Raw genomic sequence first — 57,093 nt, 5'->3', positions numbered from 1 at the left:
CGAGCCCCTGGAGCACCACGGCGATCTCGTCCGCGGTACGGCGCGGGTCGGTGTTGATCCGCCAGTGCTCGATGACCTCCTCGCCCTCGAACAGGCCGAGGACGGTCTGGGTGTTACCGACGTCGATGGTGAGCAGCATCAGGTCCCCGCTGATCAGGTGAAGTCAAGGCCGATGTCGAACACGCGCGCCGAATGCGTCAGCGCACCCACCGCAAGGTAGTCGACACCGGTCACGGCGGCATCTCGGGCCTGGTCCAGGGTGAGTCCGCCGGACGCCTCCAGCTCGGCCCGGCCGTCCACCAGGCGGACCGCCTCGAGCATCGTGTCCTGGTCCATGTTGTCCAGCAGGAGGGACGTCGCGCCCGCCTCGACGGCCTCGCGGACCTGGTCCAGCGTGTCGCACTCCACCTGGACGTGGAGGGCCGGGTGCGCGGCGCGGATCGCCTCGTACGCCTTGGTCACCGAGCCCGCCGCGGCGATGTGGTTGTCCTTGACGAGCGCCGCGTCCGACAGGCCCATGCGGTGGTTCACGCCGCCGCCGCAGCGCACCGCGTACTTCTGGACGGCGCGCAGCCCCGGCAGCGTCTTGCGGGTGTCGCGGACGCGGGCCTTGGTGTCCCCGATCGCGTCCGCCCAGGCCCGGGTCGCGGTCGCGACGCCGGACAGGTGGGTGAGCAGGTTCAGCGCGATCCGCTCGGCCCGCAGGACGGCCCTGGTCGGCCCGGAGACCGAGATCAGCACCTGGCCCCTCGTCACCCGGTCGCCGTCGGCGGCCTTGTCCTCGGCGTCGATGCCGAGCAGGTCGAACACGACTCCGGCGACGGGGATCCCGGCGACGACGCCGTCCTCGCGGGCGGTGAAGTCACCGGTGGACCGCTCGTCCGGGGCGAAGATCGGCGTGCTGGTGACGTCCTCGGGGCCGTCCTCGTCCAGGGCGGTCCGGACCAGCCGCTCGACGGCGCCGGCGTCCAGCCCGGCCGCCCGCAGGCGGTCGGCGAGTTCCGCATCCATCCTCGGTTCCTCCTCAGCGCTCGAACTCGGTTTGCAGGGTCCCATCCGAGGTCAGCCGGGTGACCAGCCGCCCCCGCCAGTTCGCGTCGTCGCGGCCTGGACGGTCGTCGCGCCAGTGGCTGCCGCGGGTCTCCTCGCGCAGGCGCGCGGCGGCGACGATCGCGCTCGCGACCGTGTGCAGGTTGGCCGCCTCCCAGCCGTCGACGCCGCGCTCGCCGAGCGTCCCGGCGAGGGCCGCGAGCTCCCGGTCGGCGGTGGCGAGGCCGCCCGCGGTGCGGAGCACCCCGGCGTGCGCGGCCATGATCCGCTGGATCTCGCTCCGGACGTCCCGTCCGGTCTCGGGGCGCTCGGCGACGTCCTCGGATGCGACTGGCTCGCCGGGTTCGGGGGCGTCGTCGGCGATGGCCGCGGCGATGCGCTCGGCGTAGACCAGGCCCTCGAGGAGGGAGTTCGACGCGAGCCGGTTCGCGCCGTGGACGCCGGTCCGGGCGACCTCTCCGCACGCGTACAGGCCGGGGACGGCCGTCCGGCCCCACAGATCGGTGCGGACGCCGCCGCTCGCGTAGTGCGCGGACGGCGCGACCGGGATCGGCTCGGTCACCGGGTCGACGCCGTGGTGGCGGCAGGCCGCGAGGATGGTCGGGAAGCGGCGTTCCCACAGGCCGGCGCCGAAGTGGCGGCCGTCCAGGAGCATGTGGGACGCGCCGGTCTCCCGCATCCGCGTCATGATCCCCTTGGCGACGACGTCGCGCGGGGCGAGTTCGGCGAGTTCGTGGCGTCCGACCATGAACCGGACGCCGTCGTGGTCGATCAGGTGCGCGCCCTCGCCCCGGACGGCCTCGGAGACGAGCGGCTGCCGTCCGCGGGCGCCCTCACCGGTCCACAGCGACGTCGGGTGGAACTGGACGAACTCCAGGTCGGCGACGTCGGCCCCGGCGCGCAGGGCCAGCGCCACGCCGTCCCCGGTGGACACCTCGGGGTTGGTCGTCGAGGAGTAGACCTGGCCGAGCCCGCCCGTCGCGAGCACGACCGCCCGCGCCCGGACGGCCCCGACGCCGCTCGGCGAACCCTCCCCCATGACGTGCAGGGTGACCCCGGCGGCGCGTCCCTCGGCGTCCTTGATCAGGTCGAGGACCAGGGCGTTCTCGATCGCCTCGATCTGGTGCTCCTTCAGCGCGGCGCGCAGCGCCCGGCTGATCTCCGCCCCGGTCGCGTCGCCGCCCGCGTGGGCGATCCGCCGCCGGTGGTGTCCTCCCTCGCGGCCGAGTTCGAGCGCGCCGGACGCGTCGCGGTCGAACGCCGTGCCCAGGTCGGCGAGCCGCCGGACGGCCGCCGGGCCCTCGGTGACCAGCACCCGGACGGCGTCCTCGTCGCAGACCCCGGCCCCGGCGGTGAGCGTGTCGGCCAGGTGCTCGTCCGGGGTGTCGGCGGGGTCGAGCGCGGCGGCGATCCCGCCCTGCGCCCAGCGGGTGGAGCCCGCGTCGAGCAGCGCCTTGGTGACCAGCAGGACGCTCTGGCCGCGTTCGTGGCAGCGCAGCGCGGCGACGAGCCCGGCGATGCCGGAGCCGATGACGACGGTGTCGGCGGTCCGGGTCCATCCGGGCGCGGGGGCGGTGAGCGGTCGGGGGATCATGCGCCCTCCTCGGGGAGGCAGTTTTCGTCATTCTGACACTAACCTCGGAGGTCGGCGGTGTGAGACCCCCCACAAACGCCGGACGCCGCCACCCGATCGGGTGGCGGCGTCCGGAGAAACCCAGGTCGGCGCGGGTCAGGGTCGCTCAGCGCCGGTCAGAGGGAGTGCGCGGGACGAAGCTGGTCGGTGCCGGGGACCGGCTCGGCCGGGTCGCCGCCGAGCGCGACGATCCTGTTGCCGGCGTCCACGTGCACCACGGTCGGGGTGAACGCGCGCGCCTCGGCGTCGGTCAGCTGCGCGTAGCTGATGATGATCACCAGGTCGCCGGTCTGGACGAGCCGCGCCGCCGCGCCGTTGATGCCGATCACACCGGAGCCGCGCTCGCCCGCGATCAGGTACGTGGACAGCCGCGCGCCGTTGTCGATGTCCACCACGTCCACCTGCTCGCCGGGGAGCAGGTCGGCGGCGTCCATCAGGTCGGCGTCCACCGTGATCGAACCGACGTAGTGCAGGTCGGCCTGGGTCACCGTGGCGCGGTGGATCTTGCTCTTGAACATCGTCCGGATCATCGCAGCGACTCCTTGCCGAACTCCAGGGGGACGTTGTCGATCAGGTGGGTGGCCCCCACCAGGCCCGCCACGGCGAGCACCGCCGGGCCGTCATGGTCGCCCGCGACCTCGGTGAACGTCGCGGGATCGACGAGCACCAGGTAGTCGAGCTCCAGCGGGGGCGCGGCCGCCTCCGCCTCGGCGAGGACCTTCCGCGCCGCGTGGCGCACCGCGTCCGGGCCGTCCGCCACCGCGTCCGCGCCCGCCCGGAGGGCCCGGGACAGCGCGAGGGCCGTGGTCCGCTCGTCCTCGCCGAGGTAGCGGTTGCGGCTGGACAGCGCCAGCCCGTCGGGCTCGCGGACGGTCGGGGCCCCGATGATCTCGACCGGAAGGTCCAGGTCGGCGACCATCCGGCGGATCATCGCGAGCTGCTGGGCGTCCTTCTCCCCGAAGATCGCGACGTCCGGACGCGTCAGGTTCAACAACTTCGCGACGACCGTGAGCATTCCGGCGAAATGCCCGGGACGGGTCTCGCCCTCCACGATCCGGCCCATCGCGCCCGGGTCGATCGTCACCACCGGCTCGCCCGGGTACATGATCTCGGGGGTCGGCGCGAACACGATGTCCACGCCCTCCGCGGCGCACGCCTCGATGTCCGCCGCGAACGTGCGCGGATAGCGGTCCAGGTCCTCGCCGGGCCCGAACTGGAGCGGGTTGACGAAGATCGACACCGCCACGGTGCCGGCCTCCCGCCGGGCGCGGCGGAGCAGGGAGCGGTGCCCCTCGTGCAGCGCGCCCATCGTCGGCACCAGCGCCAGCGTCCCCCGGACGCCGGACCGCACGGCCGCCAGTTCCTCGCGGGTCTTCGCGATCACCGGTGTCAAGAATCCTCCACTGGGTCGGCCGCCGCCCCCACGGGCGGTCGGCGCGCCGTCCCGGACCGGCGCGGCGGCGGGGGGCCGCCGGGCCGGAGCGCGGGGTCGTCATGTGGGCCGGCCGGGGCGACCGGTCAGTCGGCGAGGGCCTCGAGCAGGCGCTCGGCGTCCTCGGGCTTCAGCCGGCCGGCGGCGAGCGCCCGGTCGGCGGTGAGTCGCGCCAGCGCGACATAGGCGTTGCGGCTCTCCGGGGAGATCCGGTCCAGCTCGGCGACGTGCTCGGCGACCGTGCCCGCGTCACCGCGCGCGACCGGGCCGGACAGCCCGTCGATGCCGAGCCGCAGGCCGTTGTCCAGGGCGGCGCCGAGCAGCGGGCCGAGCATCCGGCCCGGCTCGTCCACGCCCGCCCGGCGCAGCAGGTCCATCGCCTCCACGACCAGCGTGACCAGGTGGTTCGCGCCGCCCGCGAGCGCCGCGTGGTACAGCGGACGCCGCTCCTCGTCGATCCAGGCGGGCTCGCCGCCCATCTCCAGAACCAGCGCCTCGGCGACCGGGCGCAGCGGCTCCGGCGCGGTCACGCCGAACGAGATGCCGGTGAGCCGGTTCACGTCGTCGGGGCGTCCGGTGAAGGTCATCACGGGATGCAGGGCCAGCGGCAGCGCGCCCGCCTGGGTGAGCGGGTTCAGGACGGCCGCGCCGTACCGTCCGCTCGTGTGGACGACGAGACGTCCCTCCAGGGGCGCCCCGGTCGCGGCGAGCCCGGCGGCGAGCTCGCGCAGCGCGTCGTCGGGGACCGTCAGCAGGACGAGCTCGGACGCGGCGACCACGTCCCGGGGGTCGGTGACCTCGGCGCCGGGCAGCCGCTCCTCGGCCCGCTGCCGGGACGCCGCGGACACCGCCGACACCGCGACCACGCGGTGCCCGGCGTGGCCGAGCGCGACGCCGAGGGCCGTGCCGACCCGTCCGGCGCCGACGACGCCGACGGAGAGCCGGGCCGGGCGGTCCGCGGGATCGGGCAGCCCTGAGACGGGCATGGCAGATGCGTTCATCGGTTTCGTTCCAGTCCTCAAGGTAGGTACCGGACGTGCGCGATCCAGCGTACCCGCGGGTCGCGACGCGTCCGGAACCGCCGCGCCATCGCAGCGTGGTGACCATGCGGCTACCCATGGTGACGCCAAACCCCGCACAGCGGCCACATTTGCCCCGGCCGGAACGGCGACCCCTTGCCACCGCAAGCACACGCGGAGTAACTCTGAAGAGGTGACGGCCGTCATGAGCAGGTCAAGTAAGTCCCACCGGATGTCCAAGGACACCCGCCCCCCGAGGAGATGGAGCCCACCGTGATCAAGACCGTCCTCAAGACCGCCACCGTCACCGCGACCATCGCCGGGGCCACCTTCCTGGCCGGGCCCGCCCACGCCGACACCCACACGCACAACACCAACAGGGGCACCGCGAACGGCAACACCGTGAACTTCGTGATGGTCGGCGGGTACGGCGTGACCTGCGGGACGGTGTCGCTCGCGGGCCAGGCCGGCACCTCCTGCGACGGCGACTCCGTCCGCAACGACGGCAACCGCAGCCTCGCCGGCGGCGAGGATCACGGCCTGAGCGGCGAGCGCTGAGCACCCGCCCGCGCGACGAGCGCTGACACAGCCTGCGGCCGTCCGGGCTGACGAGGGCCGCGGCCGGGGGCCCTTCTCCGGCCGCGCAGCCGGACGCGCCGCGCCCGCCCCACCGCATCGACGGGATGCGGTGGGGCGGTGGCCTTTCCGCAGGTCACCGGGGATGCAGCCCCAATGAGGGAGCCCGCGTGGTCGTCGACCACGCGGGCTCCCTGTTCCTTCCGAGGGCTCAGCCGGACGAGAGGGACTCGACGACCGACGCCTTCGCGGCGCGGCGGGCCGGCATGACGGCCGCCAGGACGCCCGCGACCGCCGCCAGCACGACGAACCCGATGATCTGCGCGTACGGGACGGCGAACACCGCGCTGTCGCTCATGGAGTACGTCGCGGCCGCGCCGAAGCCGACCCCGAGGACGATCCCGGTGACGGCGCCGATCACGGCCATGACCAGGGCTTCCACCGACAGCATCCGGCGCAGCTGCCGCCGCGTGAGGCCGAGGGCGCGGAGCAGCGCGGACTCGCGGGTGCGCTCCACCACCGACAGCGACAGCGTGTTGGCGATGCCGAACAGCGCGATCACGATGGCGAGGCCGAGCAGCCCGCCGAACACCATCAGCAGCGTGTTCACGGCCTTGCCGAACTGGTCGCGCATCTCCGCCATGGACCCGACCCGGATCGTCGGGTACGCCTTGGTCGCCGCGTCGACGGCGCCGCGCGCCTCGTCCACCTGGACGCCCGGCTTGGTCTTCGCCCAGACCGTCGCGGCGTCCTGGACGGCGGAGACCCGCGCGAAGTCGGCCGGGCCGATCAGGACGCCGCGCAGCGGCACGTCCCCGCTGAAGACCCCGGCGACCGTGAGCGGCAGGACGCCGCGGTCGCCGCGGACCTGGACGGTCTGCCCGACCTGGTAGTGCTTGTCCCTGGCGGTGTCCTTGTCGACGATCAGCGTGCCGGGCTTGGGCGCGGCGACCGAGCCCTTCACCGTTCCGAGCTTGATCATCGAGCCGAACGCGGACTCGGTGACGGTCGTGACCGTGGTGTCCCGGTGGCCCGACTTCGGCCGCCCGGCCTCGCGGGCGGCGGTGACCTCGCCGAGCTGCGGCAGCGCCCGCAGGTCCGCGACCAGCGAGGACGGCACGCGCCGGCTCGCCTCGTCCGCGGCGGACTTGCTGTCGCCGAACTGCGACTGGACCTGGAAGTCCACGGGGAAGTGCTTGTCGAGCTGCGCGTTCACGGTGGCGCTGCCGCTGGCGGCGACGACGGAGAACAGGCTCATCAGCCCGATCCCGATGGTCAGCGCGATCGTGGTGGTCGCGGTGCGGCGCGGCGAGCGGCGCGCGTTCTCGACGGCGAGCCGCGCGGGCACGCCGCCGGTCTTCGCGGGGAGGGCCCCGATCACGCGTCCGAGGGGGCGCACCAGCGCGGGCATCGCGGCGACGACGGCGAGGAAGAACAGCATTCCGCCGAGCGCGACCATGTACATGGCCGACTCGCCCTTGGCGGAGCCGAACCCGCCGTACCCGGCGAGGCCGACGCCGACGACGCCGAACAGCGCGGTCAGGACCGTCCGGACCCAGCCGAGCCGGAACGTGCCGCTGCCGGGCTCCAGGTCGGCGCGGAGGGCGGCGACGGGCGCGACGCGGGTGGCGGCGCGGGCGGGCACCAGCGCCGAGACGACGGTCACGACGACGCCGACGAGCAGGGCGACCAGAACGGTCCGGACGGTCAGCGCCGGCCCGGCGAGCTTGATCCCGGTGTCGAACGAGCCGATGACGGCCAGCGCGCCCGCGCCCAGCCCGAGCCCGGCGGCGAGGCCGAGCAGCGACCCGACGAAGCCGACCACGACCGCCTCGGTCAGCACGCCGCCGAACACCTGGCGGCGGGTCGCGCCGACGCAGCGCAGCAGCGCCATCTCGCGCATCCGCTGCGCGATGAGGATCGCGAACGTGTTGTAGATGACCAGCGCCGACACCAGCATCGCGACCAGGCCGAAGAGCAGCAGCCCGGTCTGGATGACCGTGGTGTCCGCGCCGTTGGACTTGGCGAGCCGCTGCGCGAGCGCCTTCGAGGTCAGCGTGTCGTACGCGGGCCCGGCCGCGCTCGCGACCGCGTCCCGGCCGCCGCCGAGCACGTCGATCTCGCTGAACGACTTCACGCCCGTCATCGCGGTGGTGGTGGCGGCGTCGAAGCCGACCGCGCCCCGGAAGCTCGCCTCGGCGTCCATGCCCATGTCGACCAGGCCGACGACGGTGAACCGGTGCGGCTTGTTCTTGTGGTCGAGGACGGTGACCGCGTCGCCGACCTTGAACTGCTCGCGCTTGGCGAGGCGGGTGTCGAGGACGGCCTCGGACGGCCCGTTCGGGGTGCGCCCGCCGTTCAGTTCGTAGCGCAGGAGGCGTCCGGACGGCATCGACATGCCGAGGGTCGGCGAGTCGCCGACGGCCTTGCCGTCCCGTCCGACGAGGGCGGCGTCGCCCTTGACCAGGCCCTCGGCGTCCGTGACGCCGGGCACGCCCTTCACCTTGGCGAGCAGTGCCGGGGGCAGGTCGTCCGCGGCGCGCTTCGGCAGGACGGCCACGTCGATCTTGTCGGCGGACTTGGCGAACGTCTTGTCGACCCCGGACTTCATCGAGTCGGTCAGCACGAACGTGCCGGTGATGAACCCGACGCCGAGGGTGATCGCGAGCGCGGTGAGCAGCAGCCGCAGTTTCTGCCGGGCGAGCCCGGCGACGGTCGTCTTCAGCATCGCGCTCAGGCCCCCAGGCTCTTGAGCCGGTCGAGGACGGTGTCCGGGGTCGGCTGGTAGAGCTCGGTGACGATCTGGCCGTCCCGCAGGAAGACCACGCGGTCGGCGTAGGACGCGGCGACCGGGTCGTGCGTGACCATGACGATCGTCCGGCCCATCTCGCGGACGGACGCGCGCAGGAAGCCGAGCACCTCGGCGCCGGAGCGCGAGTCGAGGTTGCCGGTCGGCTCGTCGGCGAAGATCACCTCGGGGCGGGAGACGAGCGCGCGGGCGCACGCGACGCGCTGCTGCTGCCCGCCCGACAGCTCGTTCGGCCGGTGCCCGAGCCGCTCGCGCAGCCCGACCACGTCGATGACCTGGTCGAACCAGGCGCGGTCGAGCCTGCGTCCGGAGAGTTCCAGCGGGAGCAGGATGTTCTGCTCGGCGGTGAGCGTCGGAAGCAGGTTGAACGCCTGGAAGATGAACCCGATGCGGTCGCGGCGCAGCAGGGTGAGCTGTTTGTCGTTCATCGCGGTCAGCTCGGCGTCGCCGAGCATGACCTGCCCGCCGGAGACCGTGTCGAGCCCGGCCAGGCAGTGCATCAGCGTGGACTTGCCGGACCCGGACGGTCCCATGATCGCGGTGAACGCGCCGCGCGCGAACCCGACGCTGACGCCGCGCAGGGCGTGCACGGCCGCGTCGCCGGAGCCGTAGACCTTGCTCACCTCGGTGGCGACGACCGCCGGCGGCTCGGCGGTCCGCCCGGGCGTCGCGGGCGGGTTGGTGAACGTGCTGGTCACTTCGGCTCCTTCGGTGGTCTCCAACGTCATGGACCACGCTAGGAAGCCGGGAACCCCGTGCCATCGACCGCGCGTTCACAGTTCGGATCAGCACTTCGGCTGGCTTCGCCGCCCGCGTACGACCAAAGTCGTACATCCCCGTCAACCCCACCGCCGACGCGGTGCGCGAGGGATGTGCCTGAACCTGCGCGCGGACGGCCCCCGGATCACGCCCCCGACATCCGAAAGCACCGGACATGCGAACCCCGCACATGCGAACCCGGACATGCGAAAGCGCCGGAACCCGGAAGGGTTCCGGCGCTCGTACGCGCATCGGCGGCGGGCCGTCCGGCGACTCACGGGACGGTCACCGGACGGGCCCGTCAGCCGATGGCGTTGCCGACGGCCGCTCCGCCCTTGCAACCGCCGCTCGCGGTCCCGAGGACGCCCACGGCGTTGCCGCAGAGGTCGATCGGGATCGAGATCGGCGCGATGATCTGGTTGCCGGACAGGACGCCGCCGGAGCCGTTGGTGTGGATGTCGGCGTTCGCGGGAGCGGCCAGGACGGAGCCGGTGACGACGGCGCTGAGGGCGCCGGTGAGAGCGAGCTTCTTGAGCACTAGAACCTCCCGTACGTGGGGCCGTCTGGGCGGCCCGACCAACACGACCGCGCCACCGCGCCATCCGGTGACGCTCACGTCGGGTAGTTATTCAGCTACCAATGCGTAAGGGAACCGCCAACTCCCCCTTGAGAACGAAAAGTCACCATAGAGTGATCGCATCGTGACGGTCAGTTGTCGCTTTGGCCGCTCTTGACCATACCCGTCTCATATGCGAACACCACGGCCTGGACCCGGTCGCGCAGCCCGAGCTTCATGAGGATCCGGCCCATGTGGGTCTTCACCGTGGCCTCGGAAACGTAGAGCCGCTCGGCGATCTCGGCGTTCGACATGCCCCGCGCGACCAGGTGCAGCACCTCCGTCTCGCGCTCGGTGAGCGCGGCGAGGGCCTCGGCCGCCTTGTCCCGGCCGCCGTCCGGAAGATGCAGGGCGAACCGGTCCAGAAGCCGCTTGGTGGTGCTCGGCGCGACCACCGCGTCCCCGGACCGGACGGCCCGGATCGCCTCGACCAGCTGCGCCGGGCCCGCGTCCTTGAGCAGGAACCCGCTCGCGCCCGCCTTGATCGCCGCGAACGCGTACTCGTCCAGGTCGAACGTGGTCAGGATGATCACCTTCGGGCCGCCGGCCGCCACGATCCGCCGGGTCGCCTCGATGCCGTCCATGCGGGGCATCCGGACGTCCATGAGGACGACCTCGACCGGGCCGTCCGCCTGGGCGGCCCGCACCGCCTCCACGGCCGCCGCGCCGTCCCCGGCCTCCCCGACGACCTCGATGTCGGGCTGGGCGTCCAGCACCATCGTGAAGCCCGCCCGCACCAGCTCCTGGTCGTCGACCAGAAGCACCCGGATCGGCTCGTCCACCCGTCTCTCCTCACTCACGTCCAACCGTCACACCCCACCGCTCCTGTTCGCACCCTGCCCTCGCGCGCACGAGGCCGCCCTCGCGCGCGCCCGCGCGTCGGCGCACCCGCACGTCCTGCGTCAGGCCCGTGCTTCCTCGCGGACGGGGATGCGAGCCCTCACCTCGAACCCGCCGCCCGGACGCGGGCCCGCGTCCACCTCGCCCCCGTACACGGCGGCGCGCTCGCGCATGCCGACCAGGCCGTGCCCGTGACCGTCGTCCGGGGCGGCGGCGCCGCGCCCGTCGTCCACGATCTCGACCGTCACCTCGTCGTCACCGTAATGCAGGAGGACCTTCGCCGACGTGCGCGGACCCCCGTGTTTCAGGGCGTTCGTGAGCGCCTCCTGGACGATCCGGTAGATCGTCAGCGCGCGCCCCTCCGACACCTCCGGCGGCGACCCGGACCTCACCAGGGTGACCGGCAGCCCGGCCGCCCGGACCTGCTCGACCAGGTCGTCCAGCTGGCCGAGGCCCGGCTGCGGAGCGTACGCGCCGCCCGCGGCCTCCTCGCGCAGGACGCCGAGCAGCCGCCGCATCTCCGCGAGCGCCGTCCGGCCCGTCGAGGAGATCGCCTCCAGCGCCTGCCGGGTACGGCCGGGATCGGAGTCGAGCGCGTAGGCCGCGCCGTCCGCCTGGACGACGATCACGCTGACGTTGTGCGCGACGACGTCGTGCATCTCCCGGGCGATCCGGGCGCGCTCGGTGTTGCGGGCCATCTGGATCTCGGTGTCCCGCTCACGCTCCAGCCGCTCCGCGCGTTCCTCGAGTTCCCGCAGGTAGGCACGGCGCGTCCGCATGTGCAGACCGAGGATCCAGACGGCGGTGAGGCACACCGCGAACACGAACAGCGTCGCGCGCGCGGACCTCCAGTCGCCGTCCGCCTGCCTGAACGCCTCCAGGAGCGCGCCGAGCACGGCCGTGCCTAGCGCCGCGAGCCCCCAGCGGAACGAGCAGTACGCGGTGACGGTGTAGAGCCCCATCAGCACGGTGGCGTTCGCGACGAGCATCTGGGTGCCGTAGACCCACTGGGCGAAGCTCACCAGCGAGACCACCGCGAACGTCGCCCTCGGCCAGCGGCGGCGCCACACCATGGGCACCAGCAGCGCCGCCGAGAGCAGCAGGTACCCCAGAACCGTGACGCGGTAGCGGTCCGCCGGGTCGGCCACCGCGCTCGGCATGGTGACGAGTTGCAGCAGCACCAGCGGGGCGAGGAACGCGGCGTCCACGAGCGCCCGTCTGCCCCGCCACCATTCCCAGAGCCTGCCGACCATGCGCCCAGCGTACGTATGAGCTGGTCAGCCCTGGATCAACCCCAGGTCGGACACGCCCTCCGCCCTAGGTAGCGCGGCGCCCCGCACCGGCGCCCGGGGTGCCCGGGGCGCGGTAGCGTCGGCAGGGTGGCGGCGTTGACCTGGGCCCCTTGGCGGTCGGCCATGGAGCTGGCCCTTTACGGCGAGGACGGCTTCTACCGGCGGGGCGAGCGGCCCGGCGAGCACTTCCGGACCTCGGTGAGCGCGTCGTCCCGGTTCGCGGCCGCGCTCGCCCGGCTGCTCGGCGAGGTGGACGCGGCGCTCGGCCGCCCCGAACGGCTGGACGTCGTGGACATCGGCGCGGGCTGCGCCGGGATCCTGCGGCATCTCCTCGCCCACGCGGACCCCGCCCTCGCCGGGCGGATCCGCCCGATCGCGGTCGAGGTCGCGCCCCGCCCGGACGGCCTGCCCGCAGCGATCACCTGGCGCGGCGCCCCGCCCGAGTCGATCACCGGCCTGGTGATCGCGAACGAGTGGCTCGACAACGTCCCGCTGGACGTCGTGGAGCAGACCTCGACCGGCCCCCGCCTGGTCGAGGTCCGCCGGACGTCCGGGGACGAGCGGCTCGGCCCGCCGCCGTCCCCCGAGGACCTGGACTGGATCGCGTCCTGGTGGCCGCTCGGCGAGCCCGGCGACCGCGCCGAGATCGGGCGTCCGCGCTGTGCCGCCTGGGCCTCCGTCATCGAACGCCTCGACACGGGCCTCGCCGTGGCCGTCGACTACGCGCACGCACGAGCGGCCCGTCCGCCCTATGGGACGCTCACCGGATATCGCGACGGAGCCACGGTCGCGCCCGTTCCGGACGGTTCGTGCGACATCACCGCGCACGTGGCCCTGGACGCCTGCGCGGCATCCGGCGACCGCGCGGGCGCGAGCGCGACCCTGCTGACCACCCAGCGGGACGCGCTGCGCGCCCTCGGCCTCACGGGCGCGCGTCCGCCGCTGGACCTCGCCCACCGCGACCCGCGCGCCTACCTCGTCGGCCTCCGCACCGCCGGCGAGGAGGCCGAACTCCTGGACGCGTCCGGCCTCGGCGGTTTCGGCTGGCTCGCCCAGACCGCCGGGATGCCGCTACCGCCGTCCCTGGCCGGGCTCGCGCCCGTGGCCCGCGTCCCGGCTCAGAGCTCGACCTTGAGGGACTCCAGCCCGCGCAGGATGTAGCCGGGCTTCCACCGCGGCTCCTCGATCAGCTTCAGCGCCGGCGCCGCGCGCAGGATCGCGCCGAGCGACTCGGCCATCTCGATGCGGGCGAGCGGCGCGCCCAGGCAGAAGTGGATGCCCAGGCCGAAGCTGATGTGCGGGTTCGGGTCGCGGCCCAGGTCCAGCGTGTCCGGGTCCGCGAAGACCTCGGGGTCGCGGTTCGCCGACGCGAACTGGAGGGCGACCTCCTGTCCGCGCGGGATCGTCACGCCGCCGACCTCGACGTCCTCGAGCACCCAGCGCTCGAACATCGGCGCGGGGCCGTCGTAGCGCATCAGCTCCTCGACCGCCGTCGGGACGAGCCCGTGGTCGGCGTGCAGCCGCTCCAGCTCCCCGGGGTTGCGGAACAGCGCCCACCAGCCGTTGCCGGTCGCGTTCACGGTCGCCTCGTGCCCCGCGTTCAGCAGCAGGACGCAGGTGCCGATCAGCTCGTCCTCGGTGAGCCGGTCGCCCTCGTCGGCGACGCGCGCGAGCGCCGAGATCAGGTCGTCGCGCGGCTCGGCTGCGCGCGCCCGCGCGAGTCCGCGCAGGTAGTCGGAGAACTCGTTCGCGGCGCGGACGGCCTTGCGCTGCACCTCGTCCGGCGGGTTGAGCTCGTACATCCCGCAGATGTCCGCCGACCAGGGACGCAGCAGCCCCCGGTCCTCGGCCGGGACGCCCAGCATCTCGGCGATCACGGTCACCGGCAGCGGCTCGGCCAGGTCGGCGAGCAGGTCGCCGCCGCCGCGCGCGACGAGGTCGGCGGCGAGCCCCTCGGCCAGGCCGCGGATCGTCGGCCGCAGGCCCTCGACCATCCGGGCCGTGAACGCCTTGGACACCAGGCGCCGCAGCCGCGTGTGCGTCGGCGGCTCGACGTCCAGCATCCCGGCGCGGACCAGGTCCCAGAACGGCTTCAGGAAGTCCGACTCGGCCTGCTGGCCGAACTCCTCGTGCGTTCCGGTGTGCAGGTAGGACCGGCCGAGGCGGCGGTCCCGCAGCAGCGCGTCCACGTCGGCGTAGCGGCTGACCACCCACTGGCCGGTCGCCTCGTCGAAGAAGACGGGACGCTCCGCCCGCAGCCGCTCGAACACCGGATACGGGTCCGCGACGAACTCCGCCGACCACGGGTCATAGGACATCTCACTCACGCTGGAACAATACGTCCAGTCCGGCGATGATCGCGCTGATCAGCGGGCCTGGTTCTGACGGGCCGCCCAGTGGGCCGTGTCACCGGACGCCGCGCGGGCGCTGCGGGCCCGCAGCGCGGTCGACTCGACGATCGCGCGCGCCTCCCCCAGATCCCGGTCGGCCGCCGCCACCTGGACGAGCCCGGGTGGCGCGTCCACATGGACGGTCGCGAGCCCCAGAAGCCGCTGCACCGGGTTCACCGTCAGCCGGACGCTCTGCGCGCGCGCATGAGCGATGATGTCCGTCCGGCGGCAGAGCCAGCCGTGCCTCGCGACGAAGATGACATCGTCGGTTCCGGCGCCGTCCGCCCGGTCCACGGTCATCCCCCGCTGGGAGGCGGGCAGCAGCGGGACGGCGTCGAAGTTCGTCCCCGGGAAGACCAGCGCGACCAGCTGCGCGACGACCGCCCTCGGCGCCGCCGGGAGCAGCGTGGACGACAGCGCCTGCCGCTCCCCCGCGTACCCCGCGACCGTGACGTCCAGCCGCGCCCAGCCCGGCCCGCGCCAGATGGACGGCTCGACCACGCTCACCGCCTGCACCCGTCCCGGCGGGACGGTCTGCATCCGCGTCTCCAGCAGCCCGTACCGCAGGCGGACGCCGTCCGGGGACACCGCGACCGTGAAGTTCGCGTACATCACCATCGGCGCGATCACCGCGCGGATCAGCCCGAGCAGCGCGGGCAGCGCCACCGCCAGCATCGCCAGCTCCCGGAAGGCGATCAGGAACACCAGCGAGAAGATCATCAGCAGGAACGTGGCGATCACCGGCAGCCGCAGCACGAGCCCGCCCAGCAGCGTCCCGAACGGCACCCGGTAGACCGGCCGCTCGGGCGCCTCCGGCGTGTGCCCCGGGAGCCCGGCCGCGCGCGCGAGCAGCTCGGCGCGCAGATCGCCCGCCGCCCTGCGTCCGAGGTAGCGGAACGGGATCTCGCTCTGCTCCCCGCCGGCCAGCTCGACCCGGACCTCGGCCAGCGAGAACACCCGCGTGACCAGCGGCCGGACGACGTCGATCGCCTGGATCCGCGACAGCGGGATCCGCCGGACGCGCCGCCGCAGCAGCCCGTTCTCGACGACCAGGTCGTCCCCCTCGATCCGGAACCGCAGCCCCAGCCAGCCCCACAGGCCCGCCGCGACCGCGCCGGCCCCGACGACCAGCGAGACGATCAGGAACCGGAGCAGCACCACCGGGCTGAACGACACCGCCGCGCCGTCGCTCGTCCGCGTCATCAGCAACGGGAACCCGAGCAGGACGAAGTAAACGATCATGATGGTGAACGCGCGCAGCGGCGCGGTCGCCCAGTGCACCCGGTGCGTCCCCACGGAGAACCGGACGGGCGGCGGAGGCGCGGGCGGCACGTACCGGTAGCCCGGCGCCGGATACACAGGCCCGGGATACATCTGCGGCGGCCCATAGGCCCTCTGCGGCGGATACCCCGGCGGAACCCCATACCCCGGCTGCGGCATCCCGTGCGGAGGCATGAACGTAGGCCGAACCCTGCCGTCCGGCACGGCCCCCTGCGGAGGCCCGAAACCAAGCCCCTGGGGGCCGGGAGCCAGGGGAACAGGAGGATGCCCCCCGAAAACCTGAGTTCCGGGCGGATTCGCTCCAGAAGGTTGCATCCCAGTGGCCTGATAACCGGAACCCGGAAAACCTGGCCCCTGCGAGCCGGGCATTGGAGGCCGGGGGGCACCGGAGATCTGAGGATCGGGAGCGGAGAACGCGTCCTGGGGAGCCCCGTCGGCGGGCGGCTCCTGGGGTGCGGTCACAGGCCCATGCTCCGTTCCTCGCCCTTGCGGGCGAGCCGGTCGCGGAGCAGGGCGGCCTCGGCGGCCGGAAGACCCGGGATCACCGCGTCCGTCGCCGCGGCGGCCGTGTGCAGCCGGACGGTCGAGAGACCCATCCAGCGCTCCAGCAGCCCCGCCGTGACGTCCACGAACTGCATCCGGCCGTACGGGACGACGATCAGGCGGCGCACGAACACCCCGCTCGTCACGATCAGGTCGTCGCCGCGTTCGGCGTACCCGTACGACCGGTACGCGATCTCGACCGCGACCCAGGACACGACGAGGACGGCCAGCACGCCCACGACCCACAGCAGCGCCGCGAGGGTCCCGCCACCGCGCCAGAGCAGGAACGCGCCGACCGCGGCGACCGGGATCGCGCGGACGAGCGCGGCGATCCGCCGATGCCACGGATAACGCGACGAGATCCGGGACCACACGAGCCCCGCGCCCGGCTCGAAGGCCTCCGCGGCCGGATACCCGGCCGCGCCCGCCTGCTGTTCCGCCACCGGATACACCACGCCACCTCCGGCACCCATCGAAGGCGTCCCACCCTGGGGAGGCCGTCCGCCGTACGCGCCCTCCCCGGACGGACCGGGAGGAGCACCCTGCACCTGCCCCGCGAACGGCGCACCCTGCGAACCGGGCGGGACGCCATACCCATTGACGTCGTGCGCATTGACGCCGTGCGCATTCTGCGCGGGCATCACATTGTGCCCGTTCCGCGCATCCGCCGCGTCCAGGACGATCGGGTCGGGGCCGGGCGGCGGCACGTCCCGGGGACCGGACGGTTCGCCGGATGTCGGCTGTTCGTGGTGGCTTGGGTTCATTGCCCCCTAGTCAACCGGAAAGAACACCCCCGCCGCGAGCCCGGCGGACACCCCGGCCACGGCCACGTCCGGCGCGTCCGGCTCCGGGACGTTCGGGCCCGGCGCGTTCGGGTCCGGCGCGTGGACGGCGGTCGTGGCACGATGAGGAACGTGACCACGCAGAGGACCGTCGGGATCGGTGCGGGGGCCAAGGAGCTGGCCACCGAGGACATGATCCTCAACATCGGCCCGCAGCATCCGTCCACGCACGGGGTCCTCCGCCTGCGCCTCACGCTGGACGGCGAGCGGATCGTCGCCGCCGAACCCGTCGTCGGGTACATGCACCGCGGCGCGGAGAAGCTGTTCGAGGTCCGCGACTTCCGGCAGATCATCGTGCTGGCGAACCGGCACGACTGGCTGTCGGCGTTCTCGTCCGAGCTCGGCGTCGTCCTCGCCGTCGAGCGGATGCTCGGCATGGAGGTCCCACGGCGCGCGGTCTGGGCGCGGACGCTCCTCGCCGAGCTGAACCGCGTCCTCAACCACCTGATGTTCCTCGGCTCCTACCCGCTCGAGATCGGCGCGATCACGCCGATCTTCTACGCGTTCCGTGAGCGCGAGACGCTCCAGCACGTGATGGAGGAGATCTCCGGCGGACGCATGCACTACATGTTCAACCGCGTCGGCGGCCTGAAGGAGGAGCTCCCCGCGGGCTGGACGACCCGGACCCGCACCGCCGTCGCGGACGTCCGCGCGCGGATGTCCGACCTCTCCGACCTGATCCTCGGCAACGAGATCTTCCGCGCCCGCACCCGCGGCGTCGGGACGATCACCCGCGAGCAGATCCTCCAGTACGGCGTGTCCGGCCCGATCGCGCGCGCCGCCGGCGTCGACTTCGACCTGCGCCGGGACGAGCCGTACCTCGCGTACGGCGAACTGCCCGTCCGCGTCGTGACCCGCACCGAGGGCGACTGCCTCGCCCGGTTCGAGTGCCTGCTCGACCAGGTGCACGTCTCGCTCGACCTCGCCGACGCCTGCCTCGACCGGCTCGCCGACCTTCCGCCCGGCCCGATCAACCAGCGCCTCCCGAAGGTCCTGAAGGTCCCCGAGGGCCACACCTACGCCTGGACGGAGAACCCGCTCGGCCTGAACGGCTACTTCCTCGTCTCCCGCGGCGAGAAGACGCCGTGGCGGCTGAAACTGCGCTCCGCCTCGTTCAACAACATCCAGGTCCTCGCCGAGCTCCTGCCTGGCTGCCTGATCGCGGACATGATCGCGATCCTCGGCTCGATGTTCTTCGTCGTGGGCGACATCGACAAATAGCCGAAGCGAACCGCCTTCCGATCCGCGCCGACATGGAACGACTCGGCTTCCAGACCACGGTCAACCGACAGCGGGCGCGATGGGACGTTGATCTCGTCTTCGGGGCGGGAGGGGTCAGGCGCGGGAGACACCGTGGTCGCGGTGGTCCTCGTTCGGGTCCTTGGGGACGCGGCAGGCGTACTCGAGGAAGTAGGCCGCGCCGACCAGGACGAGCGCAGCGAAGAAGGTGCCGACGCTGACGAAGAAGTCCTGGCGGGGGGTGGCCTTGTCGAGATTGTCGCCGAGGCTGAGCGCGAACCCGCCGAAGATCCCGCCGAGGACGGCGGCGGCGTGCGCGCTGGCCTTGCCGAGCGCGGCCATCCGGGCGGCGGAGATCGGCTCGACGGGCTTCAGGTTGCTGCCCGCCTTGCGGCGGATGCGGCGGAACAGGTTGACGCCGGTGAACGCCTCGCCGAGGGCGAGGAGCAGCAGCGTCGGGACGGCCGTCCAGGGCAGCACCGGCAGCGACACGTAGGCGGCGCGCAGCACCACCCAGGTGATCGCCGCGGGGACGACCACCAGGATGGCGAGCACAGCGGGACGGGACGGTCTCATGCAGGCGGCTGCAGGCTCAGGTCGTCACGGCGGCGCGCGGCGTCCTGGCCACCCGTGCGCATCGCGTCCGCGGCGAGGTCGCCGACCCGGCCGTGGCCGGGCAGCAGCACGTCGGGCTCGATGTCGGCCCACGGCACCAGCACGAACGCCCGCTGGTGCGCGCGCGGATGCGGGAGCGTGAGGTTCGGCTGGTCCATCTCGACGTCCCCGAAGATCACGATGTCGATGTCCAGGGTGCGCGGCCCCCAGCGGACCTCGCGGACGCGGCGCATCGAGTTCTCGATGTTGAGGACGCGCTCCAGCAGGTTCTCCGGTGGCAGCCGGGTGTCGGCGACCAGCACGATGTTCAGGTAGTCGCCCTGCTCGGGGAGATCCTCCCCGGGCGGCGCGAACGGCGCGGTCTCGTAGACCGGCGACAGGGCGACGAAGTCGAGACCGGGCGCGTCGAACAGCGCGTCGACGGCCTCCTGGATGTTGTCCAGGCGATCTCCGAGGTTGCTGCCCAGCGAGAGGACGACGCGGTGCGACACGAGCATGTGGCCGCCGGTGGCGGTCCGGTCGGGCATCGGGTCCGGACGGTGGTCGGACGCTGTCATGGGCGACTCCTCCTGATCCTCACGGCGACGTCCGTGAAGGGGTGCGGCACCGGAGCGGCGGGCTTGTGCACGGTGACGTCGGCCTCGGCGACGTGCGGGTCCTCCAGACAGATCTTCGCGAGCCGGTCGGCGAGCGTTTCGATCAGGTTGACGGGCTCGCCCTCCACCACGGCCACCAGCCTGCTCGCGAGTGATCCGTAGTCGACGGTAGCCGAGAGGTCGTCGCCCTCCGCGGCCGGGCGGGTGTCCAGCCCCAGTGACACGTCCACCACGAACTCCTGCCCCAGTTCACGCTCGGCGGGCAGGCATCCGTGCCGTCCGCGGGCGCGCAGCCCGCGCAGTTCGATCCGGTCCAGGCTCATTCTTCCTCTGCGGTGCTCAGAATGGGTGAACCGTGGTGGAGCAGCAGGCGCCAGTGTTCCCCGTCACGGACGAACACCTTGCTGGCGACGATGCTTCCCCCGGCGAGGAACCCCGTCTCGGTGTCCTCGTCGGCGGTCAGCACGTTCTCCTTGCAGGTCACCACGGCTTGGTCGCCGTGAACGTCGATCTCCACGTCGGTCAGGACGAACTGGATGTAGGACGTGTTCGCCATGATCAGCGCCCAGGAGCGCAGCACCTCGTCCCGGCCGCGCAGCATCGGCCAGCCCGGATGCACGCACACCAGCGACCCGGCGTGCTCGCCGTCCGCCCACACCCGCGACATCTGGTCCAGGTCGCCGACCTCGAACGCGGTGTAGAACTCGGCGTTCGCCTCTTCGACCGCCTTGACGGCCCGTGCGTCCTCGCTCACCCGCGCCCCACGCCATCCGCTCGTCCGGGCACGTCGTCGCCGCCCACGGAGAAGCTGCGCCCACCGCCCTCATGACCGTCGTCCGCCCCACCGTCGGGCACCCTGTGCCCACCCCCGGCGGGCCCGCCTTCCCCGGCCTCTTCCGCTTCACCAGAGCCCCCCGGCCCTCCAGCCCCCGAAGAGCCCGCATGCCCCCCATCCGGAGAACCCACGTGAGCACCACCCGAGGCGGCCGCGGAGGGATCGCCCGAGGCGGCCGTGGGTGTGGTGCTCGGACGGGTCGTGGCCGCGAAGCCGTTGGCGGCCGGGGCCGCGTGAGTGGTGGCCGGGGCCGCGTGGGCGGTGATCACGTCGGCCATGCGGACCGCGTCGGCGTTGGCGCGGACGCGGTGGACGCGGATGCACCAGGCGCCCGCGGCGGCGGCGAGCGCGGTGATCGCGACCGTGGCGTCGTCGCGCTCGCGGACCGGACGGGGCGTACCGTCCGGCGCGGCGAGGGCGCGGCCCACGAAACGTTTGCGGGACGCCCCGAACAGCACCGGGTAGCCGGTGCCGACCAGCGCGTCCATGTGCGCGAGGAGAGCCCAGTCGTGCTCGGCGTTCTTGGCGAACCCCAACCCCGGGTCAAGGACGATCAAGGACGGGTCGACGCCCTCGGCGAGCACCGCGTCCACCCGGCGCAGCAGCTCCTCGCGGACCTCGGCCACCACGTCGCCGTAGACGGCCTGATCGTTCATCCCGGCGCTGTGCCCGCGCCAGTGCATGACCACGTACGGCACCCCGGCCTGCGCGACCAGCCGGGGCATCGCCGGGTCGGCGAGCCCGCCGCTGACGTCGTTGACCAGCAGCGCCCCGGCCCCGACCGCGGCCTCCGCGACCTCGGCGCGCATGGTGTCGACGCTGACCGGGACCCCCGCCTCCGACAGCGCCCTGATCACCGGGACGACCCGCCGCAGCTCCTCCTCGCCGGAGACGCGCTGCGCGCCCGGCCGTGTGGACTCGCCGCCCACGTCGACCACGTCGGCGCCCTCGGCGACCAGGTCCAGCCCATGCCGGATCGCCTTGTCGGCGTCGAACCAGTCGCCCCCGTCCGAGAACGAGTCGGGGGTCACGTTCACCACGCCCATGACGAGGCATCGCCCTGGCTCGGGCAGCCCCGGAACGACGGCACTGGTCATGTCCCCAACCCTATGCCCTCTTCCGGACACTCCCCGACTCCCGCCCCAACCTGTGGATAACCCGAAAAGCGCCCGGTCTCCCAAGGGAAACCGGGCGCTCGGAGCAGGACGTTCCCCCCGCTTCCCGCCACCGAAAACAGCTCGGCCGACATGATCGTCGATCATGCCGGCCGGGCGGGCGCCCAGGCCCCCGAGAGGGCCGGGCGACGGTCTATCAGGCGGGACGGCCGAGGATGAGGCTCATCGCCTCGGCTCGGGTCTGCGCGTACTCGCGGAAGTCGCCGCGGACGGCCGAGGTGACCGTCTTCGCGCCGGGCTTGCGGACCCCGCGCATGGTCATGCAGAGATGCTCGGCCTCGATCACCACGATCACGCCGCGCGGCTCCAGGATCTTCATGATCGCGTCCGCGACCTGGCTGGTCAGCCGCTCCTGCACCTGCGGGCGCCGGGCGTACACGTCCACCAGCCGCGCGAGCTTCGACAGCCCGGTGATCTGGCCGGACTTGTTCGGGGTGTACCCCACGTGCGCGACGCCGTGGAACGGCACCAGGTGGTGCTCGCACGTGGAGTAGACCTCGATGTCCTTGACCAGGACCATCTCGTCGTGGTCGGCCTCGAAGATCTTGTTCAGCGCGTCCTCCGGACGCTGCCGGAGACCCGCGAACTGCTCGGCGTACGCGCGCGCGACGCGGCCCGGGGTGTCGCGGAGGCCGTCACGGTCGGGGTCCTCCCCGATCGCGAACAGGATCTCGCGGACGGCCCGCTCGATGCGGGCGTTGTCGAAGCCGGTGGCGCGGTCGGCCAGGCCCTCCTCCAACGGCGACTCGGCGTCGCCGTCGGCGGAGAACCCGGCCGGGAACTGCTCTTCGGACAAGACGATCAGCTCTCGCCCTGGTTCGGGTCGGACGGCTGCGCGACGTTGTCGGCCGCGCCCCCGCTCTGCCCGTTGTTCTGCGCCAGGTCGGACGGCACGTCCTGCGGGCCCATGAGCGCGAGCTCCTTGGGCGTCAGCACGGGCGGACGGTCCGACGGGAGGCGCTTGCCGTAGCCGGTGTAGGAGTTCTGGTGCGGCCGCTTCGCGATCGGGGCGAAGATCCGCAGCACCTCGTCCTTGGAGAGGGTCTCCTTCTCCATGAGGTTGACGACCAGGTCGTCCAGGACGTCCCGGTACTCGACCAGGATCTCCCAGGCGGTGTCGTGCGCGGTCTCGATGTACCGGCGCACCTCGTCGTCGATCGCGGACGCGATGTCCTCGGAGTAGTCGCGTTCGTGGCCCATGTCGCGCCCGAGGAAGACCTCGCCCTGGCCCGTGCCGAACTTGCGGGCGCCGAGGCGCTCGCTCATGCCGTACTCGGTCACCATGTTGCGCGCGATCGAGGTGGCCTTCTCGATGTCGTTGGCCGCGCCGGTGGTGGGCTCGTGGAACACCAGCTCCTCGGCCGTCCGGCCGCCCAGCAGCATCGCCAGCTGGTCGGTCATCTCGGACCGGGTGCTGAGGAACTTGTCCTCCATCGGAAGGGTCATCGTGTAGCCGAGGGCCCGGCCGCGCGGCAGGATCGTCACCTTGTGCACGGGGTCGGCGTTCGGCAGCGCGTGTGCCACGAGCGCGTGACCGCCCTCGTGGTAGGCGATGACCTTCTTCTCCTTCTCCGACATGACCCGGGTCTTGCGCTCCGGCCCGGCCATCACGCGGTCGATCGACTCCTCGAGGGTCTCCATGTCGATCAGCTTGCGGTCGAAGCGCGCGGTGAGCAGCGCACCCTCGTTGATGACGTTGGCCAGGTCGGCGCCGGTGAACCCGGGGGTGCGGCGCGCGATGACGTCGAGGTCGACGTCCGGGGCGAACGGCTTGCCGCGCCCGTGCACGCGCAGGATGCCCTTGCGGCCCTCGAGGTCGGGACGGTCGACGGTGACCTGCCGGTCGAACCGGCCCGGGCGCAGCAGCGCCGGGTCGAGGATGTCCGGGCGGTTGGTCGCGGCGATCAGGATGACGCCGCCCTTGACGTCGAAGCCGTCCATCTCGACGAGCAGCTGGTTCAGCGTCTGCTCGCGCTCGTCGTGGCCGCCGCCGAGGCCCGCGCCGCGGTGCCGGCCGACGGCGTCGATCTCGTCGATGAAGATGATCGACGGGGCGTTGGCCTTCGCCTGCTCGAACAGGTCGCGGACACGCGAGGCGCCGACACCGACGAACATCTCGACGAAGTCCGAGCCGGAGATCGAGTAGAAGGGCACGCCCGCCTCGCCCGCGACCGCGCGTGCGAGGAGCGTCTTTCCAGTGCCGGGCGGGCCGAACAGCAGCACGCCCTTGGGGATCTTCGCGCCGATGGCCTGGAACTTGGCCGGGTTCTGCAGGAAGTCCTTGATCTCGGTGAGCTCCTCCAGGGCCTCGTCGGCCCCGGCCACGTCGGCGAACGTGGTCTTCGGCGTGTCCTTGGTGATCAGTTTCGCCTTGGACTTGCCGAAGTTCATCACCCGGCTGCCGCCGCCCTGCATCTGGTTCATGATGAACAGGAAGATCAGCACGATGACCACGATGGGCAGCAGGCTGAACAGCAGGTTCAGAATGAAGCTCTGCTTGGGGACGTCGACGGTGTAGCCACCGGACAGAGAGCCGGAGTCGACCTGCTTCTGCAGCATGTTCTGCAGCTGGAGGCCCTGGCCGTCCACCCAGGACGCCTGCTGTCGCTTGTCACCGTCCTTGAGGGTGACCTCGATCCGCTGGTCCTTGTCAATGATCTTGGCGGACTTCACCTGCCCCGCGTTGATCTCCTGGACCACCTTGGAGGTGTCGACCTTCTCGAACGAGCGGCCGGGATTGACACCCCACATGACCAGGGCGACCAAGAGGCAGAACAGCAGGATCCACAGCAGCGGCCCGCGAAAATAGCGCTTCACGTCCATTTATCCGGTAACCCCTCCGGGCCCCGTCCCTCCTGACAGTTGCGATCCTCACCCGTTCCCGCGGGGACGGGCGCCCTCGCGAACCGGCTCCGAGCCGGGCGAGCGTCGCCGTTGGCGAATCCCGCCGGTGCGGTCACCCTCACATTCCCATGCCCGAAGGCTCGGGACACTGACGGTACACCGCGGAACACAGGGGACGCAGCCAGCGCCGATCCCCTGATCCGTTCGATATACCCGTCAACAAAGTCCACAACGTCCCGCGCGGCCCCGTTGTTCCAGACCGCCCGTCCGGCGGGTCAGCCCCCCGTGCCTCCGTAGACATGCGGGGCCAGCGTGCCGACGAACGGCAGATTCCGGTACTTCTCCGCGTAGTCCAGCCCATACCCGACGACGAATTCGTTCGGGATGTCGAAGCCGAGGTAGCGGCAGTCGATCTCGGTGCGCACGGCCTCCGGCTTGCGCAGCAGCGCGCAGATCTCCAGCGACGCGGGCCCGCGCGAGCGCAGGTTGCTGATCAGCCAGGACAGCGTGAGCCCGGAGTCGATGATGTCCTCGACGATCAGCACGTGCTTGTCGAGGATGTCGGTGTCGAGGTCCTTGAGGATCCGCACCACGCCGGACGACTTGGTGCCCGACCCGTAGGACGAGACCGCCATCCAGTCCATCGACGCGTGCGAGTGCAGCGTCCGGGCGAGGTCGGCCATGATCATCACGGCGCCCTTGAGCACGCCGACGAGCAGCAGGTCCTTGCCCGCGTAGTCGGCGTCGATCTGCGCGGCCAGCTCCCTGACCTTGGCCTGGAGGACGTCCTCCGGAATCAGCACCTTGGAAAGGTCGGCGCCCAGGTCCTTCTCGTCCACTACCCCACCCTCATCGAGACGGTCACCCTGCGTGCGCATGGTACGTGCGGGCACGCGACTGCGCGGCGTCACTCCCGGCCGAACAGCAGCCTGCCATACCGCCGGAACGCGCGGATCCCCCCGGGGAGATCGACGTGCCGCTGCCCGCGCCAGCCCGTGACCAGCCGGTCCACGTCATCAACGTGGACGGCCGCGAGCGTACCCGCTGGACTGCCCGCCTCGATCGCCGCGGTCCGCAGGACACGCGTGCGCACCGCCCGGTTCAGCCCTCCGAGAACGTCCACGGAGAGGCCGTCCTCCTCGGGCCCACGCGCGCGCCCGAGAGCCTCGACGGCAAGATCGTCCAGGGCGTCGGCGTCGTCGCGGAGAAGACGGGCCGTCCGCGCGAGGGCCTCGGCGACGCCGGGGCCGAGGGTGCGTTCCAGCGCGGGCAGTGCCTCCTGCCGGACGCGAACACGCGTGTAGGACGGGTCATCGTTGTGAGGGTCGTCCCAGGGTTCCAGCCCGAGAGCCTCGCACGCGCGGCGAGTGGTGGCACGGTCCAGTTCGAGCAGTGGCCGCTCGTAACGAACCTCACACTGTTCGTAATGATCCCGAGAGCGGACGAACGAGGACGGCATCCCGGCCAGGGAACGCGCCCCGGATCCGCGCGCGAGCCCGAGCAGAACCGTCTCGGCCTGATCGTCACGCGTGTGCCCGAGGAACACGGCCCCCGCGCGCAGCCGCCGCGCCGCCTGATCGAGCGCCTCGTACCGGGCGACACGTGCGGCGTTCTCAGGCCCGCCCTCGGTTCCGACCGTGACCGCGACCGAGCCCGCGGGGTCGAGCCCGAGCGACGCCATGGTCCGGACCATCCGCTCGGCGCGCTCGGCCGACCCGTCCTGCAAGCCATGGTCGACCGTCACGCCGCCCGCCGGACGCCTCGACCGCGGCGCCTCGAACGCGAGCGCCGCCGCGAGCGCCAGCGAATCGGCGCCGCCGCTGCACGCGACCAGCGTCATCGCACCCGGCGGCAGGCCGGCCAGCGCGCGCCGCACCGCCAGCCGCACCGCCGCCACCGCAGGATCAGGCCCCATGCGCAACCAGTACCACGCGCCTCCGACGTTTCCGCTCGCCCGCCCGGAGCCTCGCGCGACCGGGGGTCAGGCCTCGTTCGCCTCGGGCGGCGGAGCGTCCAGCGCGGCCGGGTCGAGGACGCGCCGCATCCACAGCGCGGGTTCCTTGATCTCGGCGTGCGTCGGGAGCGTCTCGGGCGACTCCCAGACCCGGTTGAACTGGTCCATACCGACCTCGGTCACGACCCGCCGGACGAACCGGGAGCCCTCCGCGTACTGCTTCATCTTCAGGTCGATGCCGAGCAGCCGCCGGATCGTCCGGTCCAGCCGCGAACCGCCCTCACGCCGTCCCTGGAACCGCTCGCGGATCTGCCGGACGGACGGCACGACCTCGGGCCCGACCGCGTCCATCACGTAGTCGCCATGCCCCTCGACCAGCGTCATCACGGCCGTGAGCCGGTCGAGGATCTCCCGCTGACCGGGCGTCTGGATCGCGTCGATGAGGTTGCCCTCGCCTCCGCGCACCGCGTCCGCCACCGCCTCGGCCGCGTCGCGCAGGCGGTCGAGCATCGCGCCGGGATCGAGGTCGGACGCCAGCAGGAACTCGGTCATCTGGTCCTGCACGTACGCGCGCAGCCAGGGGACGCCGGTGAACTGGGCGCGGTGCGTCTCCTCATGGAGGCACACCCAAAGGCGGAAATCACGCTTGTCCACCCCGAGCTCCTGCTCGACATAGACGATGTTGGGCGCGACCAGGGTGAGTCGTCCGGCAGGCGCCTCCCCGGACGGATCCGGCGGCAGGAACAGTTCGTACTGCCCGAGCACCCGTCCCGCCATGTACGCGAGGATCGCGCCGACCTGCATGCCCGTGACGCGCGAGCCGACGGCCTGCACCATCGTCCCGCCTGGCCCGCCGCTCAGCAGACCGGGGCTGCGCTGTTCGGCCATGCGCTCCATCAGCGGCTCCAGGACGACCCGGAAGCCGTCCACGTTCGCCCTGATCCAGCCCGGCCGGTCGACGACCGTCGCGGGCGCGGGATCGGCCTCGATCGGAAGCCCGGTGAAGTCCCGCACGTGCCCGTGCGCGATACGGGACAGCTCGCGCAGCTGGGCCACCACCTCACGGGCCTCGGCGGGCTCCACCTGGGGGCCGGGCCGGACGAGCCGGGTCCCTGTCTGCACCGCGACGTTCCAGTCAATCATTGAGGCGCTCATGTCCACCCACCGTACGTTCGCGATCCGGCGCCGGAGCGCCCTGCACGTCCCGTTCAACGAACAGCCGTTCCGGTTTATCTCCCCCACCCCGCAAACGCATAAGCGCACGCGCCCCGCGCGGGCATGGCCCCGATCCCACCCCCAGAAGCGCCCCCGCACAAAGCACTCACGCAGCCCCAGCCGCCCCACCGGAGCCAGCGGAGATCGCTCATGCGGGCGCGCGGGTGATCGGTCGTGCGCGCGAGTGGGTGAGGGTCAGCAGCCGCAGCCGGCGAGGATGGCGGCGAGCTGGTCGAGTTTGCCCGGGTCCACGGAGGTCTTGCCGTCACCGGCCATGAAGGCGAAGGCGAGCAGGCGCCCGTCGGCGTCGATGGCGAGCCCCGCGAGCGTGTTGACGCCCGACAGGGTGCCGGTCTTGGCCCTGACCACGCCCGCCCCGCCCACGCTGGCCGCGGTCGTGTAACGCGGCGGCGCGAGCGTCCCGGTGAATCCGGCGACCGGCATCCCCGTGATGGCCGAGCGCAGGTCGGGGCGCTGCGGGGACGCGGCGAGCGCCGCGATACGCGCGAGCGCGAGAGGCGTGATCCGGTTCCGGGTGGACAGGCCGCTGCCGTCCGAGACCTCCACGCCTTCAGTGATGCCAAGACCGGCAAGGGTCTCGCGGACGGCGCGCGAGCCGCCTTCGAACGACGCCGGCAGCCCCTTCTTGATGGCGACCTGTCGCGCCATGGCCTCCGCGACGTCGTTGTCGCTCTCGGTCATCGCGTGCTCGATGAGAGCCGAGATCGGAGGGGACTGCACCGCGCCGAGCTGCTGCGCGCTCGCGGCGGCCGTGGCGCGTCGTCCCGCCTTGGCCGAGACCCCGAAACGCTTCAGCAGCTTCGCGAACGCCTGAGCGGCCGCAACGGGCGGATCCGGGACGCGCGGCTGCGCGTGTGCGCCGGGCCCGTTGACACGCCCCTCGTCGACGGTCAGGGCCGTCAAGGGGGCGACCTCACCGTCCGGGATGTAGTTGGGCTTCCAGCCAGGGGCGATACGCGAGCCCTGATATGCGGACGCGTCGTAGTCGACCCGGACCCGCCGCACCCCCGCGCGCGTGAGCGCACCAGCGGTCTGCCTGGCCAGATCCACCAGGGACGCATAGGCCGGACGGCCCGTCCCAGGCTTCTGCGGCTGCGCGGTGAGCGTCGTGTCGCCGCCTCCGACGAGCACCACGCTGCTGCCCGCGCCGCGGACCGTCCGGGTGGTGATCCGGTGCTGCGGCCCCACAGCGGCGAGCGCCGCCACGGATGTGGCCAGCTTCGTGGTGGACGCGGGCGTGGCGGCATGGTCGGCCCGTTGCGCGAACAACGGCTGCCGCGTCGCCGCGTCGATCACGACGGCGTTGATCCTCGGACCGGGCTGGTTCAGCACCGCCGACAGCCGCGCCGCCAACGTGGACGGGTTCGGAGCGCGCGCGGCCAGGGGGTCGACCGCCCTCAGGCCGGCCGCGGTGGCCACCGGATCATGGGCCGCGACCGACGGCGGCTGTGGCGAAAGATGCCTGGCAGGTGTGAGTTTCACCACTGCGAACGCCGCGATCACCGCGAAAACATTGAGTAGGGCCAGTGTGCCCAAGGCGAGCGTCCGAGCACGTGCCACGACCGGGACGCCCCTCCCCAACTCAGCACTCACCAACGTGCGACATCCTTATAGTTGCGTCCTCGCCCGCGCGCGAGGACGCGCGCCACGATATAAGGGGCAGCGGTCCTCGCCGCCCTCCCGCCAGGGATCGGGCGCGCGAACCAGGGGCGACCCGGCCGTACGGCCGTCGCCGCCACAGCACGTACAGACTAAGACCGCGACCACGCGGGAAGCGGAGGACATCTTGGAATTCGACGTCACCATCGAGATTCCGCGGGGCAGCCGGAACAAGTACGAGGTGGACCACGAGTCCGGTCGCATCCGGCTCGACCGCATGCTTTTCACCTCGACGCAGTACCCGGCCGACTACGGGTTCATCGAGGACACCCTCGGCGAGGACGGCGACCCGCTGGACGCCCTGGTCATCCTCCAGGAGCCGACCTTCCCCGGCTGCCTGATCAAGTGCCGCGCGGTCGGCATGTTCCGGATGACGGACGAGGCCGGCGGCGACGACAAGGTCCTCTGCGTCCCGTCGACCGACCCGCGCATGGAGCACCTGCGCGACATCCACCACGTGCCGGAGTTCGACCGCCTGGAGATCCAGCACTTCTTCGAGGTCTACAAGGACCTCGAGCCCGGCAAGTCCGTCGAGGGCGCGAACTGGGTCGGCCGTGTCGAGGCCGAGGTCGAGGTCGAGCGCTCCCGCAAGCGTTTCGCCGACCTGGGCGGCCACTGACCTCCGGGGACGGATGACGCCGTCCCCGTCCCGCGTGGTCACGGCGTCATCCGGAGGGTCGGGTGGCGCCGATGAGGTCTCCGCGCCAGATCGAGGAGACCCGGACGCTGGATCCGGTGTAGGGGGCCTCCACCATGCGCCCCCTGCCGATGTAGATCCCGACATGGTGGATCGTGTCCGGATCCGCCTTGTTCCGGGCGAAGAAGACCAGGTCTCCCGACCTGAGCTGCCCGAGCGGCACGTGCGGGCCGGACGTCCACTGGGTGCCGGTCCAATGGTCGAGCCGCACGCCCGCCTTGTTCCAGGCGTACAGGGCCAGGCCCGAGCAGTCGAACCCGTGGATGTCCGCCCCCTGCTCGATTCCGTAGCTGGGGCCGCTCGAAGTGCCCCCGCCCCATGAGTACGGCGTCCCCAGCCACTTGAGCGCCGCGCGCGCGGCGACGCCCCCCATGCCGGATCCGGTCGCCAGGCCGACCGCCCCGGAGGTGCTCCGCCGCGCTCTGGCCGCGTCGGCCGCCTCAAGCGCGGCGGCACGCTGTCGCGCGAGGTCGGCCGCGCGTGCACGAGCCGTGCCGAGGCTCTGCTCCAGCTGCTTCTTCTGGCCGTTGATGCGCACCACAACGGCCTTCTGCTGCACCAGGAGCTTCTGTGCGCCGCTCTTGGCGTCGGCGGCCTGACGTGTGGCGGTCTGCTGGTCGCGATAGGCCTGCGCGGCCTGGCGCCGGAACACGTTCGCGACGATGCGGGACGCCTCGACCTTCTTGATGATGTCGGTACGCCTGCGCGCGAGGACCTCGACCATCCCCGCCCGGTCCATGAAGCCCTGCGGGCCGCCCTCCCCCGCGATGACCGCGGCCCAGGGTGAGTAGCCGGTGTTCTGCCGGTAGGCGTCAGCGGCGAACGACGCGAGCTGCCGCTGGGTGTCGGCATAGCGCTGCTGCGCCTCGGCCACCCGCTGCTGCGCCGCCTGGTACGCCTGCTGGGATCGCTCCAGCTTCACCTGCTCGCCGTTGTACCGCTCTACGGCGGCCTCGACGGCGACGGCGAGACGCTCCTGCTCACCGTCCGCCTGGGCGAGCTGCGCCTTGGCGCGTCCGACCGCTTCGGCCTTCTTTCGCACGTTGTCTTTGCTCTTGGCCACATCATCGGCGCTAGGAGACGGCTTCTGGACGACTCGACCGGCCACTATGGCGGCCTGGGCGGTCGTAGGGACGACGGTCAGACCGACCGCGATTCCGGTGGAGACGGCGACCAGCCGTAGGGCGACCCCGCGAGAGGCCAGGGCCGTGCCTGTGGCAGTGAACGCACCGTAGGCGGTCGCGCGTCGACGGGGTACCGGGGTGCGCATTGACTGAAACACGGTCCTCCCCTGCCGAAATTCACACTGAGCAAGAAGTAACTACTCACAGTAATTCGCTTGCGGCTCGATATGAACTTCCGCCGCGGCCCCATCAGCGTTCCCCTGCGACGCAGGAGGTCCATGAACCGGCGCGGCCATCCCGCCCGAACGGTCGACCGCCCCGTGCGCGGGCGGATGCGTGCAGGAAGCGGACGGACGCACCCAGGAATCGGAATCCGGCGCGTCTCGGAGGTTCGCGGCGCGTTCCCAGCAGACCCGGACTCTTCCGGCTCGTTATGCCGCCGTCATGGCGTTGTCGGCCTTGCCGAAGGCTCGCTCTCCGCAGGCACGGGGGGCGAAGGCGGTGACGAACTCGGCGGCGGGTCGGACGGCGGCTGCGAGCTCGGCGGCACGGGTGCGGACGGTACGGGAACGGGCGGCGGTGATGGCGGCGGCGCTTGGGCCGGTCCGGGCTCTTCGGGGGGCGGGACGACCGCGGCCTGCCTCTGCTCAGGCGGCGTCAGCAGGCCACCGTTGGCCCCCTTCGGGTTTTGGACTCGGCCGGGTTGGACCTGCCTCGTGCGCGCGGACGCGGTGGGCGAAACCGCCGAACCTGCGGCACCGAGCAGATACGTGGCCGACACCGGGGTCGCGCCATCGCGGCCGGCCAAACCACGCTCATCACGACCGTTGAGCTCAAGACCCCTGGACGGCAGCACCGTCGGACGCGCCCCTGTGCCGTCCGCCAGAGCATGCACACCGCGTCCGACCTGGCCGGTCAGCGCCATGTAGGCCACCAGGGTCCCTCCGGTGAGCACCATCAGCGTGGCCAGCGCAGCGGCGGCGAATCTCCCCGCGCGCACGCCGGGCCGCACCTCTGCCAGTGCAGGAGTGCCGGAAACTGTGGGCGTCGCCTCTGTCGCTGCGGGCATCTTGGAACGGAACGTGCGGCGCCTCGTCACACGCCGCGCGAACGCGGAACGCTGCGGCCAAATGGGGAAGCCATCGGCGGAGTAGTCCGCGACGCGTGTGGCGACGAACAGGCGATATCCGACCCGCTCGGAGTCGAGAAAGCCGTCGAGCACACGTTTTCGCATGTCGTCTGACAGCGGCGCCCACGGCAGCACCCGGAAAACCCTCGCCGCGGACACCGTGCGCGGTTTGAAGGCCGCGCACTCCTCGCACTCACCGGCGTGAAGGACGAGCCGCTCACGAAGCAGCGGTGTGAGCTCGCCACGTCGCGCGCGCAGGAGCCATCCGCGTTCGCCGCACCCGAAGGGTCCCTGGCCGGCCAGGATCTCCGCGACCAGCGCGGTCTCCAGATCCTCACCCGCGAGCTCGAGCTCCTCCTCGACCCGCTTGGCAGGCGCCCTCGTCACGCGCGCGATGTCGTCGAAGGCCAGCTCGTGTCGGACATGCAGGTCGAGGAGCTCGCGCTGCCTCCGCGACAGGGCAAGGACGGCCCGCCAGGCCAGAAGGCGCTGGTCGACGTCGTCCTGGTCATGGCTGGCGACGGGCAGATCCGGCATGCGGTCCTGCTCCGGCTCACGCCGATCGCACTCGAGCCGCGTGATGGCGTAGAGCCAGGGCCTGAAGAGCGCGGGGTCGCGCAACCTCTCGATCTGCGCCTCGGCCACAACGAGGGCGTCGCTGACAGCGGCCTGCGCTGCGTCCTGCTCACGCAGGCGCATCCAGGAGTAGGCGTAGAGCCGTTCGGCGTAGGCGTCGTATACCGCGGCAGGTGCGCCCGGGTCCCGCGCACGAAGCGCTTCGACCAGGAGACGGTCGTCCATAGGGAGAAAGCTAAAGGCTCCACCAGCCCTTCAACGCCGATTTCACGAGTTCGAGCACCTTCACCGAACGCACTCGACATTATTTGTTCGCATATTCGAGCTATGACTCTTTTGCATCGAATCGATGGCGCCTGCCACCTTCCGATTTCAGTGCACTGACCTGCCAAATCTCACCCGAATCGACAGATCGGACACCCTCATCAAAAGGGCTGGCGCCATGCGCCAACGCGATCATTTCACCGCGATCCATCACCCCATGGGCAGCACCTGAGCACCGACGGCAGCACGGACCGCCCCGACGGCGAGCCCGACCTGATTTGACAGTGTCATGATGACAGTGTCATCATCGGAGCGTGGATGAGACCTGGACGATCAGCGAACTGGCGGAACACGCAGCGGCCGCTCTGGCCGCCGACGGCGTTCCGCGGGTCAACGGACGCGTCCGCGATCTCCCCAACGAGCGGCTGATCCGCTGGTACACCAGCATCGGCCTGCTCGACCCGCCGCTCGGCCGCCGTGGCCGCACCGCCTTGTACGGCCCCCGGCACCTGCTCCAACTCCTCGCCGTCAAGCGACGCCAGGCCCTCGGCCGCTCGATCGCCGAGATCCAGGTCGAGCTGGCCGGGGCGCCCGACTCCCTGCTCCGCGACATCGCCGCCGACGACGGCGAGTCCGACGACCCCACCCAGACGGAGGCGTTCAAGGAGGCACGGCCGACCACGGAGGCGGCCGACGCCACTGACACCAACGGGGTCCGTGGCGTCCCACGTGACACTGTCGAAATCGATATCGCCCGTCCACGCGACGCCTTCTGGACCGTTCGGCCCAGCGCCCGGTTCCACCGGGAACCGACGCCGGAGGCGTCCCAGGTCGATGAGCCGACTCTCGTTCAGGGGGTCCGGCTCGCAGCCGGCGTCACCGTCATCGTCGAGACGCGACACCTGAGCGAGGACGACCTCGCCGCCATCGCGGAATCGGCCGCACCACTACTCGACACCCTCCGGCGCCGTGGCCTGCTCGAACCGGTCGGCGGCGGAGACTCCCCCCAACGGCACTCTCCCGGGAGGCACCAGTGACCGTGCGCATCACTCCACTCCCCGAACCCACCGCCCCTCCGTCTCCGGACGGCGGGCTGGGCGCGCTCCGCACCGAGAAGGGCAACCTGCCGCTCGACTCGGTCGACGTCCGCGTGGCCGTGAGCGGTCTCGCCGCGTCGGTCACCGTCGTGCAGGGGTTCCGCAACCCCTTCGACGTCCCGCTGGAGGCGACCTACGTCTTCCCGCTGCCCGACCGGGCGGCCGTCACCTCGCTGCGCATGGAGACCGCCGACCGTGTGGTCGACGGCGTCCTCAAGGAACGCGGGCAGGCCCGGCAGGAGTACGACGCGGCCCTCGCCTCGGGCCGCCGCGCCGCCATCGCCGAAGAAGACCGCCCTGACGTGTTCACCATGCGCGTCGGCAACATCCTGCCCGGCGAACGTGTGACGGTCCGGCTCGTCCTCACGCAGCCGCTCCCGTTCGAGTCCGTGTCCGTGTCCGGCGGCTCGAGGGGAGAGGCGACCTTCCGGTTCCCCCTCGTGGTCGCGCCGCGCTACATCCCCGGGACGTCCCTCGGCGACGAGGCCGCCGGGACGGGCGTCGCCGTCGACACCGACGCCGTTCCGGACGCGTCCCGCATCACCCCACCCGTCCTGCTGCCCGGTTTCCCGAACCCGGTCGCGCTCTCCCTCGCGGTCGACATCGATGCGGGCGCGCTACCGCTCACCGAGATCCGATCGGCCCTGCACGTCGTCGCGGAGGACACCGCCGACGGCCACACCACGGTGCGTCTGCACCCCGATGAGCGGCTGAACCGCGACTTCATCCTGCGCCTGGTGTTCGACACGCCCGCCATGGGCACCGCCTCTCTGACACTGACGCCGGACGCGGAGGGCGATGAGGGCGTCTTCAGCCTGACCGTGCTGCCGTCCGCCGAGAGCGGCCACGCGCGCCCGCGCGACGTGGTCCTGGTCCTTGACCGCTCGTTCAGCATGGACGGCTGGAAGATGGTCGCCGCCCGCCGGGCCGCCGCCCGCATCGTCGACACGTTCACTCCCGCCGACGGCTTCGCGGTCCTGTCGTTCGACAACCTCGTGGAGTCCCCGCCCGAGCTCGGCCCCGGCCTGTCCCCCGGCACCGACCGCAACCGGTTCCGCGCCGTCGAGCACCTGGCGACGCTGAGCGCCCGCGGTGGCACCGAGATGCTCGCCCCGCTCGAGCAGGCATGCGCCCTGCTGTCGCGATCCGATTCCGGACGCGACCGCGTCCTCGTCCTGGTGACGGACGGCCAGGTCGGCAACGAAGACCAGATTCTCGACCGCCTCCAGCGCAAGCTCCACGGCGTGCGCGTCCACACGGTCGGCATCGACCGGGCGGTGAACGCCGGGTTCCTCAATCGGCTCGCGTCCGTCGGCGGCGGCCGCTGCGAGCTGGTCGAGTCCGAAGACCGGCTCGACGAGGCGATGGAACGCGTCCACCACCGAGTGGGCACGCCCCTCATGACCGACCTGTCCCTGAGTCCGGACGGTCTCGACCTGCTCACCGACACGATCGCCCCGCATCGACTGGGCGCGATCTTCCCCGGGGTCCCCCTCGTCGTGACCGGACGCTTCCGGGGCGCTCCCACAGGTTCCCTCGCCCTCCACGGCAGGTCCCCGGACGGCTCCCCACGCGAACACCGCGCCCTCGGCCTGACGTCCGACGCGCCGATGGCGTCCGCCCTGTGGGCACGCGCCCACCTGCGCGACCTGGAAGACCGCTACGCCGTGAGCGGCTCAGCCGAACTCGAAGACCGCATCGTCAAGACATCGCTCCGGTTCAGCGTCCTCTGCCGCTTCACCGCGTTCGTGGCGATCGACAGCCAGGTCGTCACCGAAGGCCGGGCCCCGCACCAGGTGACGCAGCCCGTCGAGGTCCCCGACGGCTGGACCGACCCCACCTACCAAGGCGCCCCGGCGCCCTACGGCAGCGCCGCCCCCGCCTCCGCGAGCTACGGCGCCAGCGCCATCCCGCTCCACGCACCCGGGGCTCCAGCGGCCCCCAGCGGCCCTCCCGCACCAGCCCGCCCGCGCGCCAGGATCGCTGCTCCCTTGAGGGGCAGCAGCCGCCGCCCCGTCGGCGGAGGAGCCAGGCTCTCCAACCATGACGACATGGACGTGCCCGACTTCCTGAAGTCGGACTCGGCGTCCGCTCCGCACCCGCCGGCTCCCCCGAATCCCCCCAGCCCTAGCCGTCCCATGCCGCCTGAAGGCTCCGCCTCGTCCCCCGGACGGGCTCAGCCTCCGAACCGCCCCATCGCCCCCGCTCCACAGCGACGCCCCGCCCCCAACGGGGAACACTCCACCGGCGAAGCATCCGCCGAAGTCACCCGTCGTCTGAAGGCCGAACTCGACCAGATGCGATCGGTCCCCGAGGCAGACCGTTCGTCCCACCTCGGCACCCGACTCCTGCCCTTCCTGACCTGGCTGCTGTCCAGCGACCTCGTCCTGACCGCACCTGTCCGCGCGTCCCTGGCCGCCCTCGCACAGAAGGTCCGCGACCTCCGCGAACCGGCCAAGGAAGTCGCCCCACCCCGAGCCACCGAGGTCTGGCAACAGGCCATACACACCCTGGAGGACCTCACGTCCAACACCCCAACCTCCCGCGCCCCCTTCTGGAAGCGCCCGAAGTAGCCCACCAACCCGAGCCACCACGAGCACCAGGCAGCCCGCTGTTCAAGGCCCGCCTCCCCGATGACCCAACGCAGGGCCATCGGGGGTGCGAGCGATGCCAGTGCCCAACCGCTTGAGCCCGAGACCGCCAGCAGGGATCGGAGATCCACCACGGGCAACACCCCGCCGACAACCGCAGCAGCCGGACATGTGGACAACGTCGGTCTGGTGAATCTCCAAACAAGACCACCAGCTCGTGCGGTCGGCGGATCTTCAGGTGGGCGCCACTGTGCGTGTCCTCCTGGGCTTCAGCGGGTGCCGTCCTGCGGATGACCGCCGGCCCCCACGGTGAGCCCGACCCCGGCGCACCGTGGGCCGTCAAGGCAGCACCGCCCTGGGTGAACCGGGGGCATCCAGGGGGGTGCCACGCTGGCTGCAGTGTCGGACAGGTGAGCGCCGTCCCGAAGGCAACCGTGACGGCCGCGGGTCCTGGAGGAGGAGCGGTGGCCAGCCGCAGGAGCTGAACGAGGCCGCAATCGCCGAGCGGCCCGTGCCGCGCCCGAAGCTCGCACATCCCAGGCCGCACACACCACGCCCCACGCCCCGTGCCGCACCTCGGAGCCCGCACGCCCCAGGCCCGGGCCCGGGCCCCACGGTCCGGGCCGTAGGCCTCAAACCACACCCCCCACGCCTCGCGGTCCGTGCCGCACGGTTCATGTCGCACGGCTCATGCCGCACGGCTCACGGCTCAGGACGGCATGTCGCGGCTCCAGCGCCGCCCCGCGCCTGCCTGTTCTTCCTGGACACGGCCCGCGAGCCGCCCGCGGGCTGGGAAGCGAGGCTTCAGCCCGCGCGGTCCCTTTGGGGTGCGCGGGCTGAAGGGCGGCCTCGTGGGTGCTGGTTGGGCGCTCTGGCCCCCGGGGCGGAGCGCCCGGGGGGAGTCAGGAGGTGGCGGTGGCTCGGGAGCGGGTCAGGGTGAGGAGGGGGATGAGGTTGAAGGCCAGGCCGACGATGGCGACGCCGGTGACCAGGTTGAGGCCGGGGGTGAAGGGGGCGAAGCCGGCGGCCGGGTGGGCGTCGCTCGTGACCAGGGCGGTGACGCCGGCGAGGACGAGGGCGGCGCCGACCTGGCCCGAGGTCTGGACGAGGCCGGAGGCGAGGCCCTGTTCGGAGTCGGCGATGCCGTCGGTGGCCTGGGCCATGATCGAGGAGAAGCCGAAGGCGAAGCCGCCGCCGAGCAGGATCATCGTCGGGAGGACGGTGAACGCGTACTGCGGGGTGTTCCCCGCGGTGGAGAGGAACCAGACGTAGCCGAGGGCGAGCGAGACCATCGAGCTGATGATCAGGCGTGAGGTGCCCCAGCGGTCGATCAGGCGCCCGACGAAGGGCGAGCCGAACGCGACGATGAGGCCGGCGGGCAGCAGGGCGAGCGCCATCTTCAGCGGCGACCAGTGCAGGACGTCCTGGAGGTAGAGGGTCATCATGAACTGGAAGCTCATGTAGGACCCGAACAGGGCGATGATGCTGACGTTCGCGCGGACGATGGTGCCGACGCGCAGGATGCCGAGCCGGATCAGCGGGTGCGCGACACGCCGCTCGGTGAGGACGAAGCCGACCAGCAGCGCGGCGGCGACGGCGATCGAGCCGAGGGTCAGCGGGTCCAGCCAGCCGCGCGCGGGCGCGGTGACGACGGTGTAGACGGCCAGCAGCATTCCGCCGGTGAGGGTGACCGCGCCGACCAGGTCGTGGCCGCCGTCGGCGGCGGGCTTGTCCCGCGGGATCAGGACGACGCCCACGGCTAGGGCGACGATCGCGAGCGGGACGGGGGTCAGGAACGTCCAGCGCCAGCCGACGCTGGTGAGCAGTCCGCCGAGGATCAGTCCGGACGAGTAGCCGCTCGCGCCGAACACGGAGAAGACCGACAGCGCCCGGTTGCGGGCGGGGCCCTCGTGGAAGGTGGTGGTCAGGATGGACAGGGCGGTCGGCGCGGTGAACGCGGCGGCCAGTCCCTTGACGAAGCGGGTCGCGACCAGCAGCGTCCCGTCGTTCACGAGGCCGCCGATCAGGGACGCGACGGCGAACACTCCGAGGGCGATCAGGAACACGCGTCGGCGGCCCAGCAGGTCGGCGGTGCGTCCGCCGAGCAGCAGGAGGCCGCCGTAACCGAGGACGTAGCCGTTGACGATCCACTGGAGCGAGGTGGTGGAGAGCCCGAGCTCGGTGCCGATGGACGGCAGCGCCACGCCCACCATCGACACGTCCAGCCCGTCGAGGAAGAGCACGGCGCACAGCACCGCGAGCACGCCCCACAGCCTGGGGGTCCAGCTCTGCTCGGCGGGCGCGGCCGGGGAGGCCGGCGATCCGGTCGCGGTCGCGGGGGAGGTTTCGGTGAGGGTCACGTCGGAGGACAGTACATGCACACGCATTGAATGTCCAAGCATTAATTTCTGACGAAATTAATTCGGATGCATCTGATGCGGGCGGCGGGTAGGATGCGCGGCATGGCACCCCACCCCGGGCTTGTCGACCAGTGGCGTTCGCTCGTGACCTGCTACAACACGGTCGCCTGCGCGCTCGACCGCGCGTTGAACGACGCCCACGGCCTGACCATGAGCGAGTTCGAGACGCTGGATCGCCTCGTGGAGGCCGGCGCTGAGAAGCGCCGCGTCCAGGAGATCGCAGCGGACATGTACCTGAGCCAGAGCGCCCTCTCCCGCACGATCGCCCGGCTGGAGAAGAGCGGCCTGGTCACACGCGGCATGTGCGAGTCGGACCGGCGCGGCGTCTTCGTCACGCTGACCTCCGAGGGCCGCAGCAGGCACGCCGCCGCCGTCGTCACCCACCGCGCGATCCTCGCCGAGCATCTGACTCCCGCGGACGACCCGTCCGTCCTGGACGACGCCGAACTGCTCGCCTAGGTGGGCACCGATCCCTCGCCCGCGGACGCGGCGGTCCCGCTCGACATCGGCGTCACGACGGTCATGAAGGTCGAGGCGGTCGCGCTGGCCGTCTTCCTCTCCGCGGTGTTCGGCTGGCTCGCGGTCGGCCTCGGGCGGGGTTACGGCCCTGCCGGATGGACGATCGGGACGGTCCTCTTCGCCGCCGTGGCCGGAACGCTGATCACGGCCGCCGTCAGGACGTTCCGGCATCGGGCCTGGCTGGAGGGCGACACGCTCGCCGTCCAGCAGGCGTTCAGCGTGCGCCGCTTCGACCTCGCGCGGGCGGACGTCCTGCTGCGCTGGGCCGAGGAGCAGGAGAACCCGCCCGGCCCGCGGACCGGCGTGATCGCGATGGTCGTCCGGACTCCGGGGCAGGGACGCGGGTTCCGGGTGCGGCTGCTCGACGCGCGCAACCGGCGGATCCCGTCCGCCCAGCTCCTCGCCCTCGCCGACGCGATCGCCGCACGGGACGGATCACCACAGGTCAGCGCGCTCAGTCTTCGCGAGGCGGCATCCGGCGCGGCCTGACCGTCCGGCGGACGGCGACCGCCGCCATCGCGACGACCGCGACCGGCGTCAGCCAGAACGCCCAGCGCTGGTCCAGGCTCATCAGCGCGCATCCGCACAGGGCCACGGCGACGCCGATCCCGACGACGCGGCTCTCGAGGGGATCGCCCTTCCGGAACGTCCAGAGTCCGGTTCCGAGCACGACCAGAACACCGATCGCGAGCGCGGCGAAGGCCGCCGCGAGGACGTGGTTCACCGGTCACCACCACCGATCGCGGGTCCGCCCGGCCAGAGAACAGCCAGGTCAGAGGGTGTGAGCGGGTCTCGGTAGGCGGCGCGGAGGACCGTCCGCCCCACCTGCGGATCGTCCGCCTCCGCGAGGTTCACGAACCAGTCGACACCCGCCGGATACGCCCACAGATACGACCGCAGCAGCGGATCCGCGCCCCGGTCGCTCAGCAGGTCGGCGATCGCCGCGTCCGTCGCCCAGGGCAGATCGCGCCGCGCCCGGGCGGCCAGCCCCTCGATCGGCTCCCCGTCGTTCAGCGCCAGATGCAGCCCGGCCCGGACGAGCTGGTTGTAATGATCGAACCGGACGCGCGTCCGCAGCATCGGATCGTCCGGCGCGGCGAACAGCGGCAGCACCTGGGCCAGCCCCTCCAGCAGGACCTGATGCGGCGCGTGGACGGACATGATCCGCACCCACGGCACGTCCTCCGCCGCGCACCGCGCCGACCAGCTGGCGCTCTGCAACCCGTGCCCGAGCACCTCGTGCAGCGCGAACTGCCTGGCCGCGACCGCGCTGAACGCGATGTTGCGCAGGTTCAGCCGCAGCCGGACGCGGCTCCCCGCGCCGTCCAGCCAGTACGCCCAGTAGGCGTCCACGTCGGCGCTCTCGATGCTCAGCTCGAACGGCGCGTCGCTGCCGGTCAGCCCGCGCACGACGTCCTCGAACTCGGCGGCGGCGGCCCTGATCGCGTCCGGTGCGTCGGCGTTCGGGAGGTGCCCCTCGACGGCCCGCAGCTCGCGCGCGCTGTCCGGCCCCCACGTCACGCCGATCTCGGCGAGCGCCTCGCGCGCGAGATCTCGCCGATGCGCGACGTACGCGTCCATCCAGCCGAGCGCTTCACATCCCTGGGTCGCCCGGACGTACTCCCGCAGCGGCAGCCGCTCCCCCAGCAGCGCCCCGGCGTAGGCGATGTCGGCGTCCAGCCGCGAGGCCGTCCAACCGGAGGCCTGTTCCCGCAGTTCGAGCAGCCGCTCTCGCAACGTCAGCCGGTCCCCGACCGGTTCGTCCCCACCGTCGGACGGCGCGCAGTCGAAATCCATGATCTCCGGAGCCCCGCGCGACACCTCGTACATGTGCCAGCCCCGAAGGAGCGCCTCAGCCTCGTCCCGCAACCCGTCCACCGAACGAGGCTACCGACAACCCCGCCCTCGTCCGCCACGCAAGGTCAGGGAAGAAGCCGCTGCCCCACCCTTCCGATAAGAACCCAAGGCAGGATCAAGGCGACGGCCGCCTGCGGCACGCGATATTCCGGCGCCAGAGGAATGGCGAGAATCGCCAGAGTGCCCGACAGCCCCATGACGATGAAGAGCATGCCCGTGAGGTTGTACGACGGATAGTCGCGGGCCCTGCGAACGCCCCAGATCAACAGGACGGCCGAAAGAAGCCCACTCGCCATCAACGCTCGGGCGACGGGGTTATCGGAAATGAACTGGATCACCGCCGTGAGGACGAACGAGACGACCAGCCCGTAGAGGACCGCCACCCGCACACTGGTCATCCAACGAGGCAGAGGCTCAGGGACGGCGGGCTGCGACGCCTCAGGAGGAGGAATGTCTTCTGGGTACGGATTCCAGGGAATCGTCGAAGGCGACTCCGGAGGTGCGGCGGACTCCGGAGGTGCGGCGGCCGGAACCGTCCCCCGGCCGCATGGATCGTGACGCGGCCCGCCGCTCTGGCGGATCTGCACAATGCCGATCACCCAGGTCGAGGCAAGGGAAGCAACCGCGATGCCGTTGGCGACCCAGTCCGTCACCCACTCAGTGTCGCCGCGCCGAAGCGGAACTGTCATCGCGTCGGAACGGTCTACCGTGGCCGCTCCGGGACACCGCTCCACCGGGCGTCCACCCACGCGGCGAGCCGCCGCCGACCCCGCCCCTGATCCCACCTTGTCCGACCTCACCGGCATCCTGTGCCACGTGACCAGCGAAGAAGAACTCGTGTTCGAGTCCGTTCGTGCGCGAGTGGAATCAGGCGACTACCTCGACGAGCGACTCGGGCCGCCTGGCATCGACACCGAGGGAGGCGGGGCGTTCCAGTACGCACCCGACGGACGACTTCAACGGATGTACTGGCGAGGGACACCCGAGTACAGCGAAGCCCACGCCGCCGGCCTCCTCGAACTCCTGCCGCCGTTGACACCCGCCTCAGAGGATGAGGTGAAGGAGTTCGAAGCCCACCTCGGCCGTCCCCTGCCCTCGCTGCTACGCCGCTGCTATCTCGAACTCGGTGATGGCGGCTTCGGGCCCGCCTACGGTCTTGAACCCCTACGCCCCATCCTTCGCGTCCTCCGCGAAGAGCATCCGGGTTGGCCCGAAGCGTGGCACCCCATGGCCAAGGTCCTGCTGCCGACCTGCAACTGGGGATGCGGCATCACCTCCTACGTCGACGTCAGCGACCCGGCCAACCGAATGTGGGCGATCGACCCGAACCCCGCCCCTCAGGACGACTTCGAAGTGAGCCTGTTCCCGCAACACTTCGGCCTCACCGAGTGGCTGCGTCGCTGGATCGACGGCACGCTCCACCAGCCATGGCTACTCCAAGACCCGAAAACCGGCGACTGGCGAGGCGCAACCGACGCCGAAACCGGGGCCGTTCTCGAAGAGCAGTACTGAGACCGTCCAACGGCCCGGCCCGGCCACGGCCGAGCTGATCAACGTGGGCTTCGTCCGCCACGACGGCTGATCACCGATCACCCCCCAAGCCCGGCGGGAGATTTAGCGATCACGCTTCGGGGCCGCACGTGCCTGATCAGGCCCGCGCCGACATCTCCGTCATGGAGACGTCCGCCCAGGTCATGAGCGGAGTCCCGGGGACAGCAAGAAGGCCCCTTCCGATGATCCGCCGACCCGGCCCAGTCTGTTCACCATCCGAAGATCGGCGGACGGCTTGTCGCCAAGGGCTACCGTGCCGATCATGGGCACGGACGACTGGTTGACCAGCACCCGAATCTCGTATGACACGGTCGCAGCCAACTACGCCGATCAGGTGCGCGGTGCCATCGCTGGGCATCAGTACCTTCGAGCGGCTCTCGCGCTGTTCGCTGACAGTGTGCGGGCGGCTGGTGGCGGTCCTGTGGCGGATGTCGGCTGCGGCCCGGGCCACGTGACCGCCCACCTACACGAACTCGGTCTAGACGCATTCGGCATCGACCTTTCACCTGGGATGATCGACGTGGCACGACGCGATCACCCGGGCCTTCGGTTCGACGTGGGTTCGATGACAGACCCGAATCTTCCGGACGCCTCGATTGCCGGCCTGCTCGCCTGGCAATCCTTGATCCACATCCCCAATGAACAGGCGCTGACCGTGTTCAGGCACTTCCACCGAGCATTGCGCCCAGGCGGACCGCTTCAACTCCTGTTCCATGTCGGCGACGGGTCTCAGTTGAAGACAGAGGGCTATGGCGGTCAGCCGATGAAGGTCCACGTCTACCGCCGTCAGCCTGACCAGGTGTCATCCTGGCTACGTGACACCGGATTCGAGGTCGAAGCTCAGATGCTGCTCAACCCGGGTGAGCATGCTTCACAAGCGCTCGTATTCGCCCGCAGGAGGCTTCACGCTTAGATCCCCGCAGGGCAAGGCGAACGGGCGACGCGGCGCGCCGGGACCGGACGGAACAGGCCGCCCGCCCCGGCGCGCCGGGGCGGGCAGCCGTCGACGGCCGCGTAGCGGGCGCCCTTGAAGCCGTAGAGAAAGTTCTCATCCGGCGCGGGCGTCACGGGTGTCACGTGGGTTAGGGCGTGAGGTTGCGGAGGGCTGTGCGGGTTTGGTCGGCGAGCCTGACGGCTGCGCGCGCACGTGATCAGGGTCGCCGAGGTCTCCGCCGCTGAGACGTTCGCCCGCGTCATGGGCGGGGCCGCGTAGGAGGGCCTGTTAGCAAGGGCGTTAGCAAAAGGCCCCCTTCCGAAGATCGGAAGGGGGCCTCTACCTGGGAGCCGCCTATCGGAATCGAACCGATGACCTATTCATTACGAGTGAGGTTCAGTCCTGCTCATCGGTCCCACCCACCCGGATCTACTATGCGCAATCGTCCGCGTGTGGCCGCATCCCTGCGCGTTCGTTGTCAGTCAGTTGGCCCGACCCCACCTGGCAACCTTGCCTCGCCAATTCTGCGTTCCCAGCCCTGGCCGGCCCCTTCGGGGCCGGCCTTTTCTTGTTTCTAGGCTGTCCCGCAGCCTTGGCCCAACGACGACCGGGTAGGTCCAGGCATAGCGGTCAGTGGAACTCACGCAGAGCGCCCACCTCGACCAGGTCAAGGTCCAGATCCCAAACGATCCCGCGATGGTCGCTGGCGTCGGTGGAGATGACCCGGTACCCGCTGATCGCAGGGACGAGGGCAGGAGTTGCATGGATCTGGTCGACGCGGATCCGACCGTGGGTGCCTGTCATCTGCAGGAGTTCGTCCCGCTCTTGAGGTGTGCTGGCGCGCTCGGCGGCGTGGGCAGCTACGTCGGTGAGGTCGCCACCCATGAGGACCTGGCCGACGATTCGGTTACCGCGCCACTCGTCGCCGGGCGAGGCGCGGGGCAGGCAGCGGGAGGCGCGGTTGTGCGGATGGATCTGTTCCCACGGTGGCTCGGGGTCGCCGAGCGGCATGTGGTTGATGTCGCCAGCTATGAGGCCGATGCCACCGGTCCGCCACACACGCTGGACGAGTTGTTGTGCTTCCTGCGCGGCGCTGGTCGCTGACGTCGGATCAAGGTGGGTGGAAATGACCGTGAGCGGCACTCCGTCGTCGCGGTCGAGCCCAATGTGAGCGCCGATGTAGCCGTGGTGGAGCTTTCTGCTGTATCGGACGTCGATGCCTTCAACGGTCAGCGATTGGCGCCAGGCGATCGCTGCGTTCAGGCAGCCCTCTGTGAAGCCTGTGGGCGACACCGCGATCCGCATGCCGAGATCGGTCTCCGCCTTCTCGCGCACCGCGTCGGACGCAAGCTCTGGCACCTCCTGCAGCAGGACCAGATCGGTGTCCAAGGCAAGAAGGTGTTCCACGTGAACCGGCCACCGCCCTTGGCTCCACGCGCCGTACTGGATGTTCTGGGACACGCATCGCAGTTGCACGAATTCCGCCTTCCCGCTGGTTCGTGATCGTATTCCGGGCGACAGTAGCCGCGGGCGGCGCTGGCGCGGGAGGCCCACCGCGAATGCCCGCTATCCGCGCGGCAGGGCGCTGCTGAGGGTCACAGCCATGTTCCACATCATGACCGCGCGCTCCAGCGCGGTCAGCCCGGTCACCTGCGTTCGCGCGACGCCTAGGGCGTCGTCCCGGCCCTGGGCGCTGATCTGCTGGCAGGCATGCAAAATTCGGGCGGCGGAGCGGCGGGTGATGGGGCTCGTGCCGGTCTCGTCCGGGATGGCGTCGGCGACGCTGGCTGGCTGGTGCTCAGCGCCAGCCTCCAGAGCCGCGTTGAGGTCCCACACTCCGGTCGGCGTCCCATCGTGCTCGAGAGGAAAGCCGATTGGCTCGACGCCCAGCGACGCGATCAGCACCAGCCACCATGCCAGCGTGTCCTCCACCATCTCGGCCGGAAATCGCTCCGCGAACGCCAGCGCGCGCCGCTGCAGCAGGTCGTACCACGCTCCCATCCCCGGGGCCAGGATCGCCGCCGAGGTCACCAGGTGCGGGTGAGCGCCGTCCGAATCATCGGTGAACGAGGCCAGCCAGCCCAGCGCAACGTTGAAGCGCCGGCCAACCGTCGGGAGCAGCCCACGAGCGTCGGTGCCGGTCAGCTCCCACAGCAGCTGCCACCTCGTCGGACCGGGCAGCTCCATCACCAGCTCGTCAAGCCGCCGGGCGTGCGCCGGATCGACCGACAACGTGAGCTCCCACAACTGTTTGACCAGCGGAACGCGCTCCTGGGCGATGACGGGCTTCTCGATCGGCGACAGTACCGCCATCAACCCGATCAGCTGACGCACCACCGGCGGGGAGTGAGGGCGATCGACCAGAGCGACAGATCTCATCAGCTCTTCTGGGCCGTCCAGTGCCGTGCTCAGCAACCGGGCCACCGTAGGCACCGGGCCATCCGCGTCAGCAGCAAGCATGCCACCGAACCTAAGGCAGCCAGGCAGACTGCGGGTAGTCACGCCCCACACCTGCGATCCAGCCGTGCCTTGATCCAGGCTGGCCACATTCGGCACGGTGCTGCGCGGCTCGCTCGTGCATTCGCGAGAGGTGCGAGGCGAATCCGCTGACGTGAGTTCTGCTGGCGAGGCATCAAGATCAAGCGGTTCACCAGGCCCCAGACGCCCCTTCCAACCTCGAAGGGCTCGTGGACGAGGCGATCCTGCGCGCCGGCGCGGGCCGGGCGAGCCCCCCGCGGAGCAGAAGATCTCCGTTAGGCATGAAGCATGGCAAGAGCGCTGAGCTCGCTGACTCGGACGGCCGTTGCAGCCTGGCAAGCCCCAGGACCTCGGGCTGCCTGCCGAGCCGGACCTAGACTGAGCGCACCAGTCTCCAATCAGGAAGGCTTCCCGGTTCATGGGCGACGTGACGGCGGGTGTCGAGTCCGCGATCCGAACCTGGATCGCGTCCGGCGAACTCGGTCCAGGGGACCGGTTGCCTTCAGAACGCGTTCTTGCCGAGCGGTTGGGGGCAGGGCGGACCACTATTCGCCAAGTGCTGGGCAAACTCGTCTCCGAGGACGTGCTCAGCGTCCGAAGAGGCAGCGGCTATTACGTGGCGTCGAGCAGGCGATTCGACAGTCAGAACAATCCGTTGGAGCCCTGGCGCTTGCACGGTGAGCGCACGGTCTACGACAACAGGTGGGTTCGGCTCAGCCTGGCGGACGTCGAGCCGCCGGGGGTCGACCGCTTTGAACACCACGTCGTCCACCTCCACCGTGTATCGATCGCGGTGGTGCTGGACGAGCGGGACCGCGTCCTGATGCTCTGGCGTTATCGCTTCGTTCCGAACAAATTCGGCTGGGAGCTCCCCGGCGGAATCGTGGACGAGGGTGAAGCTCCGAGGCAGACGGCATTGAGGGAAGTGGAAGAGGAAACGGGGTGGCGTCCGCGCACCCTGGAGCACCTCGTAACGTTCGAGCCGATGGTCGGGATGGTCGATTCGCCTCATGAGGTGTTCGTGGGGCGCGGCGCGGACAAGGTCGGGGAGCCGTCAGACGTTGAAGAGGCCGGCGAGGTTGCTTGGATCCCCTTGAGCGAGGTCCACCGCCTGATCCGGAAGGACGAGCTGTTGGGCTCGGGGACGCTCGTAGGGCTTCTTCACGTCATCGCCTATGGAGCTTGAGCCTCGGTTGGTCAGCTGACCGACTCGCCTAGCGTCGCGATCCGCCGCCGGTATCGAATCGACCCGGTGCGGTTGGCCAGGAGCTTGGCTTCCCGGACCTGCTGCGCGGCCTCCGCGTACTCGCTGCGGAACAGATGGGCCTGCGCTAGATCGCAGTGGATACCAGCGCGTGCGCGGACGAAGGTCGGGTCCATCGAGTCCAGGACAACGTACTGAGCTGCGACCGCTTCCTCGTCGCCGAGGAGGGTCAGGGTGTGTCCACGCCAGCGCTCGAAATGAACCGCGTTGAGGAAGACACTCGCCAGGTCAGGGTCGCGCGGCTCGTCTGTGTCGGGCATTGCCCTGGTCGCCCGGTCGAGCGCTTCGTGCGCTTTCGTGGGGTCGGAGGTGAGGGCCCGGAGCTCTGCCTCCGCGCAGGCGAGCCAGGCCCGGAGTCGCCCGGACATCTTGCTCCCGCCGATCCGTTGCGCCTCGACCACGAGATCAACTCCCAGGCCAGGCCGCCCTGCGTCCGCCAGGACAAATGCCTGCTCGCCCATCGCATGTGCGAGGTACAGGCTGTCCTCGGCCTCCTTTGCCGCCTGCTTCCCCTTCTCGTACTGCCTCCACGCGCGTTCGATCGCCCCGACGTCGAGCGCCTGCCATGCGGCGAGCGTGGCAGCCCCCGCCAGCTCCCGGGCGACCGGACGCCGAGCATCTGGCAGGACAGCGAATGTGAGGGCTTCCTCAAGCGCCCCCAGATGGGCGGTCATTTGATCGACGACGCTAAAAGTGCCGACCATGCGGTCCTGAGTGCGCAGAAGTTCGGTCTGGCTCGCGAACGTGGCGACCATCGACCGACTGACCGCATGTGCGGTATCGATGTGCCGGATGAGCTCCTCGTAGCCGTCTGCTTCCGCCGTCGGCTCGCGTTCGCCCAAGAGTTCCTCATCCGTCCATCCCAGGAGGGCTCTCAGGATGGTCCGGTATGGCTCAGAGACCCGGCGACGACCGTTCTCCCAGCCCGAGATGTAGGTCTTGAGGCTCGCGGAGTTGGCGATCACCAACTGGGGATGTCTCGCGACGTACCTCTCGATGTGGCCGAGAAGGTCGCTCTGTGACCACCCGCGGGCTTCGCGGGCCTGCTTCAACCCGAGTGACATGGTGACCGATCCAGGGGAAGGCGCGCTGTCCTCCGAGGATGCCGCAGCTCACACGCGCAGCAACAGGGGTTAACAGCCACCAGTTAACAGTGAACAGCTAGTCACCGTGTGCATCCACATCGTTCCCTGTCCATGCGGCTACGTCCGAGTCACTTGCCAAGTGGATCACTCTCAGCTCGTTGACAAGTGGTTCGAACCAGTTGCATGATTGGTGCGAACCAATCAGGAAGCTGGCGAACGCAGACGGACACACCGTCGCCAAGCGAACTTCCGGACAACTGAAGACGCGGTCCCGAGCGGGATGACGAATCACGAGGTCCCCGCCGTGGTCACCGCGATTGATCGTTCAAGAGTGCGGCGCTTGCGCCGTCCGGTCCGCATCAGGCCGTCCGCCGGTGCGGAGCGGAGGACACGAGACCGCTCAGCTCATCCTCGGCTTGATCACGGAGGTGCTTGTGAAGCACAACGGCCGTCCCCCGATCTCCGTCAGCGCCCTCCCCCTGAACCACGTGAACCTGCGCCGCCCTGACGGTGAGCGCCCCGACGGTGAGCGCACGATGATCGTCTGCCCGGACTGTGGGACCTGGGTGTCCCTCAAGCGGCACCTGGTGCTCCCCCACCGGATCAGCCGCTACACCGACAAGCAGATCCGCAACTTCGCCCTCGGTCGCCGTCCGGCCCCTGCCGCACGCCGACAGGAGCGGTGCCCCGGATCCGCGCAGCGGGTGATCACCGATCTGGCCTACGAGACCTGGCGTGCGCGGCTGGCCGAGGGAATCGCCGACGCCTCCACCCGGCGCAGCGCCCGGACCATGGTCAAGCCGACCCCGGCGCTCGCGCCGTCCCTGACGCAGATGGCCGCGGCACGACGTGATCGCGAGCGCGCCACGCGACCCTCGCGCGCCCGTGCCCTGGTCACAGCAGGCACCCCGACCAACGCCGTCTAGACCAAGTCCTTCCTCAGGCCCCACGCGAGCGCCCAGCCGAGCCCCGTCCTCACGGGGCGCTGGGCGCTCGCTGCTTCCCACCCGACGCCCTTGATGGGAGATCCCCATGTACGACCGCACCGTTTCGCGGTTGGTAGACCGCAACCTCGCTCACCAGCAGGTCCTCGACAAGCTCGTTGGGCGAGAGTCCATCCCGGCTGAGCCCGCCCGCGGATCGTGCCGTCCGCCGCTGCCGGTCTCGCCCTGCTGCTCCGCGCAGATGTCCGGTGGGCCCGTGGTGCTGTGGTGTGGTCAGTGCGGACACCAGGTCCACGGCTCCCACCTCGACCGAGAGGTCGCCGCGCCCGCGCAGGCCCCGGCCAGCGCCGATGGGCGGTGGACGCGATGAGGACCCGGACGTCCTGGAGCAAGCCCCGCAGCGTCCACGTTCCCGAGCCGGTCGGCTGGGAGCAACGGCCCTGCATCGACACCGGGGACGAGCTGTGGTTCGGCCCGGATGACGACGCCCCCCGAGAGACCCTCAAGGAGGCCCGGCGGCGGGTCCAGCTGGCCAAGCGGACCTGCGCCGAGTGCCCCCTGACGCTGCGGCGGCACTGCCTGGAGCAGGCGCTGAAGTTCCCGGCGGAGGAGCAGTACGGCGTGTGCGGCGGCCTGGACCACCACGAACGCCGTGCCCTCCTCAACGGCCGCGGCCGCTCCGCCGCCTGATAGCGATCCCCTATCTCCGTGAGGAACAACGCATGCCTGACTCCCCCGAACAGCAGATCACGCAGCTGGCCGTCCGTACTCTGCAGCTGGCCGCCGACATCCACGCCGCTTCGGCCCACCTTGAAGCCTCGGCCGACCGGTACGTCCGCGAGGCGCGGTACGACCTGTACGACGCTCACCAGGACGCCCTGGACACTGCCCGGCAGATGCTGGGCATCACGACGGCCTGGAGGGTGGCGGATGCCTCCCCGGGAGAGGGAGCGGCTGCCGCGTCCCCCGAACGGCACCTTCGTGGCCTGGCCGTCCGAGGTGTGGACCTCGCACGCGACATTTGCGTTCTCAGCGCCACGCTGAAGGCCGCCGACGAACGCGACCAGCAGGCGGGCTGGTGGCTCGCCGCAGCCGCCAACACCGCCCGCTGCATCCCTCGAGGGATTCTCCAGGCGGCGCTGATACTGCAGCGCATCGCCAGTGTCCCCGCCGACGCGTGCCGGATGGACATGCCCGTCTGCCCCGTCCACGGCGGGACCCTCGTCGAATCCGGGCGCCGCACCTGGTGCGAGGTGACCGGCTGCCCCCACGCCTGGGACTACTGCCGGTCGGACATCCCATGCCCCGCGCCGGTCACCCACCAGCTCGCCACCACCACCGGCCAGACCCGCCGGGTGTGCGCCGGCCACTCCATCACCGAACGCCGCCGCGGAGCGCACCCCACCCCGCTGGACGTCGCACGGCCGTAGCCGCCCCCGGCCTTCTCCTCCCTGCCGCCAGGACCTGATCAACCGCACAATCCATCCTCAGGAGGTCCGATGACCCGCCCCGACCACCACCTCACGTCCATCACCGACCAGCGTCCGCAGGCCACCATCCCCTCGACGCTCGCCCAGGCCTCTCGGGACGTCCCGCCGCTGGCGACGGCCTGGCGCGAGATCGAGGCCGAGGCCGGGGACGTGGCCGAGCTGCAGGAGCACGAGCTCCGCATGCGCCGCGTCCGCCTGGGCATCGGCGCGGCGTTCTTCACCGTCGGCGCGGGGATCACCGCGACCGCCCTGGCCTCGCTGCGCCCGGTCCCGCACCTTCCGGCCGTGACCGTCTCCGTCGTCCCCGCCGCAGTCGTCGCCGTCGCGGCGCTGGTCGGCTTGACCCGCCTGGCCCAGGACTTCACGATCCGCTTCACCGCCTCCTACCAGGTCACCCGGAACGGCTGGCGGGTGCGGGCGGCGCGGCGCTGGTACGCGCCGGGCTCCTACGTCCGCATGCGCAACGCGCCTGACGAGTTCGGCGCCGTCCTGAGCTGGGCCAACGATCCGGCCTGCGCCGAGCCGTGGGCGCTGATCCAGCCGAACGGGCAGGCCGCCCGCTTCGTCCCCCTCCACCAGGCCCAGCCGCTCCCGCCTCGAAGCCGCTGACCCGGCCCTTCTCGCACGCCCCGTTCGACGGCCCGCCGCCTCGCCACCAGGTTGAGACGGCGGGCCGTCCTCATGCAGATGGGAGCCCCATGAAGACGATCCCCCGATGCGCGCTGCCGATGGCGGCGCGCGAGTTCGAGTCTCTGGTCGCAGAAGTCAGGGACGTGTTGGACCGGTGCGGCGTCCCGGTCCACCTCGACCGTGACCGCGACCGGCTGGACGAGGCCTTGTGGGCCTTCATCCACCCCGACCTGGTCCACGGCGAGGAGGAGTAGCGCGGTGAAGTTCACCATCGACGCCAAGGCGTTCGCCGACACGATCGCGTGGATCGCGCGGGTCCTGCCCTCGCGCCCGCCGGTTCCGGTCCTGGCCGGGATCAAGGTCACCGCTACCGGAGGCGGTGTCGAGCTCGCCGGGTTCGACTACCAGGTGTCCGCTCGCGCCGACCTGGAGGCGGAGGTACATCAGGCTGGTGAGGCGCTGATGTCCGGGCGGCTGCTGAGCGACATCGCGCGCCTGCTCCCCGCTGGCCCTGTGCAGGTCGTGGTCGAGAACGCCACCTGCACCCTCACCACCCCCCACACCACCCACACCCTCCTGCTGATGCCCACGGAGGACTATCCATCCCTGCCCGAACCGCCCGCCGAGGCCGGCCGCATCGACGCCGCCGCCTTCACCACCGCCATCACCCAGGTCACAGTCGCAGCCGGACACGACCCAACGCTCCCGGTCTTGACCGGCGTCTGGATCGAGCTGGACTCGGAGAAGGTGATCTTCGCCGCGACCGACCGGTTCCGGTTGGCCGTCGCCGCTCAACCTTGGACGGTCACGGGCCAGCGAGGCGAGGACACTCTGCTGGTGCCCGCCGCGACCCTCGCGGACCTGGCCAAGCACCTGCCCGGCGGCGCCGACCAGCTCGCCCTCGGGATCACCCGCGACGGCGAGGCCAACCCCGTCGGCCTGTCGATCACAGCCGGACGGCGCGTCCTGCACACCAGCCTGGTCGACGCCAAATTCATCGCCTGGCGCAAGGTATTGGCCACCTCGCTCGTGTGGTCGGTGGTGACCGACACTCTGGCACTGGCCACGGCCGTCCGGCGGGTCGCGGTGGTCGCCGAACGCCTGGCCCCCGTCCGCCTCCACTGCGTCCCCGGCGACACCGGCCGCGACGACGGGAAGCTGGAGTTGCGGGCCTCCACCGGCGACGCCGCCTCGGCCCGCGAGACACTCTCCGCCCGCGTCGTCGCCGACCAGCCGATCGACATCGCCTTCAACCCGGGCTACCTGCTGGACGCCCTGACCACGACAGGGACGCCGCAAGTCTGCATGCGCGGCAGCACCGACAAGCCCGTCCTGTTGCTCTCCATGCCCACCGGCGCCTCCAGCGAGGACATCCCCGTGAGCCTGCCCGACGCAGGCGAACCCCTGCCCGGCCAGCACCGGCACCTGCTGATGCCCATCCGACTCACGGGATGACCTCAAGCTGCCACCGCCCGCTTCGCCATGCGGCCAAGCGGGCGGTGGCCGTCGGCCTACGCCGCTCAGTCATCGGCTCAGCCCTGGTCGAAGCCGTCAGCGGCCACGACCTGGAGCGCACCGCCTGAACCACTTCCCTTCTGGAGAGCTCCGTGGACTTCATCACCGCCCACGAGGTGTTTCGCCTCAACAACGCCGACGACCGGCTGCTGGCCTCTGACCGGGACAGCCGGTACGGGGCTTACCTGCGGGACCGGCCGCACATGTTCGTCACTTCCGACCCGGTGCCCTTCACGCAGTCGGCCTGGGAGATTGCTTGTGGGCCGATCATGTCCCCGCCCTACCTGGAGTGGCTGCCGGAGCGGATCCAGTCGGTCACCACCACAACCAGCGAGTACGACGGTTCGCTGATCGCCTGCGTGCAGATCGCCGTCCCTTGTCCGGCGCAGCTGCGGGCGTTGCCCGGCGTCCAGGGCTGGACCCGGGACAGCGCGTGGGGAGGCTCGCGCGGCTACAAGGCCCCCTACGACGACCGACTCGCCGACCGTCCGGCCCTGCTCACCAGTTCCTTGCTGATGGTGGCGATTCCGTCCGATCAGCTCCACCACCCGCAGGCCGGGGCCCTGCGTGTGGCAACGGTGGACGCGAAGGCGGCGGTGCGGCGGCTGGCCGAGCTGCTGGATGCTCATCTGGCCCCGATCTTGTCGGCTCTGGACCGGCGGGAGTCCTGGTGAGGATCCGCCTGACTGGCCTGCCCGAAGAACTGGACGCCGCCGTCGCTGAGCTGAGCACGGTGCTGCGGGTCGATGAGGTTTCCCGGCCCTACCCGGGCCGCAACTCGTCCCGGCTGGTCTCGCTCTACCTGGAGGCCCGCCTGTCCAAAGCCGCCTGCGCCTCTTCCGACACCCCCGACGACAAGAAAGCCCGGGACGCCGACACCGACAAGCGCTGACGTCCCGGGCACCCACTCCAACCGAATGGAAGGGGTCTGCTCATCATGACCGACCACATCCCCAACGGCCAGATCCTCTGGCCGAACGACGAGCGCGGCTACCGTCTGAACAGCCGGGTGCTGCCCGCCCAGGAGGCTGCCCGCGCGCTGGCCGAGGCACACCAGGAGATGCTGCTCCATCGTCCCGACTGGGCTCAGGGGCGCGCCGGGGTCGGTGCGGGCTTGGCGACGCTGGCGATCCAGCAGGAGCTGGCCGCCGTCCGCGCCGAGCTGCACACCGCGTCCGAGGCGCTGCAGGGCCTGGCCGCGGCGCTGACGACCGGAATCGACCGGCTGACCGCAGAGTTCCGCTTGGGCTGCGCCGAGATCGCCCAGCGGATTCCCGACGACATGACCGACCGGATCACCGATTCGGTCGCCGAGCTGCGTGACGAGCTGTGCACCGAGGTCGCCGAGGCCGGCGCCCTTCACCAGACGCATCAGGCCCGGCGCTCTTGGTGGCGTCCGTGGCGACCGGTGGACGGCGGTGACGACCAGTGAGCTGGGACGCCCGTTCCGAACGCATCACCGCGAAGGCCGTCGCTGACAAGGCCGCCGCCGAGGCCGAGGCCCTGCGTTCCCGCACCGCCATGGAGCGCGAGGCGGCACGTGCCGAGTTGGACGACCGGCGCAGCGCTGGCCGTCGCACCCGCCGGGCGGAGAGCCGTGCCGCTTTCGCGGGTGCCATCCGCCGGCGGGCCAGCCTGGCGTTGCCGGTGGTGGCGGTCGGATCTCCGGCGGTGTTGGCCTGGCGCGGCCAGGGGCAGTTCGCCGACACCCAGATGGGACTGGGACTGCTCTCGCCGCTGCTGCCGATCGCGATCGAGGGCAGCGTCCTGTACTGCGCCTACCTCGCTCATCAGGCCGTCGCCGCCCGCCTGCCCGCCGCCCGCTTCCGGGTGCTGAGCTGGCTGCTGGCGTTCGTCGCCGCCGGGATGAACTTCTGGCACGGCAGCACGGCGTCCGGCATGCAGGTCGGGGCTGCTCTCGCGGTCACCAGCCTGCTGTCGATCGTGTTGCTGGAGCTGACGATCGTGCTCCGCAAATCCCTGCAGGAGCAGGAGGTCTCCGGGCGGTCCGCGACCGAGATTCGGCGGCGGCTGATCCGCCGCCTGCGATACCCGCGGCTGAGCCTGTCGGCCGACGCACTGGCCGCAGCGCGCGGGCTGGACGCGGAGACCGCATGGCGTGCCGCGTGGGTCGAGCGGTACGGCCTGGGCCCCGAGGCGACCCGTTGGGACCGGCGCATCGCTCGCCGGATCCTGCGCTACGACCACCGCGCCGCCAAGCAGCTGGCGCGCGACACGGAGCTGACCATCGTCGACGGCCAGCTCGTCCCGGCCATCTGGTTCAACGACAACGACGGCACCACCCCCATGGCGCGGGGGGATGAGCAGCCGCTCGTGGACTCCTCCGCCTGGGACGACATCATCAGCCTCAACGTCCGAGAGCGGGCGCCCGGCATGATCGACGACATCGAGCGGTACCTGACGGAACAGGCCGACCGGCCCGGCGGGCCGCTCATGGAACTGCCGCCCGCCGCTGACGAGCGCACCACCGACCAGCGTGAACGGCACGCGGAACAGCGCTCTGACGAGCGCGGTGAAGAGCGCACGGGACGGCGGCGAGCCAAGCGTGAAGAGCGCCGCTCGTCGCATCGCAAGAGCGGCCGAGGTTCCGCTCGCCGCGCGCCGCAGGGCGCGTTCGAAGAGCGCCTGTCGGAGACCCGTCGGCTGATGGACGAGGCCGACAACCGGCTGTCCACCGCCGAACTCGCCGAGCGGCTGAACATCGGGCGATCCACCGCCCGCAACCTGCTGCGCAAGGTTCGTATCGAGCGTGGCCTGATCACCCCCATCCGGCGCGAGGACGGAGAAGCGTCATGACCATCCCCACCATTTCCACCGACGCCGTTCGCGCCGAGCTGGACCAGGCGCGGATCGACCTGCAGGTACTGCGGGAGCAGGAGGTGGCGCTGCGACAGACCGCCGAGAGCGAGCACGCCGCCCGCCGCAGGGCCGAGGCCGCCCGGGACGCGGCCGAGCTGGCGCGGGCCGAGACGCACATCGCCTTGGTGGGCGTGCTCGCGCACGCCCGGGCGGCCGTGGTGGCCGCCCGGCGCGGCTCCCCCGAGCCGCTGGCCTGGCTCACCGACGACCTCAACAAGTTCGGGCTGGCCCCGGACGACGACCCGGCCCTGACCTCGGCGCAGATCGCGGCGCAGCCGCTGGCGCTGCTGGTGACGATCGGAGGCGACCGGCCGTGATGACCTCGACCCGCTGGACAGACACCGCGGCCCGCGCCCTCCCGGCGCGGGCCGCGGTGTCTGCGGCGAGCATGCAGATCGTGCCCAGCTCCGGGCAGGCGCTCCACGTTGCTTTGACCGCTGCAGCGCTCACGGCTTTGGCCGCCGCGCTGGTGATGGCGGCGAGCTCGGGCTGCGCACGGCTGATGGCCTCGATGCGCGTCCCGGAGAACTGGCGCGACCACCCCAGGCAGTCGGCCGCCCGGCGGTGGGGCTGGGCGGTGACGTTGTGGCACGTCGCAGCGGTGCTGTGCACGCTGTGTGTGCTGGTGGGGGTGTGGTCGTGAGCGCCCTGATCATGACCGGCCGCGGCGGTCTGCCCGGCACCTTCGCCTCGACCGAGCGCGCGCGGCACCTCGTCGCCGACGCCCTGGCCGGCGCCCTGCCGGGCGAGGTCCTCGACGACGTGCTGCTGGCGGTCGGGGAACTGGCCGCCAACGCAGTCCGGCACACCGCC

At 71.3% G+C, this 57,093-nt stretch carries 57 protein-coding genes and 1 pseudogene (2 of these 58 only partly in view); 24 read left to right on the top strand and 34 right to left on the bottom strand.

Features of this window, described 5'->3' with window-relative positions; translation table 11 throughout:
* From EBO15_RS10565 to EBO15_RS10540, 6 genes are all read right to left on the bottom strand, one after another.
* Window positions 1–139: the 5' end (the start) of a type III pantothenate kinase gene (locus EBO15_RS10565; protein WP_122194161.1), read on the bottom strand. Its footprint begins 653 nt before the window's first position; only the first 139 of its 792 coding nucleotides appear in the window; the start codon lies at window positions 137–139; the stop codon falls past the left edge of the window.
* Between the two features lie 14 nt (window positions 140–153).
* Window positions 154–1,011 carry a carboxylating nicotinate-nucleotide diphosphorylase gene (gene nadC, locus EBO15_RS47260; protein WP_122194160.1) on the bottom strand — a complete coding sequence of 286 codons (858 nt, stop codon included), beginning with the start codon at window positions 1,009–1,011 and terminating at the stop codon, window positions 154–156.
* Window positions 1,012–1,024: 13 nt separating this feature from the next.
* Window positions 1,025–2,644 (bottom strand): L-aspartate oxidase, encoded by a 1,620-nt coding sequence (locus EBO15_RS10555; RefSeq protein WP_122194159.1) that lies wholly within the window; start codon window positions 2,642–2,644, stop codon window positions 1,025–1,027.
* A gap of 155 nt (window positions 2,645–2,799) precedes the next feature.
* Window positions 2,800–3,213, bottom strand: a complete 414-nt coding sequence (gene panD, locus EBO15_RS10550) for an aspartate 1-decarboxylase (RefSeq protein ID WP_122194158.1) — start codon at window positions 3,211–3,213, stop codon at window positions 2,800–2,802.
* A complete protein-coding gene (gene panC, locus EBO15_RS10545; RefSeq protein WP_122194157.1) occupies window positions 3,210–4,076 on the bottom strand; it encodes a pantoate--beta-alanine ligase in 867 nt (288 codons plus the stop codon). The genes panD and panC overlap by 4 nt, the downstream gene beginning before the upstream one ends.
* A gap of 125 nt (window positions 4,077–4,201) precedes the next feature.
* Entirely contained in the window at window positions 4,202–5,116 is a 915-nt protein-coding gene (locus EBO15_RS10540; protein WP_122194156.1) for a Rossmann-like and DUF2520 domain-containing protein, read from the bottom strand.
* Between the two features lie 279 nt (window positions 5,117–5,395).
* Between EBO15_RS10540 and EBO15_RS10535 the strand changes: the two genes are divergently transcribed.
* A complete protein-coding gene (locus tag EBO15_RS10535) occupies window positions 5,396–5,692 on the top strand; it encodes a hypothetical protein (protein WP_122194155.1) in 297 nt (98 codons plus the stop codon).
* A 229-nt stretch (window positions 5,693–5,921) separates the two neighbouring features.
* On the opposite strand, the gene EBO15_RS10530 is transcribed toward EBO15_RS10535, so the two are convergent.
* From EBO15_RS10530 to EBO15_RS10510, 5 genes are all read right to left on the bottom strand, one after another.
* Complete coding sequence (locus EBO15_RS10530) at window positions 5,922–8,438, bottom strand: ABC transporter permease (RefSeq protein WP_122194154.1); 2,517 nt, start codon at window positions 8,436–8,438, stop codon at window positions 5,922–5,924.
* A gap of 5 nt (window positions 8,439–8,443) precedes the next feature.
* The gene (locus EBO15_RS10525) at window positions 8,444–9,247 is read right to left on the bottom strand and encodes an ABC transporter ATP-binding protein (RefSeq protein WP_122194153.1); all 804 of its coding nucleotides are present in this window, start codon (window positions 9,245–9,247) and stop codon (window positions 8,444–8,446) included.
* A gap of 332 nt (window positions 9,248–9,579) precedes the next feature.
* Window positions 9,580–9,816 carry a chaplin family protein gene (locus tag EBO15_RS10520; protein ID WP_158628179.1) on the bottom strand — a complete coding sequence of 79 codons (237 nt, stop codon included), beginning with the start codon at window positions 9,814–9,816 and terminating at the stop codon, window positions 9,580–9,582.
* A 170-nt stretch (window positions 9,817–9,986) separates the two neighbouring features.
* Complete coding sequence (locus EBO15_RS10515; protein ID WP_267898395.1) at window positions 9,987–10,676, bottom strand: response regulator transcription factor; 690 nt, start codon at window positions 10,674–10,676, stop codon at window positions 9,987–9,989.
* Window positions 10,677–10,796: 120 nt separating this feature from the next.
* The gene (locus EBO15_RS10510) at window positions 10,797–11,987 is read right to left on the bottom strand and encodes a sensor histidine kinase (protein ID WP_122194151.1); all 1,191 of its coding nucleotides are present in this window, start codon (window positions 11,985–11,987) and stop codon (window positions 10,797–10,799) included.
* Between the two features lie 126 nt (window positions 11,988–12,113).
* Here EBO15_RS10510 and EBO15_RS10505 point away from each other — a divergent pair, with 126 nt between their 5' ends.
* Window positions 12,114–13,187 carry an SAM-dependent methyltransferase gene (locus EBO15_RS10505; protein ID WP_325051891.1) on the top strand — a complete coding sequence of 358 codons (1,074 nt, stop codon included), beginning with the start codon at window positions 12,114–12,116 and terminating at the stop codon, window positions 13,185–13,187.
* On the opposite strand, the gene EBO15_RS10500 is transcribed toward EBO15_RS10505, so the two are convergent.
* The 3 genes from EBO15_RS10500 to EBO15_RS10490 form a co-directional block, all read right to left on the bottom strand.
* Complete coding sequence (locus EBO15_RS10500; protein WP_122194149.1) at window positions 13,145–14,344, bottom strand: cytochrome P450; 1,200 nt, start codon at window positions 14,342–14,344, stop codon at window positions 13,145–13,147. The genes EBO15_RS10505 and EBO15_RS10500 overlap by 43 nt on opposite strands.
* A 48-nt stretch (window positions 14,345–14,392) precedes the next feature.
* A complete protein-coding gene (locus EBO15_RS10495; RefSeq protein WP_233616102.1) occupies window positions 14,393–15,775 on the bottom strand; it encodes a PH domain-containing protein in 1,383 nt (460 codons plus the stop codon).
* 380 nt (window positions 15,776–16,155) lie between these two features.
* Window positions 16,156–16,683 carry a PH domain-containing protein gene (locus EBO15_RS10490; RefSeq protein WP_233616101.1) on the bottom strand — a complete coding sequence of 176 codons (528 nt, stop codon included), beginning with the start codon at window positions 16,681–16,683 and terminating at the stop codon, window positions 16,156–16,158.
* A gap of 471 nt (window positions 16,684–17,154) precedes the next feature.
* Here EBO15_RS10490 and EBO15_RS10485 point away from each other — a divergent pair, with 471 nt between their 5' ends.
* The gene (locus tag EBO15_RS10485; RefSeq protein WP_233616100.1) at window positions 17,155–18,303 is read left to right on the top strand and encodes an NADH-quinone oxidoreductase subunit D; all 1,149 of its coding nucleotides are present in this window, start codon (window positions 17,155–17,157) and stop codon (window positions 18,301–18,303) included.
* Between the two features lie 114 nt (window positions 18,304–18,417).
* Here EBO15_RS10485 and EBO15_RS10480 read toward each other — a convergent pair whose 3' ends face one another.
* The 11 genes and pseudogenes from EBO15_RS10480 to dacB form a co-directional block, all read right to left on the bottom strand.
* Window positions 18,418–18,876: a DUF3180 domain-containing protein gene (locus EBO15_RS10480; RefSeq protein WP_325051889.1), complete on the bottom strand. Its 459-nt coding sequence runs from the start codon at window positions 18,874–18,876 to the stop codon at window positions 18,418–18,420.
* Window positions 18,877–18,893: 17 nt separating this feature from the next.
* On the bottom strand, window positions 18,894–19,493 hold the full coding sequence (folK, locus tag EBO15_RS10475; RefSeq protein WP_233616099.1) for a 2-amino-4-hydroxy-6-hydroxymethyldihydropteridine diphosphokinase: 600 nt from the start codon (window positions 19,491–19,493) through the stop codon (window positions 18,894–18,896).
* Entirely contained in the window at window positions 19,490–19,855 is a 366-nt protein-coding gene (gene folB / locus EBO15_RS10470) for a dihydroneopterin aldolase (RefSeq protein ID WP_122194144.1), read from the bottom strand. The genes folK and folB overlap by 4 nt, the downstream gene beginning before the upstream one ends.
* The gene (locus tag EBO15_RS10465) at window positions 19,852–20,286 is read right to left on the bottom strand and encodes a nuclear transport factor 2 family protein (protein ID WP_122194143.1); all 435 of its coding nucleotides are present in this window, start codon (window positions 20,284–20,286) and stop codon (window positions 19,852–19,854) included. Before EBO15_RS10465 ends, folB begins: the two co-directional genes overlap by 4 nt.
* Window positions 20,287–20,639: 353 nt before the next feature.
* A pseudogene (gene folP, locus EBO15_RS10460) lies at window positions 20,640–21,464 on the bottom strand (dihydropteroate synthase); the annotation flags it as partial.
* A 214-nt stretch (window positions 21,465–21,678) separates the two neighbouring features.
* Entirely contained in the window at window positions 21,679–22,281 is a 603-nt protein-coding gene (folE, locus tag EBO15_RS10455) for a GTP cyclohydrolase I FolE (protein ID WP_122194176.1), read from the bottom strand.
* A gap of 62 nt (window positions 22,282–22,343) precedes the next feature.
* On the bottom strand, window positions 22,344–24,365 hold the full coding sequence (gene ftsH / locus EBO15_RS10450) for an ATP-dependent zinc metalloprotease FtsH (protein ID WP_122194142.1): 2,022 nt from the start codon (window positions 24,363–24,365) through the stop codon (window positions 22,344–22,346).
* A gap of 296 nt (window positions 24,366–24,661) precedes the next feature.
* Window positions 24,662–25,225, bottom strand: a complete 564-nt coding sequence (gene hpt / locus EBO15_RS10445; protein WP_122194141.1) for a hypoxanthine phosphoribosyltransferase — start codon at window positions 25,223–25,225, stop codon at window positions 24,662–24,664.
* 68 nt (window positions 25,226–25,293) lie between these two features.
* Entirely contained in the window at window positions 25,294–26,301 is a 1,008-nt protein-coding gene (gene tilS, locus EBO15_RS10440) for a tRNA lysidine(34) synthetase TilS (RefSeq protein WP_122194140.1), read from the bottom strand.
* 66 nt (window positions 26,302–26,367) lie between these two features.
* Entirely contained in the window at window positions 26,368–27,483 is a 1,116-nt protein-coding gene (locus tag EBO15_RS10435; protein ID WP_122194139.1) for a zinc-dependent metalloprotease, read from the bottom strand.
* 267 nt (window positions 27,484–27,750) lie between these two features.
* Window positions 27,751–28,995: a D-alanyl-D-alanine carboxypeptidase/D-alanyl-D-alanine endopeptidase gene (dacB, locus tag EBO15_RS10430; RefSeq protein ID WP_233616098.1), complete on the bottom strand. Its 1,245-nt coding sequence runs from the start codon at window positions 28,993–28,995 to the stop codon at window positions 27,751–27,753.
* Between the two features lie 367 nt (window positions 28,996–29,362).
* On the opposite strand from dacB, the gene EBO15_RS10425 reads away from it, so the two are divergent.
* On the top strand, window positions 29,363–29,854 hold the full coding sequence (locus EBO15_RS10425) for an inorganic diphosphatase (RefSeq protein WP_117361624.1): 492 nt from the start codon (window positions 29,363–29,365) through the stop codon (window positions 29,852–29,854).
* Window positions 29,855–29,900: 46 nt separating this feature from the next.
* On the opposite strand, the gene EBO15_RS10420 is transcribed toward EBO15_RS10425, so the two are convergent.
* Window positions 29,901–30,995 (bottom strand): C40 family peptidase, encoded by a 1,095-nt coding sequence (locus tag EBO15_RS10420; RefSeq protein WP_233616097.1) that lies wholly within the window; start codon window positions 30,993–30,995, stop codon window positions 29,901–29,903.
* Window positions 30,996–31,498: 503 nt separating this feature from the next.
* Window positions 31,499–32,986 carry an RNA polymerase sigma factor gene (locus EBO15_RS10415; RefSeq protein WP_122194137.1) on the bottom strand — a complete coding sequence of 496 codons (1,488 nt, stop codon included), beginning with the start codon at window positions 32,984–32,986 and terminating at the stop codon, window positions 31,499–31,501.
* A gap of 353 nt (window positions 32,987–33,339) precedes the next feature.
* Here EBO15_RS10415 and EBO15_RS10410 point away from each other — a divergent pair, with 353 nt between their 5' ends.
* Together EBO15_RS10410 and EBO15_RS10405 are read left to right on the top strand one after the other, a co-directional pair.
* Window positions 33,340–34,062, top strand: a complete 723-nt coding sequence (locus EBO15_RS10410) for a MerR family transcriptional regulator (RefSeq protein ID WP_122194136.1) — start codon at window positions 33,340–33,342, stop codon at window positions 34,060–34,062.
* Window positions 34,059–36,695 carry a VIT domain-containing protein gene (locus EBO15_RS10405; RefSeq protein ID WP_122194135.1) on the top strand — a complete coding sequence of 879 codons (2,637 nt, stop codon included), beginning with the start codon at window positions 34,059–34,061 and terminating at the stop codon, window positions 36,693–36,695. The genes EBO15_RS10410 and EBO15_RS10405 overlap by 4 nt, the downstream gene beginning before the upstream one ends.
* Window positions 36,696–37,615: 920 nt before the next feature.
* Here the strand turns inward: EBO15_RS10405 and EBO15_RS10400 are convergent.
* Complete coding sequence (locus tag EBO15_RS10400) at window positions 37,616–39,100, bottom strand: MFS transporter (protein ID WP_122194134.1); 1,485 nt, start codon at window positions 39,098–39,100, stop codon at window positions 37,616–37,618.
* A 75-nt stretch (window positions 39,101–39,175) separates the two neighbouring features.
* On the opposite strand from EBO15_RS10400, the gene EBO15_RS10395 reads away from it, so the two are divergent.
* Both EBO15_RS10395 and EBO15_RS10390 read left to right on the top strand, forming a co-directional pair.
* On the top strand, window positions 39,176–39,592 hold the full coding sequence (locus tag EBO15_RS10395) for a MarR family winged helix-turn-helix transcriptional regulator (protein WP_199744448.1): 417 nt from the start codon (window positions 39,176–39,178) through the stop codon (window positions 39,590–39,592).
* Window positions 39,593–40,141 (top strand): hypothetical protein, encoded by a 549-nt coding sequence (locus EBO15_RS10390; RefSeq protein ID WP_122194132.1) that lies wholly within the window; start codon window positions 39,593–39,595, stop codon window positions 40,139–40,141.
* Here EBO15_RS10390 and EBO15_RS10385 read toward each other — a convergent pair.
* Genes EBO15_RS10385 through EBO15_RS43585 form a run of 3 tightly spaced genes read right to left on the bottom strand, consistent with a single transcriptional unit; the run spans window position 40,107 to window position 42,162 of the window.
* The gene (locus EBO15_RS10385; RefSeq protein ID WP_122194131.1) at window positions 40,107–40,376 is read right to left on the bottom strand and encodes a hypothetical protein; all 270 of its coding nucleotides are present in this window, start codon (window positions 40,374–40,376) and stop codon (window positions 40,107–40,109) included. The genes EBO15_RS10390 and EBO15_RS10385 overlap by 35 nt on opposite strands.
* On the bottom strand, window positions 40,373–41,530 hold the full coding sequence (locus EBO15_RS10380) for a hypothetical protein (protein ID WP_233616095.1): 1,158 nt from the start codon (window positions 41,528–41,530) through the stop codon (window positions 40,373–40,375). The genes EBO15_RS10385 and EBO15_RS10380 overlap by 4 nt, the downstream gene beginning before the upstream one ends.
* Before the next feature lie 44 nt (window positions 41,531–41,574).
* Window positions 41,575–42,162 carry a hypothetical protein gene (locus tag EBO15_RS43585; RefSeq protein WP_147481447.1) on the bottom strand — a complete coding sequence of 196 codons (588 nt, stop codon included), beginning with the start codon at window positions 42,160–42,162 and terminating at the stop codon, window positions 41,575–41,577.
* A 133-nt stretch (window positions 42,163–42,295) separates the two neighbouring features.
* On the opposite strand from EBO15_RS43585, the gene EBO15_RS10370 reads away from it, so the two are divergent.
* A complete protein-coding gene (locus EBO15_RS10370; RefSeq protein ID WP_147481446.1) occupies window positions 42,296–43,021 on the top strand; it encodes an SMI1/KNR4 family protein in 726 nt (241 codons plus the stop codon).
* A 301-nt stretch (window positions 43,022–43,322) separates the two neighbouring features.
* Entirely contained in the window at window positions 43,323–43,973 is a 651-nt protein-coding gene (locus tag EBO15_RS10365; protein WP_122194174.1) for a class I SAM-dependent methyltransferase, read from the top strand.
* A 651-nt stretch (window positions 43,974–44,624) separates the two neighbouring features.
* Here EBO15_RS10365 and EBO15_RS10360 read toward each other — a convergent pair.
* Both EBO15_RS10360 and EBO15_RS10355 read right to left on the bottom strand, forming a co-directional pair.
* Entirely contained in the window at window positions 44,625–45,383 is a 759-nt protein-coding gene (locus tag EBO15_RS10360) for an exonuclease/endonuclease/phosphatase family protein (RefSeq protein WP_147481445.1), read from the bottom strand.
* Window positions 45,384–45,560: 177 nt separating this feature from the next.
* Window positions 45,561–46,454, bottom strand: coding sequence for a hypothetical protein (locus EBO15_RS10355; protein ID WP_147481444.1), 894 nt, complete (start codon window positions 46,452–46,454; stop codon window positions 45,561–45,563).
* Window positions 46,455–46,890: 436 nt separating this feature from the next.
* Here EBO15_RS10355 and EBO15_RS10350 point away from each other — a divergent pair, with 436 nt between their 5' ends.
* Window positions 46,891–47,658 carry an NUDIX domain-containing protein gene (locus EBO15_RS10350; RefSeq protein ID WP_122194125.1) on the top strand — a complete coding sequence of 256 codons (768 nt, stop codon included), beginning with the start codon at window positions 46,891–46,893 and terminating at the stop codon, window positions 47,656–47,658.
* 11 nt (window positions 47,659–47,669) lie between these two features.
* On the opposite strand, the gene EBO15_RS10345 is transcribed toward EBO15_RS10350, so the two are convergent.
* Window positions 47,670–48,800, bottom strand: coding sequence for a helix-turn-helix domain-containing protein (locus tag EBO15_RS10345; RefSeq protein ID WP_122194124.1), 1,131 nt, complete (start codon window positions 48,798–48,800; stop codon window positions 47,670–47,672).
* A gap of 455 nt (window positions 48,801–49,255) precedes the next feature.
* Here EBO15_RS10345 and EBO15_RS10340 point away from each other — a divergent pair, with 455 nt between their 5' ends.
* The 13 genes from EBO15_RS10340 to EBO15_RS10275 all read left to right on the top strand — a co-directional run.
* A complete protein-coding gene (locus EBO15_RS10340; protein WP_147481443.1) occupies window positions 49,256–49,747 on the top strand; it encodes a hypothetical protein in 492 nt (163 codons plus the stop codon).
* Window positions 49,748–50,131: 384 nt separating this feature from the next.
* A complete protein-coding gene (locus EBO15_RS10330) occupies window positions 50,132–50,455 on the top strand; it encodes a WhiB family transcriptional regulator (RefSeq protein ID WP_147481442.1) in 324 nt (107 codons plus the stop codon).
* A gap of 32 nt (window positions 50,456–50,487) precedes the next feature.
* Window positions 50,488–51,195, top strand: a complete 708-nt coding sequence (locus EBO15_RS10325) for a hypothetical protein (protein WP_122194120.1) — start codon at window positions 50,488–50,490, stop codon at window positions 51,193–51,195.
* Window positions 51,196–51,264: 69 nt separating this feature from the next.
* Window positions 51,265–51,864 carry a hypothetical protein gene (locus EBO15_RS10320; RefSeq protein ID WP_122194119.1) on the top strand — a complete coding sequence of 200 codons (600 nt, stop codon included), beginning with the start codon at window positions 51,265–51,267 and terminating at the stop codon, window positions 51,862–51,864.
* Between the two features lie 89 nt (window positions 51,865–51,953).
* Window positions 51,954–52,139: a hypothetical protein gene (locus EBO15_RS44115; protein ID WP_122194118.1), complete on the top strand. Its 186-nt coding sequence runs from the start codon at window positions 51,954–51,956 to the stop codon at window positions 52,137–52,139.
* Between the two features lie 4 nt (window positions 52,140–52,143).
* A complete protein-coding gene (gene dnaN, locus EBO15_RS10310; protein ID WP_158628178.1) occupies window positions 52,144–53,340 on the top strand; it encodes a DNA polymerase III subunit beta in 1,197 nt (398 codons plus the stop codon).
* A gap of 152 nt (window positions 53,341–53,492) precedes the next feature.
* On the top strand, window positions 53,493–54,074 hold the full coding sequence (locus tag EBO15_RS10305) for a hypothetical protein (protein ID WP_122194116.1): 582 nt from the start codon (window positions 53,493–53,495) through the stop codon (window positions 54,072–54,074).
* Window positions 54,071–54,292: a hypothetical protein gene (locus EBO15_RS10300; protein ID WP_122194115.1), complete on the top strand. Its 222-nt coding sequence runs from the start codon at window positions 54,071–54,073 to the stop codon at window positions 54,290–54,292. Before EBO15_RS10305 ends, EBO15_RS10300 begins: the two co-directional genes overlap by 4 nt.
* A 45-nt stretch (window positions 54,293–54,337) precedes the next feature.
* Window positions 54,338–54,832, top strand: a complete 495-nt coding sequence (locus EBO15_RS10295) for a hypothetical protein (protein WP_122194114.1) — start codon at window positions 54,338–54,340, stop codon at window positions 54,830–54,832.
* A complete protein-coding gene (locus tag EBO15_RS10290) occupies window positions 54,829–56,217 on the top strand; it encodes a DUF2637 domain-containing protein (protein ID WP_122194113.1) in 1,389 nt (462 codons plus the stop codon). Before EBO15_RS10295 ends, EBO15_RS10290 begins: the two co-directional genes overlap by 4 nt.
* Complete coding sequence (locus tag EBO15_RS10285) at window positions 56,214–56,597, top strand: hypothetical protein (protein WP_122194112.1); 384 nt, start codon at window positions 56,214–56,216, stop codon at window positions 56,595–56,597. Before EBO15_RS10290 ends, EBO15_RS10285 begins: the two co-directional genes overlap by 4 nt.
* Window positions 56,594–56,923, top strand: coding sequence for a hypothetical protein (locus tag EBO15_RS10280; protein WP_122194111.1), 330 nt, complete (start codon window positions 56,594–56,596; stop codon window positions 56,921–56,923). Before EBO15_RS10285 ends, EBO15_RS10280 begins: the two co-directional genes overlap by 4 nt.
* Window positions 56,920–57,093 carry the 5' end (the start) of an ATP-binding protein gene (locus EBO15_RS10275; protein ID WP_147481441.1) on the top strand. It continues 267 nt past the right edge of the window, so 174 of the gene's 441 nt are visible here — the first part of the coding sequence; its start codon is at window positions 56,920–56,922; the stop codon falls past the right edge of the window. Before EBO15_RS10280 ends, EBO15_RS10275 begins: the two co-directional genes overlap by 4 nt.

This window comes from Actinomadura harenae, assembly GCF_003696215.1.
Taxonomy (GTDB): domain Bacteria; phylum Actinomycetota; class Actinomycetes; order Streptosporangiales; family Streptosporangiaceae; genus Spirillospora; species Spirillospora harenae.
The sequence above is the reverse complement of the archived record's forward strand: the minus strand, read 5'-3'. Positions and strand labels throughout refer to the sequence as shown.

Bases quoted from the DNA above. Each gene is read 5' to 3' on its own strand.
- tilS (WP_122194140.1), bottom strand. From the start codon at position 26,301: ATGGGGCCTGATCCTGCGGTGGCGGCGGTGCGGCTGGCGGTGCGGCGC.
- panD (WP_122194158.1), bottom strand. From the start codon at position 3,213: ATGATCCGGACGATGTTCAAGAGCAAGATCCACCGCGCCACGGTGACC.
- EBO15_RS10285 (WP_122194112.1), top strand. From the start codon at position 56,214: ATGACCATCCCCACCATTTCCACCGACGCCGTTCGCGCCGAGCTGGAC.
- EBO15_RS10345 (WP_122194124.1), bottom strand. From the start codon at position 48,800: ATGTCACTCGGGTTGAAGCAGGCCCGCGAAGCCCGCGGGTGGTCACAG.
- EBO15_RS10555 (WP_122194159.1), bottom strand. From the start codon at position 2,644: ATGATCCCCCGACCGCTCACCGCCCCCGCGCCCGGATGGACCCGGACC.
- EBO15_RS10350 (WP_122194125.1), top strand. From the start codon at position 46,891: ATGGGCGACGTGACGGCGGGTGTCGAGTCCGCGATCCGAACCTGGATC.
- EBO15_RS10535 (WP_122194155.1), top strand. From the start codon at position 5,396: ATGGAGCCCACCGTGATCAAGACCGTCCTCAAGACCGCCACCGTCACC.
- EBO15_RS10365 (WP_122194174.1), top strand. From the start codon at position 43,323: ATGGGCACGGACGACTGGTTGACCAGCACCCGAATCTCGTATGACACG.
- EBO15_RS10325 (WP_122194120.1), top strand. From the start codon at position 50,488: ATGCCTGACTCCCCCGAACAGCAGATCACGCAGCTGGCCGTCCGTACT.
- ftsH (WP_122194142.1), bottom strand. From the start codon at position 24,365: ATGGACGTGAAGCGCTATTTTCGCGGGCCGCTGCTGTGGATCCTGCTG.
- EBO15_RS10355 (WP_147481444.1), bottom strand. From the start codon at position 46,454: ATGCTTGCTGCTGACGCGGATGGCCCGGTGCCTACGGTGGCCCGGTTG.
- EBO15_RS10330 (WP_147481442.1), top strand. From the start codon at position 50,132: ATGAGGACCCGGACGTCCTGGAGCAAGCCCCGCAGCGTCCACGTTCCC.
- EBO15_RS10525 (WP_122194153.1), bottom strand. From the start codon at position 9,247: ATGACGTTGGAGACCACCGAAGGAGCCGAAGTGACCAGCACGTTCACC.
- EBO15_RS10435 (WP_122194139.1), bottom strand. From the start codon at position 27,483: ATGATTGACTGGAACGTCGCGGTGCAGACAGGGACCCGGCTCGTCCGG.
- EBO15_RS10530 (WP_122194154.1), bottom strand. From the start codon at position 8,438: ATGCTGAAGACGACCGTCGCCGGGCTCGCCCGGCAGAAACTGCGGCTG.
- folB (WP_122194144.1), bottom strand. From the start codon at position 19,855: ATGAGCCTGGACCGGATCGAACTGCGCGGGCTGCGCGCCCGCGGACGG.
- EBO15_RS10320 (WP_122194119.1), top strand. From the start codon at position 51,265: ATGACCCGCCCCGACCACCACCTCACGTCCATCACCGACCAGCGTCCG.
- EBO15_RS10395 (WP_199744448.1), top strand. From the start codon at position 39,176: ATGGCACCCCACCCCGGGCTTGTCGACCAGTGGCGTTCGCTCGTGACC.
- EBO15_RS44115 (WP_122194118.1), top strand. From the start codon at position 51,954: ATGAAGACGATCCCCCGATGCGCGCTGCCGATGGCGGCGCGCGAGTTC.
- folK (WP_233616099.1), bottom strand. From the start codon at position 19,493: ATGACAGCGTCCGACCACCGTCCGGACCCGATGCCCGACCGGACCGCC.
- EBO15_RS10415 (WP_122194137.1), bottom strand. From the start codon at position 32,986: ATGGACGACCGTCTCCTGGTCGAAGCGCTTCGTGCGCGGGACCCGGGC.
- nadC (WP_122194160.1), bottom strand. From the start codon at position 1,011: ATGGATGCGGAACTCGCCGACCGCCTGCGGGCGGCCGGGCTGGACGCC.
- EBO15_RS10295 (WP_122194114.1), top strand. From the start codon at position 54,338: ATGACCGACCACATCCCCAACGGCCAGATCCTCTGGCCGAACGACGAG.
- EBO15_RS10500 (WP_122194149.1), bottom strand. From the start codon at position 14,344: ATGTCCTATGACCCGTGGTCGGCGGAGTTCGTCGCGGACCCGTATCCG.
- EBO15_RS10540 (WP_122194156.1), bottom strand. From the start codon at position 5,116: ATGAACGCATCTGCCATGCCCGTCTCAGGGCTGCCCGATCCCGCGGAC.
- EBO15_RS10400 (WP_122194134.1), bottom strand. From the start codon at position 39,100: ATGCGTGTGCATGTACTGTCCTCCGACGTGACCCTCACCGAAACCTCC.
- EBO15_RS10510 (WP_122194151.1), bottom strand. From the start codon at position 11,987: ATGGTCGGCAGGCTCTGGGAATGGTGGCGGGGCAGACGGGCGCTCGTG.